Source organism: Vibrio sp. V12_P9A6T4 (assembly GCF_963874835.1).
GTDB classification, from domain to species: Bacteria; Pseudomonadota; Gammaproteobacteria; order Enterobacterales; family Vibrionaceae; genus Vibrio; species Vibrio anguillarum.
In genome coordinates this window covers 1-57,671 of record NZ_CAWNJO010000126.1, presented here as the reverse complement: position 1 = coordinate 57,671, position 57,671 = coordinate 1, and the positions used below count along the sequence as shown (strand labels likewise).

The following is a 57,671-nucleotide window of genomic DNA, read 5'->3' as shown; positions in this document are numbered from 1 at the left end:
CATTGCTGGCAGCACCCACATAGGCAAATATTGCATTATTGGTGGTGGTACTGTCATCAATGGCCATATCGAGATTGTCGATGGGGTCACCATTACTGGCATGGGGATGGTAATGCGTAGCATCACCGAGAAAGGCATGTTCTCTTCTGGTATTCCGTTGCAACCGAACAAAGAATGGCGTAAAACTGCCGCTCGCGTTCACCGTATCGAAGATATGCACAAGCGACTTAAAGCACTTGAAAAGTACTTAGAGCAGGAAGCGGAATCCTAATTCTACTTTTTCCCGATTAGGCTCGCCAACTGCGAGTCTTTTTCGTCTATAATGCCAAATAATTTTTGAAAGTTTTACTGTATAGGAATATGACTTTGACGACTGAAACGAAAACGATGCACATCACTGAAATTCAGAGGCTGCTTCCTCACCGTTACCCATTTCTGTTGATTGACCGTGTAATTGACTTTGAAGAAGGCAAATACCTTGTTGGCTTGAAAAATGTGTCAGTTAATGAACCTCAGTTCACTGGTCATTTTCCGCAGTTACCTATTTTTCCAGGTGTACTGATTTTAGAAGCAATGGCACAAGCAACGGGCCTATTAGCATTCAAAACCTTTGGTGCACCGAAAGATAACGAATTGTATTACTTTGCTAGTATTGATAATGCGAAGTTTCGTAAACCTGTAGGCCCTGGCGACCAACTGATCATCGAAGTGCAGTTCATTAAAGAGCGTCGTGGTATTGCGTTGTTTAATGGCGTAGCGAAAGTTGATGGTGAGGTTGTGTGTTCAGCTGAAATGAAATGTGCTCGTAGAGAGTTTTAATATGATTCATGAAACTGCACAAATCCACCCAAGTGCGGTGGTTGAAGATGGCGCTATCATCGGAGCTAACGTCACGGTTGGTCCATTTACTTACATCACCTCTGGGGTAAGCATTGGCCAAGGTACGGAAGTGATGTCGCATGTGGTCATCAAAGGAAACACCGTCATTGGTGAAGAGAACCGTATTTTCCCTCACGCCGTCATTGGCGAAGAGAACCAAGATAAGAAGTATGGTGGTGAAGATACACGAGTCGTCATTGGTGATCGCAATGTTATTCGTGAAGCGGTGCAAATTCACCGTGGTACTATGCAAGATAAAACACAAACAGTTGTTGGCAACGACAACCTATTGTGTGTGAATGCCCATATTGCGCACGATGTGATTGTTGGTAATCATACGCACATTGGTAACAACGCAATTCTTGGCGGCCATGTGACGGTCGGTGATTATGCCGGTGTTATGGCGTTATCGGCGATTCATCCTTTCTGTAGCGTTGGTGCTTATGCCTATATCGGTGGTTGTTCTGCTGTGGTGCAAGATGTCCCTGCTTACGTGTTAGCACAAGGTAACCATGCTTCACCATTTGGCCTTAACCTTGTTGGTTTGAAGCGAAATGGTTTTGAAAAAGCTGAAATTCGCGCGTTACAAAAAGCGTATAAAGAGATTTACCGATCAGGTAAAACGCAAGCAGAGGTCTTACCTATATTGGTTGAGATGGCGAAAGAGTACCCATCGATTCAGCGTTTTACTGATTTACTAGAAAAAACTGAGCGTGGCATTATTCGTTAGTTCGCCACTGAGTTTTGATTAATATCCGAAGATCGCTACTTGTTTAGCGATCTTTTGTCTTTTTGACGCCGCATAACGGCTGAGCGGATTCTGTTAGGAAACGATATGCACTCACATGAAAATCCCCTAAGAATCGGTATTGTTGCCGGAGAGCTTTCTGGCGATACATTAGGAGAAGGCTTTATTCAAGCCATCAAGCAGCAATACCCCAATGCACAATTTGTCGGTATTGGTGGCCCTAAAATGATTGCTCAAGGTTGTGAATCTTTATTTGATATGGAAGAGCTAGCCGTGATGGGTCTGGTTGAGGTGCTTGGCCGCTTACCGCGTTTACTGAAAGTTAAAGCGCAGTTGGTGAAGTATTTTAAAGCCAATCCGCCGGATGTGTTTGTTGGTATTGATGCACCAGATTTTAATTTACGACTAGAGCTTGATCTCAAAAAAGCGGGCATCAAAACCGTCCACTACGTGAGCCCATCTGTATGGGCATGGCGTCCCAAACGTATTTTTAAAATCGATGCGGCGACCGATCTAGTGCTGGCATTTCTTCCGTTTGAAAAAGCGTTTTACGACAAGTATCAGGTTGCGTGCGAATTTGTCGGCCACACACTGGCCGATGCCATTCCAATGCAACCCGATAAAATCGCCGCTCGTGAACTGTTGAAATTAGAGACAGATAAACAGTGGCTGGCTGTGCTACCCGGTAGCCGAGGGGGAGAAGTCGGTTTAATTGCCAAGCCATTTATTGAAACATGTCGACAAATCAAACAGAAATACCCTGATATTGGTTTTGTGGTAGCTGCCGTCAATCCCAAACGTAAACAGCAGTTTGAAACCATTTGGCAGGAGATCGCCCCAGAGCTCGATTTTGTTATTATTGAAGACACCGCGCGTAATGTCATCACGGCTGCAGATGCTGTGCTGCTTGCCTCTGGCACAGTCGCACTGGAATGCATGTTGCTCAAACGGCCGATGGTGGTGGGATACAAAGTGAACTGGCTCACCGGATGGTTGGTTCAGAAGCTTGCGATAACCGAATTTGTTTCACTGCCCAATATTTTAGCCGGAGAAGAACTGGTTCCTGAGTTCATTCTTGATGAATGCGACCCACAACATCTGTTTCCTGCGGTCGATAGCATGCTCAGCCGTGATAATTCCTCTTTAATTGAACGTTTTACTGAAATGCATCACTGGATCCGCAAAGGCGCCGATCAACAAGCCGCCAAAGCGGTTTTAAGCTTGATTAACCGTTAACGATTAAAAAGAGCGATTGAAAAATAACGAGAGGAAAATAGACAAGATGGCAGAACAAACACTGACTCCTTTTGAATACCCTAAGGGCTATGTTTTGATTGCAGGAGTGGATGAAGTTGGTCGAGGTCCATTAGTGGGCGACGTAGTGACTGCCGCAGTAATCTTGGATCCGAATAATCCGATTGAAGGTTTGGCCGACTCGAAAAAGTTATCAGAAAAAAAACGCCTAGCGCTTTTTCCTGAAATTCAACAAAAGGCGCTCGCTTGGTCTGTTGGCCGCTGTTCACCAGCTGAAATTGATGAGCTTAATATTCTTCAAGCGACTATGGTGGCGATGCAACGCGCGATTGCAGGTCTAGCGATTCAACCTGATTTGGCTTTAATTGATGGCAACCGTGTCCCACAATTACCGATGCATGGTATCGCAGTCGTCAAGGGTGATATGCGTGTGGCGCAAATCAGCGCCGCCTCAATCATTGCCAAAGTGGTACGCGATAAAGAGATGGAAGCGCTCGATAAATTGTACCCACAATTTGGCTTTGCTCAACATAAGGGCTATCCAACTAAAGCGCATTTTGCCGCGATCGAACAGCATGGCGTCATCGCAGAGCACCGTAAAAGTTTTAAGCCAGTGAAACGTGTGCTTGGAATTGACTAATTGCGGGTGTCAGCCACGAGCAGATTCGCGTAGAATAACCGCCAAATCTTGTACCAAACCTAGCATCTAGGATTTTATTGCATGCCAGAACCAAAGTTTGTCCACCTTCGTGTCCACAGCGACTTTTCTATGATCGATGGCTTGTCCAAAGTGCCACCGCTTGTGAAAAAAGTGGCCGAGATGGGGATGCCTGCCGTAGCGTTGACTGACTTCACGAACTTATGTGGTTTGGTCAAATTTTATGGTACCGCTCATAACTGTGGGGTAAAGCCGATTATCGGTGCAGATTTTGTCATGCAATCCGAGGAGTTTGGTGATGAGCTCACCAAGCTGACGGTTCTAGCGAGTGATAATGTTGGTTACAAAAATCTGACCTTACTGATCTCCGATGCTTATCTACGCGGTCATGTGCAACACCTACCTGTGATTGATAAAGCGTGGCTAGTGAAATATGCCGAAGGCTTGATTGTGCTTTCGGGTGGAAAAAGTGGTGAAATAGGCAAAGCACTGCTTAAAGGTAATCAGGCGTTAGTCGATAAATGTGTCGAGTTTTATCAAACTCATTTTGTCGATCGTTTTTACCTTGAATTGACTCGCACAGGGCGAGCCGACGAAGAGAGCTATCTGCACTTTGCTCTAGAATTGGCTGAAAATAACGATCTGCCCGTCGTTGCAACCAATGAAGTGGTGTTTCTCAGCGAAGAGTTTTTTGAAGCGCATGAAATTCGAGTAGCGATTCATGATGGCTATACCATGGAAGATCCTCGTCGGCCAAAAAATTACAGCCCACAGCAATATTTGCGCACCGAAGCGGAAATGTGTGAGCTGTTTGCGGACATTCCTGAAGCGCTGCAAAACAGTGTTGAGATTGCCAAACGGTGTAATGTTACCGTCCGTTTGGGGGAATATTTCTTGCCCGCCTTCCCAACGGAAGGAATGAAAGAAACCGAATACTTGGTGATGAAATCACAAGAAGGCCTTGAAGAGCGTCTTGAATTTCTGTTCCCCGATCCTGAGGTTCGCGCACAACGTCGCCCTGAATATGATGAACGGCTGCAAATTGAGCTCGAAGTGATTAATAACATGGGATTCCCCGGTTATTTCTTGATTGTGATGGAGTTCATCCAGTGGTCAAAAGATAACGATATTCCGGTGGGACCGGGGCGCGGATCGGGTGCGGGTTCATTGGTGGCCTACGCGCTCAAAATCACTGATTTAGATCCACTACAATATGATTTACTTTTCGAACGTTTCTTGAACCCAGAACGGGTTTCAATGCCCGATTTTGACGTCGATTTCTGTATGGATAAACGTGACCAAGTTATTGATCACGTTGCTGAAATGTATGGTCGTGATGCGGTATCACAGATCATCACCTTTGGTACTATGGCTGCCAAAGCGGTCATTCGTGACGTGGGACGCGTGCTTGGTCATCCTTTTGGATTTGTCGACCGCATTTCAAAGCTTATTCCACTAGATCCAGGAATGACACTCGAAAAGGCGTTCAAGGCTGAACCCGCGTTACCTGAGCTGTACAACAATGACGAAGACGTCAAAGAGCTGATTGATAAGTGCAGAATTCTAGAAGGTTGCACGCGTAACGCCGGTAAGCATGCGGGTGGAGTGGTGATCTCCCCAACCACAATTACCGACTTTTCGCCGATTTATGCGGATGCTGAAGGGCATTTCCCCGTCACTCAATTTGATAAGAATGATGTTGAAACCGCAGGCTTGGTCAAGTTTGACTTCTTAGGTCTACGCACCTTAACCATTATCGATTGGGCGCTAGGGCTGATTAACCCGCGCTTACAACGAGAAGGCAAAGATCCGGTTCGTATTGAAGCTATCCCGTTAGAAGACCCAGTTTCATTTCGTGTATTGCAAAATTCTGAAACCACCGCGGTATTCCAGTTAGAATCGCGCGGCATGAAAGATCTGATCAAACGTCTCCAGCCAGACTGCTTCGAAGATATTATTGCACTAGTGGCCCTGTTTCGCCCTGGGCCTTTGCAATCGGGTATGGTGGATAACTTTATCGACCGTAAACATGGCCGAGAGGCGATCTCCTACCCAGATGAAAAATGGCAACATGAGTCATTAAAAGAAATTTTAGACCCAACCTACGGCATCATCTTGTACCAAGAGCAAGTAATGCAGATCGCCCAAGTCCTAGCCGGGTATACACTCGGCGGCGCGGATATGCTGCGCCGTGCGATGGGTAAGAAAAAGCCAGAAGAGATGGCCAAGCAGCGGGCGATTTTTGAAGAAGGTTCGATAAAAAACGGCGTGGATGGCGAATTGTCGATGAAAATCTTCGACTTAGTAGAAAAATTCGCCGGTTACGGGTTTAACAAATCGCACTCTGCGGCTTATGCTCTGGTTTCTTATCAAACCTTATGGTTAAAAACCCACTACCCAGCCGAATTTATGGCGGCAGTAATGACGGCCGACATGGACAACACCGAAAAAGTGGTTGGCTTAGTGGATGAATGTTTACGCATGAATCTTAAAGTGTTACCACCGGATATTAACGCCGGCTTGTACCGCTTTAACGTCGATGAAAATGGCGCGATTGTCTATGGTATTGGCGCGATCAAAGGTGTGGGTGAAGGGCCGATTGAAGCGATTTTAGAAGCGCGCACAGCAGGCGGCTATTTTAAAGATTTGTTTGATTTTTGCGCCAGAATTGATCTGAAAAAAGTCAATAAGCGTGTGATTGAAAAGCTTATTTATGCGGGTGCTTTGGATCGTTTAGGCCCACACCGTGCTGCCATGATGGCCTCATTAAATGATGCTGTGAAAGCGGCCAGCCAATTCCACCAAGCTGAAGCCTTTGGTCAGGTTGATATGTTTGGTGTATTGACTGATGCGCCAGAAGAAGTAGAACATAAATATACGCAAGTCCCCGAGTGGCCTGAGAAAGTTTGGCTTGAAGGTGAGCGCGATACATTAGGCCTTTATTTGACCGGGCATCCAATAAACGCACATATTAAGGAACTTGCGAAGTACACCAGTTGTCGACTAAAAGATGCCACGCCAACGCGACGCGATCAATCCGTCACTTTAGCGGGGTTAGTGATTGCGGCTAAAGTTATGACCACCAAGCGTGGCACGCGGATTGGTATCATGACGTTAGATGATCGTTCAGGACGTATGGAAGTGATGTTATTCTCTGATGCGTTAGAGCGGTATGCAGAGCTGTTAGAAAAAGATAGAATTTTAGTGATTTCTGGACAGGTCAGCTTTGATGACTTCAATGGTGGCCTTAAAATGTCGGCGCGCGAAGTCATGGACTTGGGCAGTGCGCGTGAAAAATATGCCCGTGGCTTGTCGATATCGATTGAACAATCACAGATAGACAGCCAGTTTTTTGAGCGCTTTAGTCAGATCTTAGAGCCTCACCGAGCAGGGACTATACCTGTCAATGTATACTACCAACGCGCAGAGGCGAGAGTGCGACTCACTCTTGGTACGCAGTGGCGTGTAACCCCAAGTGATACATTGTTAGACGAATTGAAACAGCTACTTGGCAAAGATCAGGTAGAACTCGAATTTAACTAAAATTTGGCGTCAAATATGTTGAACGCTGAGTATAAAAGGATCGGTAGATGAGCCTAAATTTTCTAGAATTTGAAAAACCAATTGCTGAACTTGAGGCTAAAATTCAGGCGCTACGCGACGTGTCTCGCCATGGTGGTGATAAGTCCGTTGATCTCGACAAAGAGATCGAACAGCTAGAAAAGAAAAGCTTAGAGCTTAAGAAGAAAATCTTTGGTGATTTAGGGGCATGGCAAGTAGCTCAATTGGCACGCCATCCACAACGCCCTTACACGCTTGATTACATCAACCATGTCTTCACTGAGTTTGACGAGTTGGCTGGTGATCGCGCTTTTGCTGATGACAAAGCGATTGTCGGCGGCATTGCTCGTTTAGAGGGACGTCCGGTGATGGTGATTGGTCACCAAAAAGGACGTGAAACGAGAGAGAAAGTAAGACGTAACTTCGGAATGCCAAAACCAGAAGGTTATCGTAAAGCACTGCGTTTAATGAAAATGGCTGAACGTTTTGGTATGCCTATTATTACTTTCATTGATACCGCAGGTGCTTATCCTGGTGTTGGCGCTGAAGAACGTGGCCAATCTGAAGCGATTGCTACAAACCTAAAAGTGATGTCAGGCTTGAAAGTGCCTGTAATTTGTAATGTTGTTGGTGAAGGTGGCTCTGGTGGTGCTTTGGCGATTGGCGTGGGTGACTACGTGAACATGCTGCAATATTCCACTTACGCGGTAATTTCGCCAGAAGGGTGTGCTTCAATCTTGTGGCGAGATTCAGATAAAGCGCCGCAAGCGGCTGAAGCGATGGGCTTAGTCGCTCCTCGCTTAAAAGAGCTTGAGCTGATTGATGAAATTATCGAAGAACCATTAGGTGGCGCGCATCGCGATCCAATACAAATGGCCGCCAATATGAAAGCAACACTGTTAAAACAGCTTGCTGATTTAGAGCCGCTGAATGAAGAAGCATTATTGGCTCGTCGTTATCAACGTTTGATGAACTACGGCTACTGCTAAACAGTAAATAAAAAGGGTTGGATTCTGTCCAGCCCTTTTTTATCGGCCCGATTTCAGGACTGGTTTGCTTGGCGCGTTTCAAGGTAAACTGGCATCAATTCCTCTTAGCGCTGAAAACCCATGTCTGAACTTTATTCGCTATTTTCACACGTTATCAATCGTCATCGCTTAGCAAGCAGCCAATTAGTCTTGGGTTTTAGTGGTGGCATGGACTCGCGGGCGATGCTTGAACTATTGGCGCAATATCGTGACGAAACCTCCTGTGAGTGCTGCGCTGTTTATGTTCATCATGGATTAAGTCAACATGCCGATGAGTGGGCCAAACAGTGCCAGCGCTGGGCCCAACACGCCGCGATCCCTTTTTTTATTGAACGGGTGCAACTCGATACCGCTAGCGGTGAAAGTGTGGAGTCATTGGCGCGTACGGCGCGTTACCAAGTTTTAGCGAAATACATTAACACTGACGATTTGTTGCTAACTGGACAGCATAGCGATGATCAGATCGAGACATTTTTGCTCGCGTTAAAGCGTGGTAGTGGACCCAAAGGACTCTCTTCGATGGCACAAGCGATGCCATTTGGCGCGGGGAAAATCGTCCGTCCTTTGCTTGCGGCGACTCGCGTACAGATCGAAAGCTTTGCCGTAACCCAGAATTTGGATTGGGTCGAGGACGAAAGCAACCAAGATACCCGTTTTGATCGTAATTTTATCCGCCATCACATCACGCCAGTTCTTACGCAGCGCTGGCCGCATATTCACCAAGCGGTTGCTCGTAGTGCGACATTGTGTGCTCAGCAGCAGGTGTTGCTTGAAGAGCTGCTACAAGAGGCAATGCAAGAGGCAAAAATGCCTGATGGTAGTTTATCAATTACCGCGCTTTCTCATCGCAGCGAATTAGCACGCTATCAATTGCTAAGAATGTGGCTTGCTCAATTGGGGGAGCCAATGCCGACTCAAGAACATTTAGCGATGATTTGGCAACAAGTGGCGTCTGCGCGTATTGATGCGAATCCTCGGCTTAAACTAGGGCAAAGTGAGATCCGCCGCTTTGACCAAAAGCTATATTGCATCCAAACTTATCAAGACATTTCAGATTGGCAGGCGATGATTGTGCCCGATCAATCATTAACCTTGCCTGATGGACTAGGAAATCTGAGGTTATCGTCTCATGGTGCTAGCAAGGGAATAGCCTTGCCTGATGATTGCCATCAATTAAGCGTTACGTTTAATCCTGAAGGGCTGGCAGCATGCCCTGTCGGACGAGTGGGAAGTCGAAAGCTAAAAAAATTGTTCCAAGAGTATGGCGTGCCGAGTTGGTTACGACGAAGAACGCCAATATTGATGCATCGGAATCAAGTGGTTGCGATTGCAAATTTATTTGTTGATCGTGACTTCAGTGGGCAAGATTGTGAACTCATCTGGGACAAATGAACGCTTTTCATGCAAAATTCGTATAAAACATACAATGAATATGGACATAAAGGTGGAGCAATGAAAAAAGTCGCGATTGGAATAGTTATGGGTTTTACGTTGTTAGCGGGAAGCGCGTTTGCTGGAGACCCAGCCGCAGGGCAAGCCAAAGCAGCTATCTGCGCGGCGTGTCACGGCGCAGACGGGATTGCCCTTATTCCGGGATACCCAAATCTAAAAGGGCAAAATGAGCAATACCTTATCTCATCAGTTAAAGCCTACAAGAATAAAGAGCGTAATGGTGGTTTAGCCGTCGTAATGCAAGCGCAAGCGGCAATGCTCAGTGATGCCGATATTGAAAACTTAGCGGCCTATTTCGCAAGTCTTAAGTAAAGACAGTGAACGGGTTTCAATCAGCCCAGGCGTTGCTTGGGCTTTTTATTGATTGTTTTTTTTGCTAGCAGATAATGCCACCAATTGACGAAAGTGTAAGGGATGAACATGAAAAAAATCGAAGCCATTATTAAGCCATTTAAACTTGATGACGTCCGCGAAGCGTTAGCTGAAGTTGGGATCACGGGTATGACTGTTTCTGAAGTAAAAGGATTTGGTCGTCAGAAAGGGCATACTGAATTGTACCGTGGCGCTGAGTACATGGTGGATTTCTTACCTAAAGTGAAGCTTGAAATTGTGGTGACTGACGATGTCGCTGATCGCTGCGTTGACACCATTATTGAGACGGCACAAACGGGAAAAATTGGTGATGGTAAAATTTTTATTACCAATATTGAACGAGTGGTACGAATTCGTACCGGTGAAGAAGACGAAGACGCTATTTAGCCGTACACCGAGAAGAAGGGAGCCAATGGCTCCTTTTTTGTCTCTTTATTAATACATCCTTACCAATTTTGTTGAACGTTATGAAAAGAAAATATCTGCTTGTTTTGCCGCTGTTGCTGATTACCGCGGCTGTGGTTAGTTTTTTCTCTATTTTTACTATTCCTTCAACGCCGCAATTGTTGACTATTGATGGGAAAAACGCTTCATCTCCACTGATTTGTTACGATAATCCAAACGCTCGCGCAATTGATGTGCGTGGTCAGCTTAATGTACTGGTTTGGAATATCTATAAACAAAATAGAGCAACATGGCAAAGTGAGCTGGATAAATTCAGCCAAGATGCCCAATTGGTGTTGCTACAAGAAGCGAGCATGAGCTTGTCATTGAAAGAGTGGATCAGCCAAAAGCAGTGGGGGGGGACACAAGCGGATGCTTTTCGTGTTTTTGGTGAATCAGCCGGAGTGTTAAATCTTGGCAGGCAGATGCCAGTATTAGCGTGTGCTTACACCGAATTAGAGCCTTGGTTACGCTTACCCAAATCGGCGATTTACGCCCTGTATCGTTTAAGTGATGGTCAGACTCTGGCGGTTGTAAACCTGCATGCAGTGAACTTTACCTATGGAACGCAAGAGTATGCCAATCAGCTGGAAGCGTTACTCGTTCGATTAAAAACACATCAAGGGCCGGTGATTGTCGGTGGCGATTTTAATAGCTGGAGTCAAGCAAGAATGGACACATTAATCGCTGCATTAAATCGTGTGGGTTTGAAGGACGTGTCGTTCGAACCCGATCACCGTGTTCAGTTTGTAACGGGCTTGGTGCTTGATCATCTTTTTTATCGCGGTTTAACACTACTCAATGCAAAAGCGCCCGTAACGGACGCTTCTGATCATAACCCACTATTGGCGAGTTTTAGTTTATAACCACTTTCTAGCTGATGGCGATGTACAGCGCCCAAATCAGGTAATAGCCAATCCAAGGCAGCGCCGAAATCACCAGAGCTTGGCCGCGTTCAAGCTCTGTCCATGCGCCCACCGCCGCGTAGCCAAGTACGATGTACCAAGGCAAAAGCAGTGGGAAGGAGCTGGCAAATTGAGACCAATCATTAGTCAGTGGCAACTTAATTAGGCCATTTAAACTATTAAGGTCAGCAGCGTAAGTCATCACGTGGCCATGTTTGAGTAATAAGCTCGCGTAACTGGCGAGATCACCCAACACGGCTGGGAAAGTGATGACAGCACTTGCGGCAAACCAACGCCAGAAACCGTGCTGATGTTGGCTCTGCTTGGTCGCCAAATTGAACCACAATGCCAACATGAAAATCGTTAGCGTGCGGCCTACCACATCGCTGATAATTTCGCTGGCCATCAAGGTGTTGGCATCTAACATTTCAAGCTGAGCGGGGTTGATCATAGCCAACTGCGCCGAGAGCCCAGCTTTTAACCATTCAAGGTTAACCACGTCAAAATAAGCCCCCCAAAATAGAAAGGGACTCAGGATTAAAAAGAGATAAGGTTGCCAACCCCACATGCCGCGTTGATAAAGGGCTAAAAAACAAGACGTGGGGGAACGGAAAATATCCACCAACATGATTAACGGGTTACTGGAAGGATTCATACACTGACCTTAGTGACATCGACGTAGAGCTTGAGTTTTTGACCCGGCTTTAAGTACTTTTGGTTTGCAAGCTCGTTCCATTTTACAATGTCGAGGCTTTTGACTTTAAACTTATTAGCGATGGCGCTGAGTGTATCGCCGCTACGCACTTGATAAAAGACGGTGCGAATGATGGCACCCTCACTGCTATTTTTCCAAATGACCAGTTTTTGGCCAATCTTCAACGTGTCTCTTGGCCCCATACCGTTCCACTTTGCTAAGGACTGATGGGAAACATTGTGCTGTTTGGCAATGCTCCATAAGCTATCACCTCTGGCTACCGTATGAGACAGCTTATACTGACCACGGGCCATCGCTTGCGTTTTTGCTAAGCGGTTACTGGCACTGAGTGCGTATGCTTTTTCGTCTTTTACGGATGTTGGGATCATTAAATACTGCCCAACGCGAATGACGTTGCCATTGAGATTGTTGGCCGTCTGAATTACTTTGCTGGTGGTATTGTGCTGTTGAGCAATCTCACTCAAGCTATCGCCGGATTTTACCTTGTAGCGTACTAATTTCATCCCCTTACCGCGATTCTCTTCAACTTTCTGAGCAAAGCGTTCCACTTTATCTACTGGGATAAGCAGTTGATGAGGTCCCGTCGGCGAGGTCGCCCATTGATTGTAAGCCGGGTTGTAACTTTGCAACTCTTTCACGCTCATTCCGGCGTAATTGGCGGCAATGGCAAGATCAAGCTGTTCTTGAGGGTCGACTAACGTTAACACTGGTTTGTTAGCGATCGCTGGGATTTCAATGCCATATTTTTCTTGATTGGCAACAATATCGGCCAGTGCGAGTAATTTAGGGACGTAGCCTGTGGTTTCATCGGGTAAATCGAGTGAGAAAAAGTCGGTTGGTTTACCAGCCTTGTGATTTTTACGAATCGCGCTAGAGATCCGCCCACCACCGCTATTATAGGCGGCAATCGCATGGCTCCAATCACCATCAAAACGCTTATTTAATGCAGTGAGATAATCCAAAGCCGCATCGGTGGCGGCGTCTACATCTCGTCTTCCGTCATACCAAAAATTTTGCTCTAGGCCATACATCTCTCCCGTACTCGGCACAAATTGCCACAGCCCCGCAGCGCTACCGTGTGAGTAGGCAAAGGCATCAAACGAGCTTTCAACAATAGGTAAGAGTGCTAACTCAAGTGGTAAGCCGCGCTGCTCAATTTTCTCAGTGATAAGGTAAAGAAATGGCTTTGCTCGCTCGGCAACAGTTTGTAGGTGATTAGGGTGTTTAAGATACCAAGTTCGATAATAATTCACTGATTTATGATCTGGGATATCCATCGACAACTGCATTGCGATGCGCTGCCATACGTCCGCTTGCTCTTGTGGCGTGATCACTTTCGGCGTTGTCTTTTTTGCAGATGACGACTTTTGTTTAGCCATCTCTTTTTGTGTCTGAATCTGAGGGCTATTTGCCTCTTTGGCATTTGGCGCTGTTGTTTGGTCTGTTGGCTGAGTGATTTGGCACCCCGCTAACAAGAGCACCATCACCCAGCTAAATTGAAATCGCATCTATCTCAGCCCTTTGACTTAATGGCTGCTGATAATACTTGGCACTTTATTGCTATGACAAGCAGCAAATCGTCAAAATTCGTTCTTCCACTCACGTAACGCGGTAAAAATTGATAGAGGATCGGTTTGTTGAGTACGATTCGCGACGGATTTCATCACACTCTCTTGCTGGGTCCGCAAAAATGGATTGATCCATTTTTCTTGGCGGATCGTGGTCGGTAATGTCGATTTCTGCTGGGCTCGGAGCCGGTTGACGGTATCTCGATACTGTTGAAGTTGGTCATTATCGGGCTCAACGGCTAAAGCAAATGCGACGTTACTTGCGGTATATTCGTGCGCGCAATAGACCTCAGTCTCTTCTGGCAATGCGGCAAGTTTACACAGTGACGTAAACATTTGCTCCATTGTGCCCTCAAAAACACGGCCACACCCTGCGGAGAACAGTACATCGCCACAAAACAGTTTATTGTCACCGACATAGCCAATGTGACCTTTTGTGTGTCCTGCGAGATCAAGCACCATAAAGATTTCATCGAATAGTTCTAGCTGATCGCCAGCTTCAACCGCGTGCGTTAAGGTAGGAATAGGTTCATGAGCGGGACCAACAACGTTAATGCTGGGAAACTGGCGAACCAGTTCTGCAACACCACCAATGTGATCATGGTGATGGTGGGTAATTAATATTGCTTCGAGCGTTAATTGATGCTTCGAGAGGTACTCAAGCACTGGTGCTGCATCACCGGGATCGACCACAGCACAACGCTGATCGCTATTTTGGATCAGCCAGATGTAATTATCATTAAATGCGGGTATGCTTTTGATCTGTAACATGAGTATCTCCAATCACCGAGGTGAAATAGGTTATCGATGAAGCCTGCGCGTAGCGAAAAAAAATTAGATAAGCCTCATTCTTGGTCCCAACTTAAAAATGGCCAGTGGGTTAGTGATTCTATTCAGACTCGGCTTGATGAATGGTGCTCTAAATTATTTGGCTATCATATGCTTAAGCTCGGTGGTTTGAGTTGTGAGCTTGCCAGTTGCAACTGCAATATTCAACACCAAGTTCATCTTGATATTGAAAACCCACTCCATACGGTGATTGCCGATAGCTACGAACTGCCTTTTCTTGAAAAGAGTTTTGATGTGGCCATTTTAGCGCACCAACTGGATTATTGTGGCGATCCGCACCGTATCTTACGCGAAGTTGATCGCGTGATGATGGATGATGGCTACATCATTATTACGGGGTTTAATCCAATCAGTTTTACGGGGATCGCAAGTTTGATGCCTTGGCGAAAACATAACTTACCTTGGAGCGGTCGTATGTTTACCGCTAACCGGATTAAGGACTGGCTGAGTGTCTTGAACTATCAAGTGATTGACTGTGACCAATATGCCCTTTTCCCGATGCAAAAATATCAACCCATGTGGGCGTGGTTGGAAAATGGTATTGGCGACTGGGCCGCTCCATTTGGTAGCCTATATTTCATCGTAGCGCGCAAACGTACTTATCCCTTGAAACCGATTAAACCTCATTGGCGTTTTAAACGGCGTCTTTCGCCAGTTAGCCTGAACTACCGTTTATCAACTCAGAACCAAGATAAGGCCTGTGACCCTTATTCGGATGCTTGATACCCAATATCGTCTTCGGTTGGGTTTTCTGCTGCATTGCGTGCTAATTCATCGCACATTTCATTTTCACGATGACCCGCATGGCCTTTCACCCAGCGCCAGTCAATGGTGTGGCGGGCGCTTTCTTTATCAAGTGCTTGCCATAAATCGGCATTCTTCACTGGTTTTTTATCCGATGTTTTCCAACCGCGTTTTTTCCAGTTGTGGATCCACTGAGTAATACCTTGACGAACGTATTGGCTGTCTGTGGTGAGAATAACATTACATGGCTCTTTCAGTGTTTGCAGTGCAACCACTGCCGCTAACATTTCCATTCGGTTGTTAGTGGTGAGTCGGTAGCCTTTGGCTAACGTTTTTTCGGTTTCTTTGTAACGAAGGACAACCCCATAACCACCCGGGCCAGGATTACCTAAGCAAGATCCATCAGTGAAAATTTCCACCTGTTTTGTCATGATTTGATACTATTAGGTTACGCACATTATTGGCATAGTCTTACATACATATCCTTATGAATACTAGCAGCAATTCCCAATCCCAACGTATCGTCGTTCTCGATACGGAAACCACGGGTATGAACCGTGAAGGCGGCCCTCACTATGAAGGACACCGCATTGTTGAAATCGGTGCCGTTGAAATTATCAACCGCAAGCTGACAGGCCGCCACTTCCATGTCTACCTGAAACCCGATCGTGAGATTCAGTTAGAAGCGATCGAGATCCACGGTATTACCGATGAGTTTTTGATGGACAAACCGCAATATCGCGATGTGCATCAAGAGTTTTTAGATTTCATCAAGGGAGCTGAGCTGGTGGCGCACAACGCTCCCTTCGACGTCGGTTTTATGGATTACGAGTTTCGCAAGCTCGACGCTAAAATCGGTAAGACGGAGCAGTATTGCAAAGTGACCGATACGCTTGCTATGGCAAAGCGTATTTTCCCCGGCAAACGCAACAATTTGGATATACTTTGTGATCGTTATGGTATCGATAACTCACATCGTACCTTGCACGGTGCATTGCTTGATGCGGAGATATTAGCAGACGTTTATCTGCTGATGACAGGTGGGCAAACCTCTTTACAATTTAATGCTGGAACGCGCAGTGATGGCAGTGTGGGAGGAGAGTCAATAAAACGAGCTGTCGCAGGTCGGAAAAAGCTAAAGGTTTTACATGCTTGTGCCGATGAACTACAAGCACACCAAGAAAGATTGGATCTAGTCGAAAAGAGTGGAAGTTGCCTTTGGCGTCAGTAGGAGAAAATATGTTGAGGATAATGGTGGCTATTGCTGCGCTGATGTGGAGTATTGGCGTTTTTGCGGCAAATCCCTCCTCGATGTCGCTGCTCGATAATCGTTTTCGAGTGGATCCAACCATTTCACAAATTACTTTTGTCGTGTATCGCGAAAAGTCATCTCAGCCAGTGGTGCTTGTGCGGCCAGATGGTAAGAAATATTACGCGTGGCGGTACGATGAGAATATGCGTTGGTATCAAGAACCCACAATGGATATCATTTCAATTGATAAGCCAATGCCTGGCCCTTGGCAGGCTATAGGAAAGGTTTCGCCACAAAATAGCATTAAGCTAATCTCACACTTGCAATTGGATACAGATGTATTTCCTAGCCGTTTGTATCATGGTGAAGAATTAAAATTTACAGCTCGCTTAACCTCCGACGGTAAGCCTTTATTGTTGAGAGACTTTCTCGATAGAGTCAACTTAAAAGTGACTTTTACTAAGTTCGTTGAAAATGAAGAAGAACTGATCAAAGAAGCGCGTCCATTACCGGAAGTGATTGGTGAATTTGCTGATGATGGACGTGGTTTAGATGAACGTCCTGGTGATGGTGTATTTACGGTTGCGTTACCTATCACTCCAGTGCCGGGTAAATACCGTGTTAGGATCACTTCTGGTAACGGTGTATTTTTACGCGCTCAAGAGCAAGAAGTGTTAGTTTACCCTACGCCAGTGTCGACTACCTTTATCCAGTCCCGAGTAGATGGCGCGCCGCACCAAATTGTTTTTTCGGGTGAGCAAGGAATGATAGCCCCAGGCTCCATCGTTGCCCATGTCGAACATGCGAATATTTATGATGATATCTTTATTACTGAGGGGCAGTCAGAAAAAGAGGCGCTAAAGTTAAGTTTAGAAATTCCATACAATGGAGACAACGGTAACTATCGTTGGTCTGGAAAGTTGTATGCGACAGAGCTCGCTAGCCAGCGCCCACTTTATTTCCCACTTTCAGAGCGTACTTACAGCGTGGTGGATGATGTTAACATTGAGGAGACTCGCCGTTTGCAGATGGAAGAAGAGATTAAGCAGCGTAGGCTTGAACAGGAGCAACTTATTATTCAGATGAGAGAAGAGGCAACGAGTCGCAGTATTATGTTCATTGTTATTGGTAATATTGGTGCGATATTGATTGGGCTTTTGGCGTGGTTTGTGATGCGTAAGATTAAAGCGAAAAAGACGTTGCAACCCGAATTACAGTTGAATATGCCGAAGAAATAACAAGGGATGTTGCCGAGTTGGCAACCTCTTGATTCTGTATTCTAGTCATAGAAAAGGGCACTTAAAGCGCCCTTTGACATTCAATAGATTGACTTACGCAACATCATTTATTGCCGGATATTGAGGCTTTGCGGCCAGTTCCTGTGGCGCAAAATCATCGACATTAATGGTATACAAACGATGAGCCTCAGCTTCCGTTAATAGCTGTGCTTCTTGTTCGGTTAGAATTTTTTGTTGTAAGCCAATGGCGGCCACTTCATCTAAACGCAAAAATGGACGGCGTTGATTGGTGACGCTGCACACTTTATCGAACAAAGGCTCTGCACGTAAAATGATGTCCAGTGCTTGTTCAATCTTACCCGCCGCATTATGCGCCGTTGGGGCGAGATATTGGTTGCGACCGATGCGTGAACGAGTTTCACTCGGTGTTTGCAGGATCTGCGCAACTTGGCTATCTAATTTATCACTAGGTGCTTTGCGTACTCGACCAATCGGCATCAACAATATACGAAGTACCTTACCAATCGCTTTATTCGGGAAGTTGGCTAAGAATTCATCAATGGCGACTTCCGTCTGCTTCAAACTGTCTTGTAGACCCCAATGAACCAAAGGAAGATCCTCCACGGGACGACCATCATTTTCAAAACGCTTAAGTGTGGCAGAACTGAGGTAGAGTTGGCTCAAAATATCGCCAAGGCGTGCTGACAAGCGCTCTTTACGTTTGAGAGAGCCTCCCAATACAGCCATCGAAATATCAGAAAGCAGTGCTAAGTTAGCGCTGTAACGGTTTAGTTGTTGGTAGTAGCGTTTGGTTGCATCATTAGTCGGTGCAGATGAACCCAAACCATCGGTGACACCAAACCAAATACTGCGCACAAGATTACTCATGGTGAAGCTGACGTGACCTGCAAGAGCGGCGTCAAATTTCTCAACGGCATCAGAATCTTGTGAATAAGCGGCGTTCATTTCTTCTAAAACATAAGGATGACAACGGATAGCGCCTTGACCAAAGATGATCATTGAGCGAGTCAGAATATTGGCCCCTTCGACGGTTACGGCAATCGGTGCACCTTGGTAGCTGCGAGCTAAAAAGTTAGCAGGACCAATACAAATGCCTTTCCCGCCCACGATATCCATTGCATCAATAATGCTGCGTTGACCACGGTGGGTACAGTGGTATTTGACTATAGCGGAAATGACCGAGGGTTTTTCGCCCAGATCAATACCAGCTACGGTTAAATTGCTCGCCGCATCCATCACATAAGCGTTACCACCTAAACGTGCTAATGGCTCTTCGACACCTTCAATATGGCCAATTGGTTGCTTAAATTGACGACGAATCCGAGCGTAAGCTCCTGTTGCTAGCGCTGCAGTTTTAATTCCGCCCGTCGAGTTAGAAGGTAACGTAATACCACGTCCAACCGATAAACACTCTACAAGCATACGCCAGCCTTGTCCTGCCATGCTTGGTCCGCCAATAATGAAATCAAGCGGCACAAATAAGTCGTTAGCACGTGTCGGACCATTTTGGAATGGAACGTTCAATGGCATGTGGCGATTGCCAATTTCAACTCCTTTTAAGTGGGTTGGGATGAGCGCACAAGTGATGCCAAGCTCTGTCTTATCCCCAAGTAAGCCGTCAGGATCGCGCAGTTTGAATGCTAGGCCTAATACGGTTGCAACCGGGGCGAGCGTGATGTAGCGCTTGTTCCACGTTAGGCGCATCCCTAACACTTCTTTTCCTTCCCATTTCCCTTTACATACCACGCCAAAATCAGGAATTGAACCTGCATCGGAACCCGCTTCTGGGCTGGTTAATGCAAAGCAGGGAATCTCTTTACCTTCCGCTAAACGTGGCAGGTAATGGTTTTTCTGATCTTCAGTACCATAATGTTGTAAAAGTTCGCCCGGGCCTAAAGAGTTCGGTACACCAACGGTGGATGAAAGTACTCCAGATACACCCGTTAGCTTTTGTAGCACAATGGATTGTGCATAAGCTGAAAATTCCAAGCCGCCGTATTGTTTTTTAATGATCATGGCGAAGAATTTATGATCTTTTAAATATTGCCAAACCTCAGGAGGTAAGTCGGCTAATTCATGCGTAACTTGATAATCGCTAACCATGGCACACACTTCGTTGACTGGTCCATCAATAAAGGCTTGCTCTTGTGCACTTAATGTCGGCGCTGCAATTTTGTGCAGTTTGTTCCAGTTCGGTTTGCCTTTAAACAGTTCAGCTTCCCACCAAACGGTTCCTGCATCTAATGCCTCTTTTTCGGTTTGTGACATTGCAGGTAGCACTTTTTTGAACAGTGTTAATGCTTTTTCGCTAATCACGCTTTGACGGATAGAGGGAACGGCTAATAAAGCGATAGCCGCTAAATACAGCAACCATCCAATCACCCCGGTGTAATCCAGCAGGGTAAGAACTACCATGGTTACCGTTAGCGCAACTAATGCGCTAAAAAGTGACATTCGGTGGTAGAGGCACACACCGAACACGGTGAGAAAACCAAGTATAGAGAGCAAGATGTCCATAATTTCATTCCTTTGAGACTGTATTCACGCCATTGCGGCTGATTTTTCTCAGTGCATTGGAAAGTGTTGTTAGTCGTCTCGTTTGTGTAAGTGGTCTAACCAGTGTTGAGTGTAATCAAATTATTAACGAAATGTAAAACCTTGTATTGTTCAAAAAGTGATCCATGTAGGGCAAAACCTCAAAATAAATAACCCATAGAGGGTTTTTGGGAGTGGGAAGCGGGAGAAAACAACAATTCTTGAAGTCGAACTATCGACAGAAAGGATGGTTTGGGTAAACTCAAGCCTGTTACTGGCTCTTGATTGATGGAGCCTATCGGTAAACAGATTAAAAAGAGAATATATCTATGTACCAGGATTTAATTAAAAGTGAATTGACCGAAGCGGCTGACGTGCTAAACAAATTTCTTAATGATGAGCATAACATCGCTCAAATTGAGGCCGCCGCAAAACTGATTGCCGACTCATTTAAGCAAGGCGGAAAAGTGCTCTCTTGCGGTAATGGCGGTTCCCACTGTGATGCAATGCACTTTGCTGAAGAGCTAACGGGGCGCTATCGCGAGAATCGTCCGGGTTATCCTGGTATTGCTATTTCAGATCCAAGCCACTTGTCTTGCGTTAGCAATGATTTTGGTTACGATTTTGTATTCTCTCGCTATGTGGAAGCGGTGGGTTCAAAAGGCGATGTCCTGTTTGGCTTATCGACTTCTGGTAATTCGGGGAACATTTTGAAAGCGATTGAAGCGGCCCAAGCCAAAGGGATGAAGACCATTGCACTGACCGGTAAAGATGGTGGGAAAATGGCAGGTTTAGCGGATATCGAGATTCGTGTCCCGCACTTCGGCTACGCGGATCGTATCCAAGAAATCCATATCAAGATCATCCACATCGTTATCCAACTGATTGAAAAAGAGATGGCGTAAGAAGTTCAACATCGTTCTTTTCTTTTAATGTGTTTGTGGTTGCAAAAGGGAGTGCATTAAACCATGTGTGAATTGCTCGGTATGAGTGCCAATGTGCCGACTGATATTTGCTTTAGTTTTACTGGGTTGATTCAGCGTGGCGGGAACACGGGACCGCATCGTGATGGTTGGGGAATCACTTTCTATGAAGGGAAGGGGTTTCGTACCTTTAAAGACCCTAACCCTAGCTTTCAGTCAAAAATTGCAGAGCTTGTGCAGAGTTACCCTATAAAAAGTCGGGCAGTGGTTAGCCATATTCGTCAAGCAAATCGGGGTGGGGTGAATTTGGAAAATACTCACCCATTCACTCGAGAATTGTGGGGGAGATATTGGACGTTCGCTCACAATGGACAATTGGCGGATCACCAGCAGCTAGAAACTGGACGCTATCGCCCTGTTGGTGAAACGGATAGCGAGCAAGCTTTCTGTTGGTTGTTAAAGCAGTTAGAAGCGCGTTATCCTGAACCGCCTCAAGATATGCTCAGCATGTTTCAATTCGTTGCGAAGTGTTGCGATCAACTTAAGCAGCAAGGTGTGTTTAATATGCTACTTTCTGACGGTGAGTTTGTGGTGACCTATTGCACGAATCATCTGTACTGGATTACTCGACGCGCCCCCTTTGGGAAAGCAAGTTTACTTGATGAAGATGTCGAGATTAACTTCCAAGAAGAAACAACGCCTGATGATGTTGTGTCAGTGATTGCGACTCAGCCACTGACGGGAAATGAAACTTGGCAACGAATGAAGCCAGGCGAATATGCGATTTTCCATTATGGCGAATACGTTGATGGCAATGCGCAGTCCTTAGCTGACATTCCGTTTGCCGCGGCAAAGCCAGGCTGCCAAGCACCTATTTAAGGTTTTTATTCTTAAGCTTGTCTATTTACTGCTGTTTGAATTGTATTTGAGATGACAATAAAAAAGGTTGCTGTTGAGGCAACCTTTTTCGCACTATTTAGAGATACGATTTATTCATCGAAAGCATAACCATGCATGCCAAGTAATTGGCCATCTAAATAGGCTTTACCTTCACGCATTTCCAAGCGTCCTTCAACGAACCATTGTGCCACTAGTGGGTAAATTCGATACTCTTGAGCTTGGACACGTTGAGTCAAAATCTCAACGGTATCTTCATCAAAAATAGGCACTTTTGCTTGTAGAATGACTGGGCCACCATCAAGTTGTTCAGTCACAAAATGCACACTGGTGCCGTGCTCTTCATCACCCGCGTGAATCGCGCGTTGGTAGGTATTCAACCCAGGATATTTAGGAAGTAAAGAAGGATGAATATTGAGCATCCGTCCTAAATAGTGACGCACAAACTCACCACTCAGAATACGCATGTAGCCAGCAAGAATGATTAAGTCAGGCGCGTATTGGTCAATTTTCTCCATCAATACCGCATCAAACGCATCTCGCGTGTCAAAGGCATTTGGGTCAATATGCACCGCCGCCGCACCTGCTTTTTTAGCTCGTTCTAAGCCATAAGCAGTTGCTTTGTTTGAAAAAACAGCCGTTACTTTGCCATCTTTAATTTTCGTTTCACACGCATCAAGGATAGCCTGTAAGTTGGTGCCATTTCCTGAAACTAAAACAACAATACTTTTCATCAGTTATTTGATCTCTACTTGCTCTTCATCGAGTTGAGCTTCAGCAATATGACCGATAACCCACGCATTTTCGCCTTCCGCTTGCAGTAATTGAACCGCCGCTTGTGCTTGATCCATTGGAAGCGCAACAATCAGGCCGACACCACAGTTAAATGTGCGGTACATTTCATGAGTGGTTACATTCCCTTTTTCTTGCAGCCATTGGAAAATAATTGGCCATTCCCAGCTATTGCCGTCAATCACCGCTTTCGTCCCTTGCGGAAGAACGCGAGGAATGTTTTCCCAGAAACCACCGCCAGTAATGTGTGAAATGGCGTGAATATCGTGCTCGGCGATCATTTTAAGCGCTGATTTGATGTAAATTTTGGTTGGTGTCAGTAAGTGCTCACCAATCGTTTTGCCAGCCAAGTCTTCATTTTTGTCGGCACCTGATACTTCGAGGATCTTGCGAACTAATGAATAGCCGTTTGAGTGAGGGCCACTAGAGCCAACCGCAATCAGAGCATCACCTGCTGCTACTTTTGAGCCATCGATGATCTCTTCTTTTTCAACCACACCGACACAAAAGCCAGCGACATCGTAATCTTCACCTTCGTACATGCCCGGCATTTCAGCGGTTTCACCACCGATCAAAGCGCAACCTGCTTGCACACAACCATCGGCAATACCCGACACCACATCAGCAGCTGTATCTACATCCAATTTGCCCGTGGCATAGTAGTCTAAAAAGAAAAGCGGTTCAGCACCTTGAACAATCAAATCGTTAACACACATTGCAACCAAGTCAATACCAATGGTGTCGTGCTTATTCATATCCAGTGCGAGGCGAAGTTTTGTGCCAACTCCATCGGTGCCAGAGACTAAAACAGGATGTTTATATTTGGTTGGTAGCTCGCAAAGCGCGCCAAAACCACCAATGCCACCCATAACTTCAGGGCGACGAGTGCGTTTGACGGCGCCTTTAATTCGTTCAACAAGTGCATTGCCTGCATCAATATCTACGCCAGCATCTTTGTAACTAAGAGAAGTGTTATTACCGCTCACGGGGAAGTCCTCGGTCATAAGTTGGATATGAAAACGGCGCTATTCTAACAGGGCTTAAAACAAAAAGGAAAACGTTTGCGTCAGTTTTTTTGTTTATAATTGCCACTGAAATTAGCATAAAAAGTGTGTACAATTCGAAGGTTTGTTTAAATGTCGTCGGAGATGAAAATGAAAGTTGTTGAAGTTAAACACCCTCTAGTTAAGCACAAACTTGGGTTAATGAGGGAAGGGGATATCAGCACTAAGCGTTTTCGTGAGTTAGCTACAGAAGTGGGTAGCCTACTAACTTATGAAGCAACCTCAGACTTTGAAACAGAAAAAGTGACGATTGAAGGCTGGAATGGCCCAGTTGAAATTGATCAAGTCAAAGGTAAAAAAGTAACGGTAGTACCTATTTTGCGTGCTGGTCTTGGCATGATGGACGGCGTTTTAGAGCACATTCCAAGTGCGCGGATTAGTGTTGTTGGCATCTATCGTGATGAAGAAACACTGGAGCCTGTCCCTTATTTCAACAAACTCGCTTCTAATATTGAGGAGCGAATTGCGCTTGTGGTTGACCCAATGCTGGCAACTGGCGGTTCCATGATTGCGACGATCGATTTGCTCAAGGAGCGCGGCTGTAACCAATTTAAAATTCTCGTTTTAGTTGCAGCGCCTGAAGGCATCGCGGCGTTAGAAAAAGCGCACCCTGATGTTGAGCTCTATACGGCGGCAATTGATGAGAAATTGAATGATAAAGGTTATATCGTTCCTGGTCTTGGCGATGCTGGTGATAAGATTTTTGGTACGAAATAAGCGTTAATTTTATACTGTCTTAAAGGAGAAACGAAAGTTTCTCCTTTTTTATAGTTGCTTCGGTTTTTTATCGTTGCTTCAGTGATGCGTCATTACGGTCATTTTATTGCTCAACAGAATTAACGCATTGTTCGATGATTATTTTTTAAGGCTTAACGTACTGCTTTTTCTGTGGCTATTAGCTGGCGCACCTTGTGATGAATTTGTGGGTCGGCGCGGTGCTCTTTTTGTATTTGGAGCATGACGAAACTCATCGGCATTGCGTCCTTGGAACGTTTTTGGCTTTTGATTTCTGCGTGCCGTCGAGGTTTGATTTTGCTCACGACTATCATACAGTTTTGCATCGGTAGCTTTGCGAATACGCTTACCCGTCACATCAAGCTTGGACGCGCCTTCCGTACCGCAAGAACTTTCGCACATAGCTAATATTTCAGCGACTTCCTCGTCGCTTAAATAACGCCATTCACCATTAGGGATACCGTCTAGGCTGATGTTCATAATACGAACTCGGCGTAGTTTAAACACTTCGTAACCTAAGGCCTCACACATACGACGAATTTGACGGTTTAACCCTTGTGTTAACACAATTCTAAAGGAGAACTTCGTTTCTTGGGTTACTTTGCAAGGCAGTGTCACCGTATCAAGAATTTCCACGCCAGAGGCCATCTTATGTAAAAATTCGTCGGTGATGGGTCTATCTACTCGGACGACGTACTCTTTTTCATGGTTATTACCAGCACGTAATATCTTATTGACTATGTCACCATCGTTAGTCAGAAAGATCAGTCCATCAGATGGTTTGTCTAATCGACCTATCGGGAAAATACGTTTGTGGTGGCCAATAAAATCAACAATGTTACCTGGAATATCGCGCTCTGTTGTGCAGGTGATTCCAGTCGGTTTGTTAAGGGCAATGTATATCGGTTTTTCTTTTGATTTTAATGGATTACCATCAATACACACCTCATCGTTCGGCGTGACTTTAGTGCCCATTTCCGGCAATAGTCCATTGATGGTTACTCGGCCTTGTTCAATTAACTTATCGGCCTCTCGACGAGAACAGAAACCAGTTTCACTGATGTATTTGTTTAAACGGATGGTAGCTTGTTGTGACATAGGTTGCTCTTACGTTTCCCAACGGCGGTGAATAAAAATAAAGCAACACTCTGAGTGTTGCCTAGTAACGTTGCAATATTTTAGCAGTTAATATTAATTAACCAAGGCGTTTTTAATGACACTCATGGTTTCCAGCCTTTCCCCATCACTTTTCCTCAACAAGATATAGACGGCATTGACGCCTTTATTTATGCGAAGAGGGAATGCTTTTATTTGTATGAGAAAATGGAAACTATTTTGAGACAGGTGTTCTTATCGAACCGATCTTGAGTAGCCGAATGATGCCATTCATCAAGAAGATAGAGTTATTAACGCGATAAAAAACCGGAGCAGACAGATAATCGACCCCGGTGCATAGCGTCACACTATTTTTCAATAGGTGCTAAGCGATCTAGTGAGGAGATTTGTCATTCATCACTTTATAAATGAAGAAACCGCCATAAAACAGCATAAGACCAAAAGCACCAAAGATTACTATCATTGAAGATAGTCCCACAGCATTACCAAATAGGAGATCAAGCCAAAAGTCCATGTTTCCTCCAAAGTTTCGAAGACACAGCCAAGTTAAAGTTTGCTCTGTTTGCTGACACTGATCTGGATCAATTATGTTGCATAGGTTAACTTGATGTTTCTATTGGTGTGTAATTAGTCACGTTTTTATGTGTATTTGATGGTGATTTAGCCAATGAGTTTGTTATTTGATGGAAATAAGATTAAAGGCTTGCGTCTTAGTTTTAGATGAGTAATATACGCATCCGTTCTAGGCAAAAAGCTCGGAACTGCTCGCTAAGTGCAGAGCAAAAATTTCGGTGAATAGCGCAGCTTGGTAGCGCATCTGGTTTGGGACCAGAGGGTCGGGGGTTCGAATCCCTCTTCACCGACCATCTTTAAAAGCCTCGCAGTAATGCGGGGCTTTGTTACATTTGGAAACGGTAAGTTTTCGTTACCAAATAGAAAGGGGGGTTCGCCTCTTTCACTATCTGGTTCTTCACCGACCACATTAAAGGCCTCGCAGTAATGCGGGGCTTTGTTGCATCTGGATGTGATCATTTTCATTACCAAAGAGAAAGGGTTTTCCTTTTCCTCTTTCTCTATCAGGCTCTTTCACTGTTCACCCTTCTCCGAGCAAATTCAACTATTGAAAATAGCAGTCAATATTCCACGATAATAAATAGCATTAGGATGTGTAAAAAACGTCACTTTAGCGCATTTTGACGTTTGATGAGTCATTACAATTTATGATCTATATCACGATTTAACCTGTCAAATCCCTTTAATGAACTTCTCGCCTTGTAGTGAGTAGTGATCTCTATTCATAAATTCATTTTTGTTATGCATTTTTATGTGATCTTTCTCAAGTTAAACTCGTCAAATAATAAATTACGGTTTTGACGTCAAGTTTAATTTATTGATTTTAAATGGTTTTGTTTTGATTGTATTTTAGAGGATTTGAACTGGATCACTTCGTGTAGCTAATTATTTTACGCTTAGAAATAACTCCTTGTATGGTGAATGCCTTAGGTCATAAGCCTTTATGCTTGTTGCTGTTTTGAGTCCTTTTAACAGGATATTGGGTTTTTATTTTAAAGGTAGGGTGAGTCAAATGTTGAAACCTAGTTTGATTGCTGTTTCGGTTATCGCCACATTATCAGGTTGCTCTTTGTTGCAATCACCAGAGCAGAAAGTAGTCGATGCGCTGGCGGAAAATTTGGATATTCATTACACCGTATTAACGAATCACGGGGCAGATGAAGGATTGGCATGTCAGGCTCTCGAAGCAGAATGGACATCGTGTAATAAAGTGAACATGACCTTGGTTAACCAAGGTGAAGCCGTGAATTCAAAGCAGTGGGCTATCTATTTTCACAGTATTCGACTGATTCTGGATGTTGAAAATGATCAATTCAAAATTACCCGTTTAACGGGTGATTTACATAAGCTTGAACCTACTGATAAATTTGATGGTTTTGCTGCGGGCGAAGAGGTTGTTTTGCCTCTGGTCGCTGAATATTGGCAGTTGTTTGAAACGGACTTTATGCCGCGTGCATTCGTTGCGGCGCCCAATACAGAGCCTAAACTTATTGTATCTCTCAATACAGAGGACACTTCGTCATTTGTGCGTGGGCTTGAGGGCGACAATATAAAACGCACCACCAGCGATAATAATGTGTTTGCCACGGCCATCAGCCGATTTGAGAGAAATAGCGATGTATCACTGCAAGATGTATCAACGGCTCTGTTACCAACGCCTCTAAAAACAACGCTTGGTCAAGGTGTTGTTGATATTACTCGCGGCCTTAAGCTTGATGTGAAGGACTTTGCGACGGATCAGTTTTCAGCATTGCAGGCGCGTGCTAAAACGATTGGGCTGAAGCTTGATGGAGAGTTGGCGGTTGGTGTTGCGATTACACCGAGCGAATTTTCTGACCAGATGGCGACATCGGGTGCTTATGAGTTGGAGATTGCACCGAATGCTATCTCTATTCGTGCATTTGATGAGGCGGGAGCTTTCTACGCCGTTCAATCTATTTTGGGTTTAGTGGATAGCCAGAATGCCACAGCGCTGCCAGTGATCCACATCGAAGATGCTCCACGTTTTGATTACCGTGGTGTGATGGTGGATGTCGCACGTAATTTCCATTCTAAGCAAGCGATTTTGGCCACGTTAGATCAAATGGCGGCTTATAAGATGAATAAATTACATCTTCATTTGACCGATGATGAAGGTTGGCGTTTAGAAATTCCGGGCTTACCTGAATTGACCGACATTGGTGGGCAGCGCTGCTTTGATTTAGATGAGAAAAACTGCTTGCTGCCACAGCTTGGCTCCGGTCCAAATTCTGATAACTTTGGCTCAGGTTATTTTAGTCGAGCCGATTACATTGAAATCCTCAAGCACGCTAAAGCGCGCAATATTGAAGTGATTCCTGAAATTGATATGCCAGCCCATGCTCGCTCTGCGGTTGTTTCAATGGAGGCTCGTTTTGATCGTTTGAGCCAAGAGGGGAAAACCGAACAGGCTAGCCAGTATCGCTTGATGGATCCTCAAGACAGCTCCAATGTTACGACGGTTCAGTTTTATGATAAGCAGAGTTTTATTAACCCTTGTTTAGACTCGTCTAAACGTTTTGTGGACAAGGTGATCACTGAAGTGGCCTTGATGCACATTGAGGCGGGCATGCCTTTATCGACTTGGCATTTTGGTGGCGATGAGGCGAAAAACATCAAATTGGGCGCGGGTTTCCAAGATATTAATGCGACGGAAAAAGTCAGTTGGAAAGGTAACTTAGATCTTTCACAACAAGATAAACCATTTGCGAAATCGCCACAGTGCCAAGCATTAGTCAGCCAAGGAGTAGTAAGTGACTTTGCTCATTTACCGAGTTATTTTGCTGAGCAAGTATCGGAAATTGTCGCCGATAAAGGGATTGAGAATTTCCAAGCATGGCAAGATGGCTTGAAATACAGCGAGGGAGAATCCGCTTTTGCCACGCGCAATACACGTGTGAACTTTTGGGATGTCCTCTATTGGGGCGGTACAAGCTCTGTTTATGAATGGGCAAAACAAGGTTACGACGTAATTGTTTCTAACCCTGATTATGTCTACATGGATATGCCTTATGAAGCGGATCCTAAAGAGCGCGGTTATTACTGGGCCACCCGTGCGACCGATACGCGCAAAATGTTTGGTTTTGCACCGGAAAATATGCCGCAAAACGCTGAAACTTCATTAGATCGTGATGGTAATGGTTTTGTCGGTAAAGGAGAGGTGACGTCGAAACCATTCTACGGCTTGTCAGCTCAATTGTGGTCAGAAACGGTTCGTAATGATGAGCAGTATGAATATATGGTTTTCCCTCGAGTGTTGGCGGCTGCCGAGCGTGCTTGGCATAAAGCGGAGTGGGAAAACGACTATAAAGTAGGGGTTGAATACTCTCAGCAAACGAACTTAGTCAATAAGTCTGCACTGAATCAAGATTGGACTCGTTTTGCTAACATTGTTGGGCAACGTGAGCTGGCGAAACTGGAAAAAGCTGGCATTGATTATCGCCTGCCAATTCCCGGAGCTAAGATTGAAGCGGGTAAATTGTCGATGAATTCGTCATTCCCAGGCGTTGAGCTGCAATACTCATTAGATGGTCAACAATGGCTTACTTACTCTAGCATCGAACAACCGAAGGTGTCCGGTGAGGTCTGGATCCGTTCTATCTCTGCTTCAGGCGAGCGAGTCAGCCGAGTAACTAGCGTTAAATAACTCGTAGTCATATCAAGGCACCCAAATGAAAGCCTCCGCATCTGCCGGAGGCTTTATTACATAAAATCAATTACCTTCGTGGTGAGCAAACTCAAACACCTGACCTTGCTCGTTAAAAGCAAAAACCGAATAGGCTTCTTTCTTATCACCAGATTCCATACCTGGAGAACCGATTGGCATGCCGGGCACGGCTAACCCTTTGGCATTTTTCGGTGGATTAGCGAGAAAGGCTTGAATGTCTGTGGCTGGAATGTGACCTTCGAAAACATAGCCGTCGATAACGGCTGTATGGCAAGAGGCGAGCTTGGGTGTAATGCCCAATTGTTGTTTTATCGCCGTCATATCTTCTTGCAATTGCTCGTTAACCTTAAATCCTGCTTGTTGCATGTGAGTGGACCACTCAGTACAGCAGCCACAATAAGGGGATTTGTAATTGGTCACCTCGGTCACCGTGGCGAATGCGGAGTAGCTCATAAGAGACAAGGTGCTAAGCATAGCGGCTGTGATCATTTTCATTTTTATCTAACCTCTAAGAGTGAAAAGGGGATTTAAATAGACGCAAGCGGTTAGCGTTGCTCACGACTGTGATTGAGGACAAAGCCATTGCCGCTCCTGCAACTACAGGGCTGAGTAAAAAGCCAAAAGCGGGATAAAGCACACCAGCGGCAATGGGAATGCCGAAGGTGTTATAAATAAACGCGCCCAATAGGTTCTGCTTCATGTTTTTTACTGTCGCTTTAGAAAGAGCGATAGCATTGACTACGGCAAGCGGTGAGGAGTTGAGCAATGTCATTTGCGCACTCTCTATTGCGACATCACTGCCACTGCCCATTGCGATACCAATATCGGCTTGCGCAAGGGCTGGCGCATCATTAATACCATCACCGACCATGGCGACGATTTGGCCTTTCTCTTGTAACTGCACGATTTTTTGTGCTTTTTGATCCGGAAGTACTTGAGCAATCACTTGCTGTATGCCTAGCTGTTTGGCTATTGCAGTGGCCACGCTTTGGTTATCTCCGGTTAGCATCACGGTACGAATGTTCATTTTGTTCAGTGTGCTGATAGCTTGTGCAGCGTTAGGTTTGATTGGATCAGCAATTGCGATGAGGCCTTTGAGTTCACCGTTAATGGCAACCGCGACTGGCGTCCAAGCTTGCTCTGCGTAGTGTTCAATGGTTGTTTGTGCTTGAGTAAGAGGAACGCCCAGCGATTCAAGGTGCGATAAAGAGGCAACGACGACGGAATCGCCTCCAATGTTTGCCATTAGTCCTTTGCCTCTTAGGCTGGTAAATTGCTCGACTGCGGCGCTGGTTGATACCAGCGGTTGCGCATAATGGCAGATAGCCTTGCCAAGAGGATGTTCAGAGCGCAGTTCCAAAGCGTAAACAAGGGTTAACAATTTGCTATCTTCAATTCCCCACGTGACTAAGTTCTGAACGGTTGGCTTGCCTTGAGTGAGCGTACCTGTCTTATCAAATACTACAGTGGTGATTTTGCTTGCCGATTGCAATACATTGGCATCTCTGATCAAAATACCCATTTCAGCGGCTTTGCCAACTCCTACTGTAACCGAGAGTGGAGTAGCTAGACCCAAGGCACAAGGGCAGGCAATGATCAATACTGTTGTTGCAACCACTAGCATATAACTGGCCTTAGGTTCAGGGCCTACAAAGTACCAAATCAGAGCGGAAAACAGGGCAATCATAACCACTGTCGGTACAAAAATAGCGGATATCTGATCTGCCAGTTTGGCGATGGCTGGTTTACTGCTTTGCGCCTGACGCACCATTTGGATGATGCGCGAGAGCATGGTTTGCGCCCCTACGCCGGTGGCTTCGATGACTAAGCTGCCATCATGATTGATGGTACCTGCCGCAATGGCATCGCCTGCCACTTTTAGGACGGGGATCGGCTCGCCAGTGAGCATGGATTCATCAACATAAGATTCACCGCTGAGGACTTTGCCGTCTATCGGCACTTTTTCTCCCGGTTTTATGCGCAGTTGCATACCAAGTTGTACTAATTCAACTGCAATCTGTTGATCGCCTTGCGCCGTGATGCGTGTTGCTTGTTGTGGTTGCAAGTTAATTAAGGCTTGCAAGGAGTGGGTTGTCTTCGCTTTGGCTTTCGCCTCAATGTAGTGGCCCAGTGAAATCAAACCGATAATCATCGCGCTGGCTTCAAAATAAACATGACGCGAGGCGACGGGAAACCAAGTTGGGTAAATCACTACCAACATTGAATAGGCCCAAGCTGCTCCAGTTCCTAGGGCGACTAAGCTATCCATGGTGGCGCGCTTATGGGTTAACGCAAGCCAAGCATGGCTAAAAAAGTGGCGGCCAGCGGTGGCTAATAGGGCTAAGCACACAATGCCGATAACGCCCCAATATATTTGCTGCTGAGTGGTCACAATCATCATGCTGCCACCAAGAAGGCCCCAAAGCATTAACGGAATACCCATTATTAAACCTAGTAATGCATTGGTTTTATGTTGCTTTTGTAAATCAAGTGATTGCTGTTTTTGTTTTTCTTGCTGTTGGGCTGGATCATCGACTCGCTCTGCACGGTAGCCTGCATGAGTAATGGCATTGAGCAATTGCCGTTCAAGGTCAGCGATATCTGCTTGCGAGAGCACTAAGGCGCTTTGTTCCGCTAAATTGATTTGCGCTTTTTGTACGCCGTTAACGCTTAGAAGTGCTTTTTCCACCGAAGAAACACAGCTTGCGCAAGTCATTCCTTGGATCAGTAAGTGGGTACTAACCAAACCCGTTGTTGAGACTTCTGTCTCTTGTGCGAGTGGCTGTGTATCGCTAACCAAGGTTGTGGGTTGCGATGAGGGCAGAGGATCGCTGTTCGTGCTGAGCAAGGCTTGATAGCCTAAGGATTCGATAGCGGCGATGAGTTCACTTAAAGAGGCCGAAGTGCTCAGCTCGATGAATGTGGGTGACAGCTGGTGGATTTGTACCTCAAATTCTTGTTTGAAATGCTGCTCAAGTTTCTTCGCGCAACCCATGCATTTCAGCCCTGATAAAGGCAATTGAAAGCGTTTCATTGAAAAATTCCTCATAAAGCAACTCAATAGCTAGAAGCATAAACCTTACCTTTAGGGCAAGGTCAAGTTCCACTAAAGGAAAGTTAAGCGAATTTTAAGCGTTATTCTTGAGCGCAGAAAAACGAAAGGCAATCGAGGATTGTAGATTTAGCCGTCAGTGGTAAAATGTCGCCACTTTTTATCCTGGTACTTGCAGTGGACATGTTCTCCGCTGTCTTTTTATCCCTAAGGAAATCAAATGACGGTTAAAACTCGTTTTGCTCCTAGCCCGACAGGCTATCTTCACGTTGGTGGTGCGCGTACTGCACTTTACTCTTGGCTTTATGCAAAAAGCCAAGGTGGTGAGTTTGTTTTGCGTATTGAAGACACCGACATAGAGCGCTCGACGCAAGAAGCCGTAGACGCGATTCTTGAAGGTATGACTTGGCTAGGTTTGAATTGGGATGAAGGCCCATATTTCCAAACTAAACATTTTGATCGTTATAACGAAGTTGTCGATAAGCTGCTTGCTGAAGATAAAGCCTACAAATGTTACGCCTCTAAAGAGCTGTTAGATGAAGTTCGTGCCGAGCAAGAAGCGAACAAAGAGATGCCGCGCTACGATGCTGATCACCCAAAAATCAAAGCGGTTAACGACGCCGCAAAAGAAGGGGATCCGTGTGTTATCCGTTTCCGTAATCCTAAAGAAGGCAGCGTAATTTTTGACGACCAGATCCGCGGCCGTATCGAAATCTCCAACAGCCAGATGGATGATCTGATCATTCGCCGTACTGATGGCTCACCCACCTATAACTTCTGTGTGGTGGTGGATGACTGGGATATGGGGATTACTCATGTTGTTCGTGGCGAAGATCACATCAACAACACACCTCGTCAAATCAACATTTACGAAGCGTTAGGTGCTCCTGTACCTGTGTTTGCGCACTGCGCAATGATCTTAGGTGACGACGGCGCGAAGCTATCTAAACGTCATGGCGCTGTTTCTGTGATGCAGTATCGCGATGAAGGTTATCTGCCTGAAGCACTGAATAACTATTTAGTTCGTCTAGGTTGGTCTCATGGCGACCAAGAAATTTTCTCGCGTGAAGAGATGATTCAGTTCTTCAGTTTAAATGCTATTAGCAAATCGGCATCTGCATTTAATACTGATAAGTTGTTGTGGCTGAACAATCACTACATCAAAACATCAGAGCCTGAATATGTTGCAAAACACCTTGAATGGCACTTTGAGCAACAAGGCATCAATAAAGACAACGGCCCAGCATTAGCTGAGATCGTTAAACTGGTTGGTGAACGCTGTAATACCTTGGTTGAACTTGCTGCTCAATCTCGTTACTTCTTTGAAGATTTTGCTGAGTTTGATGCTGATGCGGCGAAAAAACACTTGCGCGGTGTGGCGAAAGAGCCGCTAGCACTTGCTTTAAGCAAATTAGAAGCATTGAGTGACTGGACAACGGAAAACCTGCACGCTGTCATCGCTCAAGTGTGTGAAGAGCTTGAAATCGGTATGGGTAAAATAGGCATGCCGCTGCGTGTTGCTGTCACTGGCGGTGGTCAATCGCCATCGGTTGATGCTGTTATGCAACTGATCGGCAAAGAGCGTGTCATTGCTCGTATCAATATGGCATTGGCCTTTATTGTTGAGCGTGAAGCGAACGCTCAATAAGTCAATCATACGAACAACGCTTTGAACCGCAGCTTATGCTGCGGTTTTTCTTTATATCGGCTTTGTTAAATCCTTTGGTGTAGAGCACTGACAATATTTCACAAAACGATGACAGAGAATAAACTAATGCGCTATTTAAGCTTTCTTTACATACAGTATAGTGGTTCCGAGTTATGTAGGTATGTGTGTAGGCGAAAAGTAAACCGTTTTTTGGGTACCGCAACCGCATTATGATAACGATAAATAGGAAAGGAAAAAGTATGAAAAAGTTAGCAGCAGCAGTTTCAATGGCGCTTGTTTTTGCATCTTCTGCCGCAATGGCTGAAGTATACGTAGGTGCTAAAGTTGGTAAATCTTGGCTTGATGACGCTTGTCGTGCTGGAGATGTGTGTGAAGATGAATCTTCTACCGTCGGTGCTTACCTTGGTTACCAAGCGTTTAATTGGCTTTCATTAGAGGCCGGTTACGATTACTTGGGCAAATTTAGTGGTGCGGGGCTGAATGATGAAAAAGTAACGGCCATTACACTCGCACCGAAAGTCAGCCTTCCTTTGACTGATGCCATTGCCTTATATGCTAAAGTCGGCGGTGCTTATGTTGATTATGGCAATAAAGATGATTACTCATATTTAGGTGCCGCTGGTATTGAGTTCAACACCGATAATAACGTCACTTTACGCTTGGAATATCAAAGCCTCACCGATATTAATAACGATCTTGTCCGAGCGGCAGGTAACTCGGCTACCTTAGGTGTTTCGTATAAATTTGGTGGAAGTAAAGCAGAACCTGCGCCAGTCATCGTGCAAGAGGTGTTTGTTGAAGAAGTTGTACAGCCAGTGGTTGAGCCAGTCGTTATTCCCCAAGAACCTGAAACGGTTGTTAAGCATGTGCCATTTCAACGTTTGGACAGCAGTAGCTTTGCCCATAACAGTACTAAGCTAACAGCAGAGAGTACTAACCAGCTCGATAAACTAGTGAAATATTTGCAAGCTTACCCACAAGCCGATGCTGAAATTATTGGTCATACTGACTCAACTGGCGCTGCGGCTTACAACCAGAAACTATCAGAAAAACGCGCACAAGTTGTTGCTGATGTTGTGATTGCTAAAGGTGTGGATGCGAACCGTCTTACCGTAAAAGGTGAAGGGGAAAATAGCCCAATCGCATCGAATGATACAGTCGAAGGTCGAAAGCAAAACCGTCGTGTTGATATCGTTATTCCAAGCTTTGATTATGAAGTGAAATAATAACGCTTAAGTATTAGAAAATAGAGAAAGCCCGTGAAAAACGCGGGCTTTCTTCTTGTAAAACAATGGATTTGAGCCTCTAACCGCTCCGGTATCACGCCACGTTATTTCAAATCAATACTATTCAATCGGCCCATGTAGATAAGAATATCCAAGTCTTCTTTATAAGCCTCTAATAGCGCCTTTTTCGTCTTGGTATAAGCGGCAAGCTTGCCATGCTTGTTGATCGAACAAACGACGCTTTGAAATATACAGTTACCTTTTTCATCATAGTGTCTCCAAGCCGCGATATAACAAGGATCCCGAGCTTCCGGGTTATCGAGCGTTGGTCTGGGTTTGTATATAATTTTAGGTTCTAAACTGTGTGGTAGGCGAGTCATCAAATAGGGATCTTTGAGCAGACGACGCCAATGTTTGCCCCACATCTCTGAACCTAATTCATTACGCAGCTTTATCGCCTTTTTAAGCCCTTTTTTCTCACCAATACGGATATAGCCGACAGAACGGTGCAGCACCGTATCATCCGGCGTATGGATATGAATTTTATAGGCGGTCTTTGCTTTAGAGATAAAGCGGTGACCAGTATTCGTGATTAGATTGCTCTTTTTCATGATCTTATCTATCGATAAATCTGTTAATACTAATTCTAGATTATTTGACATAGAACTTACAGTAATCACTGTATATGAATAGTAGTGGCTCAAATCAATATTAGGTCAATTTTTCGTCAGAAAAAAAAAGCCTCAATACCGGTTGGGTGTTGAGGCTTTATCAAAATGGCGCTCCCGACAGGAGTCGAACCTGTGGCCTGCCCCTTAGGAGGGGGCCGCTCTATCCTACTGAGCTACGGGAGCAAGGTGGCTAGTTTACTCAATAATTTTGTGAAGTTAACTAGTTAAAACGAAAATTAAAGCTGTTTGTGCATAACATCGCCAATTTGTATGCTAGAGGCGAGATTTTCTTGATCAACACTCAGCTCTGCTTCGTTTTCATAGACGCGAGTAACCGTAAGGGTAATATCACTTTGAGTCACTTTATTTCGTGGTAGCCCTTTCTGATCAATGAATGAACCTGTATGCCACAACTGCAATTGGTCACCGGTTTTAACGCCATGCACACGTCCTAAATCTATCGTGATGGTATTACCATATTTAGCCACAACCTCGGGGAGAGTTATTTTACATGAAAGCTCCGATTCAAGATCGAGCATGATATTTCGGCTGACGCGCAGCATCATGCTGCCAAAGGTTGAAGCCCAAAAACGAGCACTGCGCGTATCTATCTGACTGGTTTTGGCGAAGGGCCATTTAGCGACTTCTCTATAATGTCTAGTCATGACTTCTTGGCCTGTTTTGCCATCAAACACTTGGATTTGCATAGCAAATTGACGGTTAATCACATCATCGGCGAGTAATTTTTGCTCTATCGTGGCAGTTAAATCGGTGATGGTTCCCCCCAAAATGTACTGTGCCCCCGTGTCCTCTGCAATCATGGTTAAGCGTTCTGGGTGCTGTTTTTCAATTGCATAATCTGTGGTGCCAACCGACACAAAACTGCGAGATTCTTGATCGAGTTGGCGGTTGAGTACCTGTGCAAAATCATCTCCCACACTGTAAATTTGCCCCATAACCGCCTGTTGTGGCGATGCAAGATCAATGTTACCCACTAAAAACGTTTTCTTATATTGGCTAACGTGGCAACCTGTTGCCGAAGGATAAATATCAATTCGAGCTTTAACATACATCACTCCCCGACGTGTTTTATTCTCTTCAACTAACACATAGCGTACTTCATGGTTAGTAAACTGGTACTCTTTACGGTCTGATTCCAGCAGTGGTCGCAAGTTACTGATACTACCGATGTCTGCCCCGGCAAAGTTTACCGCCTTATAGATGGCATCTTCCAATGCATTGAGGCGAGCGACTTCCTCTGAGGAAACAATGGCTGACGATCCGGTCACTTCATACCAAGCAGCATTAACGGCCTGAGAAAAGGTAATGGTGCAACATATTGAAAATAAAACAGAAATAATTTTTTTCATTGTTATTTACCAGTTGGGTATAAATTTTGCTTTTAAAATCTTAGCTGATGTAGGCAGTGCGTTTTGAAAGTGTAACAAGTTTTGAAAAGCAAAGAGTGTTCCAAGTTTTTTAATCTGAAGTTTGGAATCAAGATTGCCTCAGTATATCTGGAGATAAGAGAATGAAAAAATGGCTTTCAATAGTGCCAGCAGTTTTGTTAACTGCTTGTGCCTACGCCCCGATTTATAACGGTAAAGAGCCATACAATGGTTCACAGTTTATGCTAATGGAGAGCCCACGTCACACGTTGGACTTCTTTGTTGAAAGCATGACAGAAGATTTGATGGTGTCCAATACTAGTGTTTCTGCTCGCACTCCTATTGCTGTAACATCGTTTGTGGACCTGCAAAGTATGGACGCGACTAACTGGTTGGGTAACTCGGTTTCTGAAGGATTTATCCATCAGTTTCAGCGTCGAGGATTTAAAGTGGTTGATTTCAAAACCACAGGCTCGATTCAGGTAACGCAGCAAGGTGATTTTGCTTTCAGTCGTGACTGGAAAGACCTCGCTCAAGAGCAAGAAATCCAATACATACTGACAGGGACAATGCTTCGTCAAGAAGGCGGTGTATTAGTCAATGCTCGTGTTGTGGGAATGCAGTCTCGTGTTGTGGTTGCTACCGCACAAGGCTTCTTGCCTGCCGATCGTATTGGTCGTGATCTTGATACGCTCAACAGTATCCGTACACAAGATGGTGTGTTAATTCGCTCTGACCCTACGATTAAGCAGCCGTATACTGTTATCTTGCGTCCATAGGAGAAACCAATGAAAAAATGGCTATTACTTCTAGTGACTATCATGATGGTGGGTTGCCAGCCATTGCAAACCATGCGTGCTGATGAATGGTTGACGGCGGTAGGTTATGCCAATATCAGTGAGCAAACTGGGCGTAGTGTGGATGAAAAGCAAGTCCGTGCAATGCGTGCCTCTAAAATCGATGCTTATCGCGAACTGGCAGAGCAAGTCTATGGAATGCGAGTGAGTGGTCGTGCTGAACTACAAGATCAGCGATTGGGCACAGAGCTGACGTCGGGAGCGGTTGATGGTGTTATCCGCGGAGCAGAAGTGGTCCGCAGTTATAAGGTGGGTGACAGTTATGTTACTGAGTTACGTCTCGATATCCGTAAGATGGATAAACTGCGTGACTACGGCGAAGTTCAGCAAGTACCAGAAAAACGTCAACAAACACTCTTCTAAATCTTCCTTCTCTCCAGATCGAAAAAGCGGCAAAGTTTGCCGCTTTTCTGTTTAATTCGTTTCAGCTTAAAAGTTTAGTAACTCAGCTGCATGTTGATTACGCTTTAATATTGGTCCCTAAAGTGGACACAGTGTGGGTTTGCCCACCAGCGTTATACGTCATGCCAATTTTTCCGTGGCTTTGCTGCATCAAATTATTGAGTTTATTAAAACTGAGTTGTGCACGTTGTAGCGCTTCACCATTAACAAGGTTTGCTTGCTGGCAATCGTGAACAATGGAACGAATCTGATCAACGATTTGCGACAGGAGTACATCTTCAGCCAGGCTCACGACATGGGGATGTTTCGCAATTCGGAGGTCAGTTTGTTGAAGTTGTCCAACTAAGGTCATCTTTTGTTTGGCAATAGCTTCGATTTCACTTGATGAACGGCTCGTAATGGCTAACTTTTCTTGTTCAAGTAGCGAAGAGAGTTCTAGTGCATTTTTCAATTGGAAATCGACTAAGTCTTTTAATACAGCCATTGTATGTTGCCTTAATTAGTCAAAAGTAGGGCTAGTTAAAACCACCCAACTCTTTTTCAAATTTAATCATATTATCAGCCAACTTTTCTGGGTCGACTCTATATGAGCCATTGGCTATCGCATCTTTAATTGCAGCGACTTTGGCACTATCAAAACTTGGCTGAGATACCATTTGGTTGTGCATTTCACCAATGGCCTTACCTTGGGTACTAAGTGATACCGCATCTTGATTTTGAGGTGAACGAGTGACCGAGCCGGATGTCGATGGAGATGCATTCGATTCAGTACGAGCATTACTACGATTTGTCGTCGTTAATGTTTGCCCCGAACGTATGTTATCAATACCTGCCATATGTGAGCCTTATTAATAATAATGGAAACCTGTACAGTCAATATCGACGGTGCTTGTGATTACTTTAGCTTTTTTTTCTGTTTCACTTTCTTAACAACGTAAACACATTTAGAAGTGTAATGAAAGCGTTAAAATTGAACCGTGACTTCGCCAATACCGGTTACTTGTGCATCTATTATACGGTTTGATTTATCATTTTTCACTTTTATCTGCTCACCAAAAATACCATCACTTAAAGCGGTTCCTTTGGTTGTGATGATCATTCCCTGCTTGACTGCTTGAATCATAACGTTTTCATTACGACATACGACGCATATATCATCTTGCTCAACGACATCGCCAATACGCATGTTTTTTTTCACTTTAGCTCCGACGATACGATTTATATCGGAAAAACCTTGTCGTCTAAAGCGGTGTAAGTCTACCATTGTAATCAAGACATCTTGCTGCGTAATTTGCTGCCCACGAGAAATGGGTACGGCAACGGTGACAAGTGGCAGTGAAATGGTCAGTCTTACAGGAACATAAATTTTCCAGTTATCTTCAATGCATTCAACCAGAACTGTGATATTACTTGCAGAACCATTACTGGATGAGGAAGAGGTCGATAACGGTGTGGGGCAGTCGGTGGCATAAATTCGGTCATCAACATTTGCCGCTTTTACGTTTAACTCCCCGCTGGGAGGCCACTCAATAGTTTCTAAAACATGTTGTTCCGCAGCTTGTTGAATGGCTTCAACTTGCGGCAAAGTGGCAGAATGAAGAGAAAAATTAAAGAAAAACAATAAAAAGCCGATAGAGAGATAAAAATTTCTATAGAAAGCTCTACACTTAGTTATGGAAAGTAGATGTAAACATATTTTTGTATGCATCATTCTGTTTCTCTGGTTTCTTCATAGCCTGTAGTAGACTACCACTTTTTTGCATAAAAGTTTGAGATGGAGATGAGCTTATGACGGGTATTCTTGATTCTGTGAATCAGCGTACGCAACTCGTTGGTCAAAACCGATTAGAACTCTTAACGTTTCGTCTAATGGGACGGCAACGTTATGGTATCAACGTATTTAAAGTTAAAGAGGTACTCCAGTGCCCTAAGTTAACTTTGATGCCCAATTTACATCGCCTAGTCAAAGGTGTTGCTCATATTCGTGGTCAAACCGTTTCTGTCATTGATTTGAGTTTGGCCGTGGGCGGACGTCCCACCGCGGACCTTGATAAGTGTTTTGTGGTCATTGCTGAATTCAACCGATCTATCCAAGCTTTCTTGGTCAGCTCGGTGGATCGAATTGTCAACATGCACTGGGAAGCCATTCTTCCTCCACCAGATGGCTCAGGCAAAGATAACTACTTAACCGCAGTCACCAATATTGATAACGAATTGGTAGAAATTCTCGATGTAGAGAAAATTTTGGCAGAGATTTCTCCGGTTAATGAGACAATGGATTCATCTATTGGTGAATCGATCGCCCAAGTAGAAACAGAAAAAGAGATCATCCGTCGAATTTTAATTGCCGATGACTCAACCGTTGCGCGTAAACAGGTTCAAAGAGCAGTAGAATCGATAGGTTTTGAAGTCGTTGCTGTTAAAGATGGTAAAGAGGCGTATGAAAAATTGATCGAGATGGCAGCAGAAGGGCCAATTTACAATCAAATATCTTTAGTGATCTCTGATATTGAAATGCCTGAAATGGACGGCTATACATTAACAGCAGAGATACGTAGAAATTCAGATTTGAAAGATCTATACGTTATTCTTCACTCTTCACTGAGCGGCGTTTTTAACCAAGCCATGGTTGAGCGAGTGGGTGCAAACTCATTCATTGCTAAATTCAACCCTGATGAGCTTGGGAATGCGGTGAAAGCTGCACTAGTTAACTAAAGAGAAATTAATGACTGCTATAACTATAAGCGATCAAGAATATCGCGATTTCAGCCGTTTTTTGGAATCTCAGTGCGGGATTGTACTTGGAGATAGCAAACAGTACTTAGTGAGAAGTCGCTTAAGTCCACTGGTTGCTAAATTCAAGTTAACCTCTCTTTCTGACTTGTTACGTGATGTGGTTACGGGGCGAAACCGTGAGCTACGAGTTGCAGCGGTCGATGCCATGACCACCAACGAAACACTGTGGTTCCGTGATGCTTACCCATTCACCGTTTTAGCGGAACGTCTATTACCCGAGGTCGCTGCAAATAAACGCCCTATAAAAATTTGGTCAGCGGCAAGCTCTTCAGGTCAAGAGCCTTACTCAATGGCGATGACGGTGCTGGAAACTCAACAGCGCAAGCCGGGTATGTTGCCGAGCGTAGCCATCACCGCGACGGATATTTCTGCCAGCATGCTGGATATGTGTAAAGCGGGGATTTATGACAATTTAGCACTTGGCAGAGGGTTATCACCGGAGCGTCGTAAAATCTTTTTTGAGGATGCTGGTGATGGCCGAATGAAAATCAAAGATAACGTTAAGCGTTTAGTTAACTTCCGTCCTCAGAACTTAATGGAGAGCTATGCCTTATTGGGTAAATTCGATATTATTTTCTGTCGTAACGTTTTGATTTATTTCTCACCTGATATGAAGTCGAAAGTATTAAATCAAATGGCTAGTAGCTTAAACCCCGGTGGCTACTTATTGCTCGGCGCATCGGAGTCACTGACAGGATTGACCGATAAGTTTGAAATGGTTCGTTGTAACCCTGGCATCATTTATAAACTCAAATAGCCGCATTCTTACATTGAGTTACTTGCTTACTTTTAGTTACTTGCCCAGCTTTTGCTGGGCTTTTTCTTTCCCTTAATTTCGTTTTGATTGGTGAGATTTACTGAAGTTGTGGGCGACAAGTGGATAAAGCGGCGTATATTTTGCTTACATTTCGACGGATTCTTATTTAGATAAAATTGTTGTAAACACGGTTCGTTTTTTAAGTTGGTACGTTAATTGCTTTTAATATGAGTAATAACAGTCAGTTTTTAGTGTAGAGGCAAACATGGCTATTTCTTTTGATAACGCATTAGGTATTCACCAACACACGGTTGGTGTACGTGAGCGCAATGCTGAGGTGATTTCCACCAATATTGCACAGGCGAACACACCGGGCTTTAAAGCAAAAGGAATGGACTTTCAAAAAGCATTGCAGGCGGCAAGTTCAGGGGCAAGCATTGGTCTTAGCCGTACGGATGGTCGGCATATATCTGCCTCCACGAAAGTAACTGGCGAGAGTCTCTATCGAATTCCGACTCAACCTGATACGGGTGATGGCAACACGGTGGACGTAGATTTAGAGCGTAACTTGTTTATGCAAAACCAGATCAGACACCAAGCTTCACTGGACTTCTTAGGAAGTAAATTCAAGAACTTAACGAAAGCAATCAAAGGGGAATAAGTAGATGAGCTTATTTAATGTGTTCAATGTGACTGGTTCTGCAATGAGTGCTGAATCTGTTCGTCTAAATACGACCTCAAGTAACTTAGCCAATGCGGATAGTGTGAGTAGTTCGGCGAAAGATACTTACAAAGCGCGTCACGCGGTGTTTGGTGCAGAGTTAAGTAAAGCGCGTTATAACCGTGATCATAATGTACCTGTAAAAGTATTAGGTATTGTTGAAAGCGATAAACCGCTTAACGCAGAATATAACCCAGATCACCCACTTGCTAACGATGAAGGCTATATTTACAAGCCTAATGTCAATGTGATGGAAGAGATGGCTAACATGATTTCGGCTTCTCGTTCTTATCAAACGAACGTGCAGGTGGCTGATGCAAGTAAACAAATGCTGCTGCGCACGCTGCAGATGGGTCAATAGGATAAGGAGGTAGCGTATGGCCGGAATAAATAACATTGGTCAAAGCGGCTTGTCTTATATTGACCAGCTGAAAAGTCTTCAAGACCAAAAGAAAACAGAAGAGACAACGGGGAAGCAAGATCTTAAACAAGAAGACTTCCTATCGTTACTCACCAAACAACTGGCTCAGCAAGATCCTTTTAAACCGGTCAGTAATGACCAGATGATTGCCCAAATGGCGTCATTTGCCACAGTTGATGGTATCGGCAAAATGAACACTCAGTTTGAGAGTCTCAACTCGTCGATGACATCCAACCAAGCTCTACAGGCTTCATCACTGGTTGGCCGTGATGTGTTAGTACCGGGAGCGGCAGGGATCAAAAAAGAGGGTGCTGGGATGGCTGCGATGGTCAAACTTCCTCAAAGTTTAGAGAACTTGTTTGTCCGAATAGAGAATGAAGCTGGACAATTGGTTCGTACCTTTGATGTCGGGGCTAAATCAGCCGGTGATAATCGCGTTGAATGGGACGGTAACGATCAAAACGGTAATCCATTGCCGGGCGGCAAATACCAAGTGAAAGCTTCGGGTTTGCTCGATGGAGAAAGCAAGGAGTTTGCGGTATCGACTTACGCAAACGTCAATAGCGTTCTGCTGGGTAAAGGTGATGGTAACGTACTGCTCAATCTGGCTGGATTTACATCGCCAGTTAAACTTGCTGAAGTACTAGAAGTTGGCAAAGCGTAACTCTTTATAGAGTAGATATGCTAGCTAGATAGGAGATTTTGGAATGTCGTATATATCATTAAGCGGTTTATCCGCAGCTCAGTTAGATCTGAACACCACCAGTAACAACATTGCTAACGCGAATACCTTTGGTTTTAAAGAGTCGCGTGCTGAGTTTGGTGATGTTTACTCAACCTCATTGTTTACCAACTCCAAAACGACTCCAGGTCAAGGTGTTCAGGCGAACAAAGTGGCACAACAATTTCACGAAGGTTCCAGTATTTATACTAATAACCCGATGGACTTGCGCGTTGCGGGAACGGGGTTCTTTGCGGTTGCGAAAGATAAGCTGACGCCTCAACAAAATGAGTTGACCAGAAATGGTGCTTTCCACCTCGATAAAAATGATTACATGGTAACGTCAAATGACGAGTTTTTACTTGGCTATGATGTTAACCCTGATACTGGTGATGTTCTTTCGTATGAGCCAAAACCTATCAATATTCCTGCTCAGTTTGGTAAACCTAAACAGACAGCCAATGTTGAACTTGGCGCGAACTTGCCAGCTAATGGTAAGTTAAAAGACCCAACCTTGTTTGATATTACTGATCCTGAGACGTACAACCGTACCACCTCATCTACGATCTACGATTCGATGGGTCAGCCTTATAAGTTGACATCCTATTACCTCAAAGATCAGACGCAAGCTAACACATGGCAAACCTATTACACCGTGACGGATAAAACGGGTGAGAAACCGATCAATGTAGTTGGTGGTGATGCCACTACGCCGACGGGTCATATTGGGCATACCATGAAGTTTAATAATGATGGTACGCTAGCTAGCATGAATAATGGTCAGCAAATTGTAACCGAGCCTTTAGGTTTGGGGGCAAACCCAGTTGAACTCAACGGTGCGGATGCTAACCAAACATTGTCGTTCAGTCTCGATTCGGCTACGCAATTTGCCGCTCCATTTGAGTTGACTAAATTTGTACAAGATGGCGCAACCACGGGCTTTTTGACGAAGATCGATTTCGATGAAAATGGCAGTGTGCTAGCCACTTACTCAAATGGTCAAAATACCATTCTAGGACGTGTGGGGCTTGTCCGCGTAGCCAATGAACAAGGCTTAGATAAAAAAGGCGGTACGCAGTGGGATTCGACTCAATTCTCCGGTGATAAAATTTGGGGTGAATCAAACAAAGGCTCATTTGGTACCATCAGCAATGGTGTTATTGAACAATCCAACATTGATATGACTCAAGAGCTGGTGGATCTTATCTCTGCTCAGCGTAACTTCCAAGCGAACTCGCGTGCGCTTGAAGTTCACAACCAGCTACAACAAAACATACTGCAGATCCGTTAATTCTTTTAACGTCATCCAATGGCAATACCAAGTTAGCGGCAATGTTAGCTTGGTATTGTTGCCATCTGTTCGCGGCAATCTTCGTTATATCCTCCCTGTTTTTTGTTCAATTACATTTAACCTATTGATTTTTAGTTTAAATATAAGTTGGCACGTCAATTGCTTTTAATGATCGAACGATGATTATTGGAGCAGATTATGGATCGCGCACTGTTTCTCGCCATGAGTGGCGCAAAGCAAAACATGCAAGCCATGCAATTAAGAGCGAACAATTTAGCAAACGTCAGTACCACGGGGTTCCGTGCTGATTTGGCGCAAGCTCGCTCAATGCAAGCTTATGGCGAAGGGTTACCGAGCCGCGTGTTTAGCATGACAGAACGTCCGGGACATAATTTTGCGCAAGGCAGTGTCATTACCACAGGGCGCGATCTCGATATCACCATTCAAGGTGACGGTTGGATTTCCATGATGGATAAAACCGGCAAAGAGGGGTTAACCCGTAGTGGCAACCTAAGCATTGACCAAAATGGCATGCTCATAAATGGTAGCGGCCATCTAGTGCTAGATGGAACGGGCGCGCCAATCACTCTACCTATTCCATTGAGTAAAGTAGAAATCGGTAATGACGGTACTATTTCCGTTCGTCCGCAAGGCGCTCCAGCCGATGCGATGGAAGTGGTAGGCCGAATTAAACTGGTTCGCCCCAATAATCAATCCCTATACAAAGATACGAATGGTTTATTTCGTGCTAAAGATCCTAATGCAGCATTCGAAGCAGATGCTAGCGTAAAGCTATTAAAAGGTGCGCTGGAAGGCAGTAATGTCAATGCGGTGGGTGAGATGACTAGCTTGATTGAGCTACAACGTCAATTTGAAATGCAAGTCAAAATGATGAGCACCGCAGAAGAGATGGACAAATCGTCCGACTCATTACTTCGTATGAGCTGATAAGCGTTAAAGGAGATTACTATGCAACCTGCATTATGGGTAAGTAAAACCGGGCTTGATGCCCAACAAACCAATATTGCCACTATCTCAAACAACCTAGCGAACGCCTCGACTATTGGTTTTAAAAAGGGTCGCGCGGTATTTGAAGATCTGTTTTATCAAAATATTAATCAACCGGGCGGTCAATCTTCGCAAAATACCAAACTGCCAAGCGGTTTGATGCTTGGTGCGGGTTCTAAAGTCGTGGCAACACAAAAAGTGCATACCCACGGCAACGTACAAACCACGACCAATAGCCTCGATATGATGATTGAAGGTGACGGCTTTTTCCAAATCCTGATGCCAGATGGCAATATCGCTTATAGCCGAAATGGTCAATTTACCCTCAACGACGAAGGGGCGATTGTGACGTCCGGTGCTGGATATAATTTAGAGCCGGAAATTGTTATTCCACCTGATGCAATCTCTATTACTGTCGGTAATGATGGTGAAGTGTCAGTTAGGCTTCGTGGCCAGCAAAATAACCAAGTGGTTGGACAAATTACCACGGTTGATTTTATCAACCCAGGCGGTCTAGAGCCGATTGGTCAAAACTTGTATCTACCGACCGGTGCTAGTGGTGATCCACAAGAAGGGGTGCCAGGGCTTGACGGCCTCGGTGATGTTCGTCAATCCATGCTTGAAACCTCTAACGTGAACGTCACAGAAGAGTTGGTCAACATGATTGAAGCGCAACGCGTTTACGAAATGAACTCAAAAGTCATCTCAGCAGTCGATAAGATGATGAGTTTTGTGAACCAACAACTCTAATCATTAACTAAGAGAATGCTGCGATGAAACGTCTATTGAGTCTTGTATTTGTTACTGCTTTGTCTGGTTGCTCGTTAATGCCGCCACCGGTCGATACTCCTGAAGTGGTTCAAGGTACAACCGTGGTGGACGCGGTTGAAGGGGATAAGTCTGCAGAAGAAGGTTCTGGTTTACTGGACTCAATGCGTAAGCGTTCCGATCCCGTAGCCGGTGATCCTGCTTGGGCTCCCATTCATCCAAAACAGAAACCGGAACATTATGCCGCGGAAACTGGTTCACTGTTTAATTTGGCACAAATGAACAGTCTTTATGATGATTCAAAACCGCGTGGCATTGGCGATATTATTACCGTCAATCTTGATGAAAGTACTAAAGCGGCCAAGAGTGCTGATGCGGATCTATCCAAATCCAATGATGCGTCTATGGATCCACTCGCTGTCGGCGGTAAAGATCTCACTGTGGGTGATTATAATTTCTCTTATGCGTTGAAAAATGACAACAAGTTCAATGGCAGTTCTGCAGCCAACCAAAGTAACAGTATTTCTGGTTCGATCACGGTTGAAGTGATTGAAGTACTCGCCAACGGCAACTTAGTCATCCGTGGTGAAAAATGGCTCACACTGAACACTGGCGATGAATACATTCGCTTAAGCGGTACCATTCGTCCCGATGATATCGACTTTGACAACACCATTGCTTCTACTCGTATTTCTAATGCACGCATCCAATATTCAGGCACAGGCACCAATCAAGATATGCAAGAACCTGGATTCTTGGCACGATTCTTTAATGTCTCTCTGTAACGCCGGAGTTCTGGCGTAAAGAAACGTAGAAATTAAGGTACTAGACCATGAAAAAATTCACCCTGCTTGTTTTAAGTCTGTTGCTCATCGCAACCCATGCACAAGCGGCCCGTATCAAAGATGTCTCTCAAGTTGCGGGCGTGCGGAGTAACCAATTAGTGGGTTATGGTCTAGTTACTGGGCTACCGGGAACGGGCGAATCGACACCGTTCACCGACCAAAGTTTTAACGCCATGTTGCAAAATTTCGGCATTCAATTGCCGCCGGGCACTAAACCGAAAACAAAGAACGTTGCCGCCGTGATTGTCACGGCCGAATTGCCGGCGTTTTCCAAGCAAGGTCAAAGTGTCGATGTCACCGTTTCTTCGATTGGCTCTGCTAAAAGTTTACGTGGCGGCACTCTAATGCAAACCTTCCTTAAGGGGTTGGATGGTCAAATTTACGCCGTGGCCCAAGGTAATTTAGTGGTCAGTGGTTTTAGTGCCACCGGTGCTGATGGTTCTAAAATTGTCGGCAATAACCCAACGGTTGGTCTGATTTCAGGCGGTGCTATGGTGGAACGCGAAGTACCAACACCTTTTAGCCGTGGCGATTTTATTACCTTCAATTTGCTTGAATCTGACTTCACCACGGCGCAACGTATGGCAGATGCAGTGAATAACTTCCTAGGCCCAGAGATGGCGACCGCGGTTGATGCAACGTCAGTACGTATCCGTGCACCGCGAGATGTTGGGCAGCGCGTCGCGTTTCTTTCTGCAATCGAAAATGTTGAGTTTGATCCTGCTGATGGCTCAGCCAAAATTATTGTCAATTCACGAACTGGCACCATTGTTGTCGGCCAGCATGTGCGCTTAAAACCTGCTGCGGTGACGCACGGTGGTATGACTGTTGCCATTAAAGAGAATTTGAATGTCAGTCAGCCCAATGCGTTAGCGGGTGGTCAGACAGCTGTGGTGCCTAATAGCCAAATAGAAGTGTCTGAAGCACAAGGTAAAATGTTTAAATTTGAACCGGGTTTGACCTTGGATGATTTAGTGCGCGCGGTCAACGAAGTGGGAGCAGCCCCTTCAGATTTGATGGCGATTTTGCAAGCATTGAAACAAGCTGGCGCGATTGAAGGCCAACTGATCATTATCTAGGAGAGGAAGATGGTTAATAATCCCAATGATATTGGCTTTATTCATGATATTGCTAGCTTAGATAAGCTACGTCAGCAAGCAAAAACCGGTGATAAAGAAGGCGAGTCAGCGGCGCTCAAGGCCGCAGCCAAACAGTTTGAAGCGATTTTTACCTCAATGTTGTTCAAATCGATGCGCGACGCCAATGCTGATTTTAAATCTGAGATGTTCAACAGCCAAAACGAAGATTTCTATCGGCAAATGCTTGATGAACAAATGTCGAGCGAGCTCAGTGCCTCCGGTTCTTTAGGGCTTGCCGATATGATTGTGGCGCAGCTCAGTCAGGCTAACGGCACCTCGAAAAACGATCCAGCAATAACCAACCCGACGCAAGATGGTTTCCAAGAAGCCATGCGCCGTATAGAACGCAGTAACAACCGCCGCCTCTCAACGCAAGAGACGATCGAACCTAGCAAGGCCGAATCGAGTCGATTTGATTCGCCGCAAGCGTTTGTGGCTTCAATGAAACCTTATGCTGAAAAAGCAGCGCGGGCATTAGGTGTTGACTCTTCACTGCTACTTGCTCAAGCGGCATTAGAAACCGGATGGGGACAAAAAGTTGTTCAAAATGCTCGTGGTAGCAGTAATAACTTATTCAACATCAAAGCGGATAAAAGTTGGTTAGGTGAGAAAGTGGCGACGCAAACTCTTGAATATCATGATAATACACCCGTGATGGAAAAAGCGGCGTTCCGTTCTTATGGAAATTATCAAGACAGTTTTAATGACTATGTTCGTTTTCTCAATGACAATCCGCGCTACACCGTGGCGCTGAACCATAATGGCAGCGATGAGTCTTTCATTCGTGGCCTGCACGCTGCTGGTTACGCGACGGACCCGTACTATGCTGAAAAAGTGCTGAGAGTAAAATCTCAAATTGAAGCAATGGAATAACCCCTCTAAAGCCAGCCTTGCTGGCTTTTATCTTTCCTTTATTTTGTCTAATCTCTTCTTTGAAACTCCTTTGGCATACATATTGCAATTACTAACTTAGATATTCAGTAACCACTGATTTGATTAGGTTTTCGGGGGCAGTATGGCGTCGGATCTTCTGAATCTAGGTACCCAAAGTGTACTTACCGCTCAGAGACAACTCAGCACCACAGGTCATAACATTTCTAATGTTAATACAGAAGGTTACAGCCGTCAGTCTGTGATCCAAGGGACCAATACGCCTCGCCAATATGGTGGTGAAACCTACGGTATGGGCGTACATGTGGAAAAAGTTCGCCGCTCATGGGATCAATTTGCCGTTAATGAATTAAACCTATCTACCACCAGCTTTTCCTTTAAGCGTGACGACGAAGAAAATTTAGACATGCTTTCAAAGTTATTGTCGTCAGTGGCCTCGAAAAAAATCCCTGAAAACTTAAACGAATGGTTTGATGCGATTAAAACCCTCGCCGACAGCCCGAATGATGTAGGTGCGCGTAAAGTTGTACTTGAGAAAGCGGATCTGATCACTCAAAACATGAATGATTTTCACGAGAACATTCGCCGCCAATCTGATGCGACCAACAAAGGGCTAGATGTTGCCGTTGAGCGTATTAACCAATTGGCGCTTGAGCTGCGAGATTTACAACGCTTAATGATGCGTACTCCTGGTCCTCACAATGACTTAATGGACCAGCATGAAAAATTGGTGGCTGAGTTGTCTGAATACACCAAGGTCACCGTGACGCCACGTAAAAATGCTGAAGGGTTTAACATCCATATCGGGAGCGGGCACACGCTCGTCTCAGGTACAGAAGCCAGCCAAATGAAGATGGTTGATGGTTATCCTGATGTGAGTCAGCGCCGCTTGGCCATGATTGAAGGCAAAGGGATCAAGACCATTACCACTGAGGATATTGGCGGTAAGTTAAGTGCGCTGTTTACGATGCGAGATAAGCACATTCCTTACTTAATGGATGAACTTGGCCGCATGGCAACATCTTTCTCTTATGAAGTTAACAAATTGCAATTACAAGGCTTGGACTTACGTGGCAATGTAGGAAGAGCGTTGTTTACGGATGTGAACTCTGAAGTCAATGCCCGCTCGCGAGCGATCATCGCTGGCAATTCAAAAGCCGATATGGCGGTCTATATCGAAGATACTTCAGCGTTGAAAAGTGGTGAATACTCCCTACAGTACAACGGCAGCAATTATACCGTATTAAAGCCAACGGGCGAGCGGGTTAACGTTCCGGTCGTTGGCAGCAGTTTATTTTTAGATGGAATGCGAGTTGAGATTCGCAACGCCCCTCAAGCAGGGGAGCGCATATTGCTGCGTCCAACGCGTAATGGTGCCGCTATTATGAAAATGGCGACCAACGATCCGACAGCCATTGCCGCACAAAGTTATGAAGCCTCCACCACTTTTGCCCAAGGGCAGGCAAAATTTAATATTTTATCGGCAGGTGGGTTGCGTGAATTTGAAGTGGTGATCTCACCAACGGGCGATCAATTTGCGGTCACGGATACCAAAGGCAACGTGCTGCTAGAACCACAGGCCTACCCACCATCGAATTCGATTACTGTGCTTGGTACAACGTTTGAATTGACGGCTGGCGCGCTACCCAATGATAAATTTACGGCAAACCTTGTCCCCTCAGAAGGTGATAACGGCAATTTACGTAAGATGCAGCAAATTCAAACGGAGAAAAAACTCAATGGCGGTGAAACGACCGTGCTCGGGGTTTATCACGATCTCAATACTGATTTTGGTTTGCAGCTGGCCACCGCGTCACGCTTAAGTGACGTGGCCAGGCTTGAAAAAGAGTCAGCGCAGGAGCGCATTGCGTCCATTTCCGGAGTCAACCTTGATGAGGAAGCCGCGAACATGATGAAGTTCCAACAAGCTTATATGGCTTCCTCACGCATCATGCAGGTGGCTAATGATACTTTCAACACGATTTTGCAGCTGAGATAGGAGGCGATAAATGTTAACCAGAATATCGAGCTTCCATAACTATCAATCGGTGCAAAACGATATGCGCCGTCAAGAATCAAAGATCCATCATAACCAAGCGCAGCTAGCGTCAGGTAAAAAGTTGCTTTCGGCCAGCGATAGTCCATTAGCCACTCATTACATCCAAAAAGTAGGGCAGCAAGAAGAGCAATTACGCCAATATCTTGATGCAATAGTGCTGGTTCGAAACCGCTTAGAACATCAAGAAGTAATCATTGCCAATGCGGAAAGCTCGACCGATGAGGCAAAGCGTACGGTCATGGAAATGATTAACGGCTCATTCTCTCCAGAAGATAGAGAAGCGAAAGCGCGTGAGCTGCAAGAGATGTTCAACAACTTAATTGAACTAGCAAATACGCAAGATGAGTCTGGTAACTACATGTTTGCCGGCACCAAGCCGAAGAATCAGCCATTTTTTAGAGATAATGCCAGTAACGTGACTTATTCCGGCGATGATTATCAGCGCAAAATGCGTATCTCCAACAGCTTAGAGATCCCGTTCAATAATCCGGGTAATAAAGTGTTTATGGAGATTGATAACCCGTTTGGTAACTACGAACCAAACTATCAATTAAACGAAGGTTCAGAGTTACTGCTGGAGCGTGCAACCAATTTAGACTCGAATGATACATCACGCTATACCGTGACGTTTGTTGATATGGCTAACGGCAAATATGGTTACCAATTAGAGAAAGATGGCAGCGTGGTACAGGCCGATGAGTTTGATCCACAAAAAGGCATTCGATATCAAGATCTGACGGTGCACGTAAAAGGGCAAATCTCGAAAGGTGATGTGTTAAGCCTAGAGCCGCGTTCAACCTTTACCTTATTTGATAGCTATAAAGACGCGATTGAGCTCTCGCAAGGCTCCGTATCGGATGCGTCGACGACAGCGAAACTGCATCAAATTACGGAAGAGTTTCATGCCGCCTTTATTCATCTCAATAAAGTGCGTACTGATGTCGGTGCACGCTTGAGCACTTTAGATATTCAACAAGAACAGCATGAAGATTTCAAAATCAGTTTAGCGAAATCAAAAAGTAACTTTGAAGATCTCGATTACGCAGAAGCGGTGATTGAATTTAATGAGAATTCACGTGCGTTGCAGGCTTCACAACTGGCTTTTGGTAAAACGAAAGATTTGACCCTTTTCAACTATATCTAATCTTCAATGCCTTATGTGCTAAGCCATATGCGCGAAGAGTGGAATGTGTTGAAAAATTGGCCTGGAAATTGCTCATCTATTATCGAGAGATAAAGAGGCAATAGAGCGGCAAACGAAAGTGGCAACTCTGTTGCTAACGAGAAAAAACTGGATGCTCACTCACAAAGATAGAATGAATGAATTTCTTCTAAGTGATTAAAAAACAAAGAATATTAATTTTAATATCAGATGTTTTAAAAGTTGGCATACTAATTGAATTGTCTATATCAGAGTTGATACAACAAGTTTTTAAATCGGCAAATAGCGGATTTAGCAAGTTCACGGTCAGTGCTTCCAAATGAGAGTAAAGCTGGCCGCTTCGCAAAAAGCTTGCGAACTCACTAGGAGAGCAAACTATGACCATTACAGTAAATACTAACGTCTCAGCAATGACTGCTCAGCGTTACCTTAATAAAGCGACGGGTGAATTAAATACCTCGATGGAACGTTTATCATCAGGTAATAAAATCAACAGCGCTAAAGATGATGCGGCAGGCTTACAAATTTCAAACCGCTTAACCGCTCAGTCTCGTGGCCTAGATGTGGCAATGCGTAATGCCAACGACGGTATTTCGATTGCTCAGACCGCGGAAGGGGCAATGAATGAGTCGACCAGTATCTTGCAACGTATGCGTGATCTTGCTCTTCAATCAGCAAACGGCACCAACTCGGCGTCAGAGCGACAAGCTTTGGATGAAGAGTCGACCGCATTGCAAGATGAGTTAAACCGTATTGCAGAAACAACCTCATTCGGTGGACGTAAACTGCTCAACGGTTCGTTCGGTGAAGCATCGTTCCAGATTGGTGCGAGCTCAGGTGAGGCGATCATTATGGGGCTTACCAGCATACGTGCTGATGACTTCCGTATGGGTGGCCAATCGTTCCTTGCAGAGCAAGGAAAGGACAAGGATTGGGGAGTGCCAGCGGGTGCGCGTGATTTGAAATTTGAATTCACTACCCAAGCTGGTGAGCTTGTCACTCTCGATGTGTTAGCCAAAGATGGCGATGATATTGAAGAGTTAGCGACTTACATTAATGGTCAAACCGACAAGCTTAAAGCATCGGTTGATCAAGACGGTAAACTGCAAATTTTTGCCGCAGAACCGAATTTACAAGGTGACCTTGCCATCTCTGGTGGTTTGGCAACCGAACTTGGCCTAAACGGTGGGCCGGGCGTTAAGACGACGGTTCAAGATATTGATATCACCTCAGTTGGTGGTTCTCAAAATGCAGTGGGCGTTCTGGATGCTGCGTTGAGATATGTGGATTCACAACGGGCAGAGCTTGGTGCGAAGCAAAACCGTTTAAGCCATAGCATCAACAACTTGGCTAATATCCAAGAGAATGTTGAAGCATCCAACAGTCGAATTAAAGATACAGATTTTGCGAAAGAAACCACGCAAATGACGAAAGCACAGATTCTGCAACAAGCGGGTACCTCGATTCTCGCTCAAGCAAAACAGTTGCCAAATTCTGCAATGTCACTATTGCAGTAATGTTAGGACCCTTCATCCAACAGCTCAGACGTGGGTTAGGTGAAGGAATCCTTGGCAAAGTATGATTATGGCCGAATATAAAGCTCTCTCAAGATGTACCCTGCTTTATAGTCATAGATAATCATGCGCCCCGGTCAGTCGGTAATGTGTTCATTTCTCTGATCTCCACATTGGCTCTGGCTACCAACTAGCCCCGGTTCTCTCAAAGGAAAAGGGGCTTTTCTTTATCTATAACTTCTTGCTCTCATCAATGCTCCTCAATCGCCCGTGAAGCCGACCAATCACGTCAAATCTTTAATGCTATTTTTGTATTTCAGCCAGTTTTGCAGCGTTTATCCCACTTTTAATCGATATTGGTTATTTTTTACGAAATCGTCGTTTTCCCGTTAAAGGATTCCTAACCGCAGTCGCTAATAATAGTACTTTGAGAGAACTACTTGGTTTTCCGAGACGTCGGAAACCGTTTGTCTATGACGCTAAGTCGGAAAATCAATAGGAGAACCACTATGGCGGTTAATGTAAACACTAACGTTTCAGCTATGACAGCACAACGCTACCTAAACAGTGCTAGCAATGCGCAACAGTTATCAATGGAACGTTTATCATCAGGCTTCAAAATTAATAACGCAAAAGATGACGCAGCAGGTTTGCAAATCTCTAACCGTTTGAACGTTCAAAGCAGAGGCTTAGATGTTGCCGTGCGCAACGCAAATGATGGCATTTCAATTGCGCAGACAGCTGAAGGTGCAATGAACGAAACTACCAACATTTTGCAACGTATGCGTGACTTATCTCTACAATCGTCAAATGGTTCGAACTCGAAAGCCGACCGCGTAGCGATTCAAGAAGAGATCACCGCGCTGAATGACGAACTCAACCGTATTGCTGAAACTACATCGTTTGGTGGTAATAAGTTGCTCAATGGTACTTTTGAGACGAAATCATTCCAAATCGGTGCGGATAACGGTGAAGCGGTCATGCTAAGCCTAAATAATATGCGCAGCGACAACGCAATGATGGGCGGTAAGAGTTACCAAGCGGCAAATGGACAAGATAAAGATTGGACCGTTAAAGCGGGTGCTAATGACCTTACCATTACGTTGACTGACAAACGTACTGGCGAGCAAACCATCAACCTAAGTGCAAAAGATGGCGATGACATCGAAGAGTTGGCCACTTACATCAATGGTCAAACCGACATGTTAAAAGCTTCTGTTGACGATGAAGGCAAACTGCAAATCTTTACTGATAGCAACCGTATTGATGGCGTAGCAACCTTTGGTGGCAGCTTAGCGGGTGAACTGAGTTTCCAAGCGGCAAAAGATGTGACAGTCGATACCATTGATGTCACCTCTGTGGGTGGCGCGCAAGAATCAGTTGCCATTGTTGATGCGGCACTGCAATTTGTAGACAGCCATCGTGCTCAACTGGGTGCATTCCAAAACCGTTTCAACCATGCGATTAACAACTTAGATAACATCAACGAAAACGTAAATGCTTCTAAGAGCCGAATCAAAGACACTGATTTTGCGAAAGAAACCACTGCCTTGACTAAATCGCAGATCCTTTCTCAAGCATCAAGCTCAGTGTTGGCACAAGCTAAACAAGCGCCTAATGCTGCTCTTGGTTTGCTTGGTTAAGTCGTTAATTTTTAAATTAAAAATCCAGCTTCGGCTGGATTTTTTTATACCTCATTTCACGTGATCAAAGAATGGATCTGAAAAATGAATCAACGGTTAAACGGGAGGAAAGGATATATTGTTATGAGGCTAATAAAACAAAACCCAGCCTAAGCTGGGTTTGAATTGATGGTGCGGAAGGAGAGACTTGAACTCTCACACCTTACGGCGCCAGAACCTAAATCTGGTGCGTCTACCAATTTCGCCACTTCCGCAACTTGTACTGTAGATAGATTGAACATTGGTTATTCAAACTATCGTTGTAAATGGTGGCTACGACGGGATTCGAACCTGTGACCCCATCATTATGAGTGATGTGCTCTAACCAACTGAGCTACGTAGCCATTTTAAATCATGGTGCGGAAAGAGAGACTTGAACTCTCACACCTTGCGGCGCCAGAACCTAAATCTGGTGCGTCTACCAATTTCGCCATTTCCGCAGCGTATTCTTTAAATAAACCGAGTGTTATTGATTCAGCTTATCTTTTTACGGTCATCTTATCGCTAACTGTACAAATAATGGCAGGGCTACCTGGATTCGAACCAGGGGATGGCGGCATCAAAAGCCGCTGCCTTACCGCTTGGCGATAGCCCTACAAGATGATTGCTCATCTAAATAATGG

Annotated in this window: 53 protein-coding genes and 6 tRNA genes (1 of these 59 running past the window's edge); 38 read left to right on the top strand and 21 right to left on the bottom strand. The window is 44.8% G+C overall.

What is annotated here, in order from left to right:
• The 11 genes from lpxD to AACQ42_RS17310 all read left to right on the top strand — a co-directional run.
• Window positions 1-271: the 3' end of a UDP-3-O-(3-hydroxymyristoyl)glucosamine N-acyltransferase gene (gene lpxD / locus AACQ42_RS17360; RefSeq protein ID WP_013856213.1), read on the top strand. It extends 761 nt beyond the left edge of the window; only the last 271 of its 1,032 coding nucleotides appear in the window; its start codon lies beyond the left edge, outside the window; its stop codon occupies window positions 269-271.
• Window positions 272-387: 116 nt separating this feature from the next.
• Entirely contained in the window at window positions 388-819 is a 432-nt protein-coding gene (gene fabZ, locus AACQ42_RS17355; RefSeq protein ID WP_026027636.1) for a 3-hydroxyacyl-ACP dehydratase FabZ, read from the top strand.
• Between the two features lies 1 nt (window position 820).
• On the top strand, window positions 821-1,609 hold the full coding sequence (gene lpxA, locus AACQ42_RS17350) for an acyl-ACP--UDP-N-acetylglucosamine O-acyltransferase (RefSeq protein WP_010320113.1): 789 nt from the start codon (window positions 821-823) through the stop codon (window positions 1,607-1,609).
• Between the two features lie 105 nt (window positions 1,610-1,714).
• The gene (gene lpxB, locus AACQ42_RS17345; RefSeq protein WP_094166227.1) at window positions 1,715-2,863 is read left to right on the top strand and encodes a lipid-A-disaccharide synthase; all 1,149 of its coding nucleotides are present in this window, start codon (window positions 1,715-1,717) and stop codon (window positions 2,861-2,863) included.
• Between the two features lie 46 nt (window positions 2,864-2,909).
• Window positions 2,910-3,521, top strand: a complete 612-nt coding sequence (gene rnhB, locus AACQ42_RS17340) for a ribonuclease HII (RefSeq protein WP_026027914.1) — start codon at window positions 2,910-2,912, stop codon at window positions 3,519-3,521.
• Window positions 3,522-3,602: 81 nt separating this feature from the next.
• Window positions 3,603-7,082: a DNA polymerase III subunit alpha gene (gene dnaE, locus AACQ42_RS17335; RefSeq protein ID WP_094166226.1), complete on the top strand. Its 3,480-nt coding sequence runs from the start codon at window positions 3,603-3,605 to the stop codon at window positions 7,080-7,082.
• A gap of 47 nt (window positions 7,083-7,129) precedes the next feature.
• Window positions 7,130-8,089, top strand: coding sequence for an acetyl-CoA carboxylase carboxyl transferase subunit alpha (accA, locus tag AACQ42_RS17330; protein ID WP_013856219.1), 960 nt, complete (start codon window positions 7,130-7,132; stop codon window positions 8,087-8,089).
• A 120-nt stretch (window positions 8,090-8,209) separates the two neighbouring features.
• Complete coding sequence (gene tilS / locus AACQ42_RS17325; RefSeq protein ID WP_094166225.1) at window positions 8,210-9,520, top strand: tRNA lysidine(34) synthetase TilS; 1,311 nt, start codon at window positions 8,210-8,212, stop codon at window positions 9,518-9,520.
• A 60-nt stretch (window positions 9,521-9,580) separates the two neighbouring features.
• Window positions 9,581-9,892 (top strand): c-type cytochrome, encoded by a 312-nt coding sequence (locus AACQ42_RS17320; protein ID WP_026027913.1) that lies wholly within the window; start codon window positions 9,581-9,583, stop codon window positions 9,890-9,892.
• A gap of 108 nt (window positions 9,893-10,000) precedes the next feature.
• Window positions 10,001-10,339 (top strand): nitrogen regulatory protein P-II, encoded by a 339-nt coding sequence (gene glnB, locus AACQ42_RS17315; RefSeq protein WP_010320105.1) that lies wholly within the window; start codon window positions 10,001-10,003, stop codon window positions 10,337-10,339.
• Between the two features lie 80 nt (window positions 10,340-10,419).
• On the top strand, window positions 10,420-11,262 hold the full coding sequence (locus AACQ42_RS17310) for an endonuclease/exonuclease/phosphatase family protein (protein WP_176429726.1): 843 nt from the start codon (window positions 10,420-10,422) through the stop codon (window positions 11,260-11,262).
• Between the two features lie 7 nt (window positions 11,263-11,269).
• Here the strand turns inward: AACQ42_RS17310 and AACQ42_RS17305 are convergent, their stop codons facing one another.
• The 3 genes from AACQ42_RS17305 to gloB form a co-directional block, all read right to left on the bottom strand.
• Window positions 11,270-11,956 (bottom strand): YIP1 family protein, encoded by a 687-nt coding sequence (locus tag AACQ42_RS17305; protein WP_013856224.1) that lies wholly within the window; start codon window positions 11,954-11,956, stop codon window positions 11,270-11,272.
• Complete coding sequence (locus tag AACQ42_RS17300; protein WP_094125185.1) at window positions 11,953-13,524, bottom strand: lytic transglycosylase; 1,572 nt, start codon at window positions 13,522-13,524, stop codon at window positions 11,953-11,955. Before AACQ42_RS17300 ends, AACQ42_RS17305 begins: the two co-directional genes overlap by 4 nt.
• 72 nt (window positions 13,525-13,596) lie before the next feature.
• Entirely contained in the window at window positions 13,597-14,355 is a 759-nt protein-coding gene (gloB, locus tag AACQ42_RS17295) for a hydroxyacylglutathione hydrolase (RefSeq protein WP_026027910.1), read from the bottom strand.
• 36 nt (window positions 14,356-14,391) lie between these two features.
• Between gloB and AACQ42_RS17290 the strand changes: the two genes are divergently transcribed.
• Window positions 14,392-15,156, top strand: coding sequence for a methyltransferase domain-containing protein (locus AACQ42_RS17290; protein WP_013856227.1), 765 nt, complete (start codon window positions 14,392-14,394; stop codon window positions 15,154-15,156).
• On the opposite strand, the gene rnhA is transcribed toward AACQ42_RS17290, so the two are convergent.
• Window positions 15,141-15,608 (bottom strand): ribonuclease HI, encoded by a 468-nt coding sequence (gene rnhA / locus AACQ42_RS17285; protein ID WP_013856228.1) that lies wholly within the window; start codon window positions 15,606-15,608, stop codon window positions 15,141-15,143. The two genes, AACQ42_RS17290 and rnhA, sit on opposite strands and share 16 nt — an antisense overlap.
• 56 nt (window positions 15,609-15,664) lie before the next feature.
• Here rnhA and dnaQ point away from each other — a divergent pair, with 56 nt between their 5' ends.
• On the top strand, window positions 15,665-16,408 hold the full coding sequence (gene dnaQ / locus AACQ42_RS17280) for a DNA polymerase III subunit epsilon (protein ID WP_017049706.1): 744 nt from the start codon (window positions 15,665-15,667) through the stop codon (window positions 16,406-16,408).
• An 8-nt stretch (window positions 16,409-16,416) separates the two neighbouring features.
• Entirely contained in the window at window positions 16,417-17,667 is a 1,251-nt protein-coding gene (locus AACQ42_RS17275; RefSeq protein WP_176429725.1) for a TIGR03503 family protein, read from the top strand.
• Window positions 17,668-17,760: 93 nt separating this feature from the next.
• Here the strand turns inward: AACQ42_RS17275 and fadE are convergent, their stop codons facing one another.
• Window positions 17,761-20,205, bottom strand: coding sequence for an acyl-CoA dehydrogenase FadE (fadE, locus tag AACQ42_RS17270; RefSeq protein WP_094166223.1), 2,445 nt, complete (start codon window positions 20,203-20,205; stop codon window positions 17,761-17,763).
• Between the two features lie 347 nt (window positions 20,206-20,552).
• On the opposite strand from fadE, the gene lpcA reads away from it, so the two are divergent.
• The gene (gene lpcA, locus AACQ42_RS17265) at window positions 20,553-21,128 is read left to right on the top strand and encodes a D-sedoheptulose 7-phosphate isomerase (protein ID WP_010320095.1); all 576 of its coding nucleotides are present in this window, start codon (window positions 20,553-20,555) and stop codon (window positions 21,126-21,128) included.
• A gap of 63 nt (window positions 21,129-21,191) precedes the next feature.
• Complete coding sequence (locus AACQ42_RS17260) at window positions 21,192-22,025, top strand: class II glutamine amidotransferase (protein WP_010320094.1); 834 nt, start codon at window positions 21,192-21,194, stop codon at window positions 22,023-22,025.
• A gap of 110 nt (window positions 22,026-22,135) precedes the next feature.
• On the opposite strand, the gene purN is transcribed toward AACQ42_RS17260, so the two are convergent.
• Together purN and purM are read right to left on the bottom strand one after the other, a co-directional pair.
• Complete coding sequence (gene purN / locus AACQ42_RS17255) at window positions 22,136-22,777, bottom strand: phosphoribosylglycinamide formyltransferase (RefSeq protein WP_017047307.1); 642 nt, start codon at window positions 22,775-22,777, stop codon at window positions 22,136-22,138.
• Between the two features lie 3 nt (window positions 22,778-22,780).
• Window positions 22,781-23,821, bottom strand: coding sequence for a phosphoribosylformylglycinamidine cyclo-ligase (gene purM, locus AACQ42_RS17250; protein ID WP_010320092.1), 1,041 nt, complete (start codon window positions 23,819-23,821; stop codon window positions 22,781-22,783).
• Window positions 23,822-23,989: 168 nt separating this feature from the next.
• On the opposite strand from purM, the gene upp reads away from it, so the two are divergent.
• Window positions 23,990-24,616, top strand: coding sequence for a uracil phosphoribosyltransferase (gene upp / locus AACQ42_RS17245; RefSeq protein ID WP_026027908.1), 627 nt, complete (start codon window positions 23,990-23,992; stop codon window positions 24,614-24,616).
• 138 nt (window positions 24,617-24,754) lie between these two features.
• Here the strand turns inward: upp and rluF are convergent, their stop codons facing one another.
• Both rluF and AACQ42_RS17235 read right to left on the bottom strand, forming a co-directional pair.
• Entirely contained in the window at window positions 24,755-25,732 is a 978-nt protein-coding gene (gene rluF / locus AACQ42_RS17240; protein WP_019281095.1) for a 23S rRNA pseudouridine(2604) synthase RluF, read from the bottom strand.
• Window positions 25,733-26,123: 391 nt separating this feature from the next.
• Window positions 26,124-26,264 carry a DUF3149 domain-containing protein gene (locus tag AACQ42_RS17235; protein WP_010319399.1) on the bottom strand — a complete coding sequence of 47 codons (141 nt, stop codon included), beginning with the start codon at window positions 26,262-26,264 and terminating at the stop codon, window positions 26,124-26,126.
• A 275-nt stretch (window positions 26,265-26,539) separates the two neighbouring features.
• Between AACQ42_RS17235 and AACQ42_RS17230 the strand changes: the two genes are divergently transcribed.
• Both AACQ42_RS17230 and AACQ42_RS17225 read left to right on the top strand, forming a co-directional pair.
• Window positions 26,540-26,616: transfer RNA gene (locus AACQ42_RS17230), tRNA-Pro, on the top strand.
• Window positions 26,617-27,335: 719 nt separating this feature from the next.
• On the top strand, window positions 27,336-29,987 hold the full coding sequence (locus AACQ42_RS17225) for a beta-N-acetylhexosaminidase (protein ID WP_094166222.1): 2,652 nt from the start codon (window positions 27,336-27,338) through the stop codon (window positions 29,985-29,987).
• Between the two features lie 66 nt (window positions 29,988-30,053).
• Here AACQ42_RS17225 and AACQ42_RS17220 read toward each other — a convergent pair whose 3' ends face one another.
• Complete coding sequence (locus AACQ42_RS17220) at window positions 30,054-30,503, bottom strand: DUF411 domain-containing protein (RefSeq protein ID WP_013856238.1); 450 nt, start codon at window positions 30,501-30,503, stop codon at window positions 30,054-30,056.
• 13 nt (window positions 30,504-30,516) lie between these two features.
• A complete protein-coding gene (locus AACQ42_RS17215) occupies window positions 30,517-33,042 on the bottom strand; it encodes a heavy metal translocating P-type ATPase (RefSeq protein ID WP_254918604.1) in 2,526 nt (841 codons plus the stop codon).
• Between the two features lie 238 nt (window positions 33,043-33,280).
• Between AACQ42_RS17215 and gltX the strand changes: the two genes are divergently transcribed.
• Window positions 33,281-34,708: a glutamate--tRNA ligase gene (gene gltX / locus AACQ42_RS17210; protein WP_094166220.1), complete on the top strand. Its 1,428-nt coding sequence runs from the start codon at window positions 33,281-33,283 to the stop codon at window positions 34,706-34,708.
• Window positions 34,709-34,968: 260 nt separating this feature from the next.
• On the top strand, window positions 34,969-35,955 hold the full coding sequence (locus tag AACQ42_RS17205) for an OmpA family protein (protein ID WP_170898768.1): 987 nt from the start codon (window positions 34,969-34,971) through the stop codon (window positions 35,953-35,955).
• Window positions 35,956-36,059: 104 nt separating this feature from the next.
• Here AACQ42_RS17205 and AACQ42_RS17200 read toward each other — a convergent pair whose 3' ends face one another.
• From AACQ42_RS17200 to AACQ42_RS17190, 3 genes are all read right to left on the bottom strand, one after another.
• Window positions 36,060-36,566, bottom strand: a complete 507-nt coding sequence (locus AACQ42_RS17200; protein ID WP_026027396.1) for a Fe3+-citrate ABC transporter substrate-binding protein — start codon at window positions 36,564-36,566, stop codon at window positions 36,060-36,062.
• Window positions 36,567-36,732: 166 nt separating this feature from the next.
• A tRNA-Arg gene (locus AACQ42_RS17195) sits at window positions 36,733-36,809 on the bottom strand.
• Window positions 36,810-36,862: 53 nt separating this feature from the next.
• Window positions 36,863-37,996, bottom strand: a complete 1,134-nt coding sequence (locus tag AACQ42_RS17190; protein ID WP_013856243.1) for a flagellar assembly protein FlgT — start codon at window positions 37,994-37,996, stop codon at window positions 36,863-36,865.
• A 161-nt stretch (window positions 37,997-38,157) separates the two neighbouring features.
• Between AACQ42_RS17190 and AACQ42_RS17185 the strand changes: the two genes are divergently transcribed.
• Both AACQ42_RS17185 and flgP read left to right on the top strand, forming a co-directional pair.
• Window positions 38,158-38,793 (top strand): FlgO family outer membrane protein, encoded by a 636-nt coding sequence (locus AACQ42_RS17185; protein WP_013856244.1) that lies wholly within the window; start codon window positions 38,158-38,160, stop codon window positions 38,791-38,793.
• 9 nt (window positions 38,794-38,802) lie between these two features.
• Window positions 38,803-39,234 (top strand): flagellar assembly lipoprotein FlgP, encoded by a 432-nt coding sequence (gene flgP, locus AACQ42_RS17180; RefSeq protein WP_017043110.1) that lies wholly within the window; start codon window positions 38,803-38,805, stop codon window positions 39,232-39,234.
• A gap of 97 nt (window positions 39,235-39,331) precedes the next feature.
• Here the strand turns inward: flgP and AACQ42_RS17175 are convergent, their stop codons facing one another.
• From AACQ42_RS17175 to flgA, 3 genes are all read right to left on the bottom strand, one after another.
• Window positions 39,332-39,757: a flagella synthesis protein FlgN gene (locus AACQ42_RS17175; protein ID WP_013856246.1), complete on the bottom strand. Its 426-nt coding sequence runs from the start codon at window positions 39,755-39,757 to the stop codon at window positions 39,332-39,334.
• Between the two features lie 31 nt (window positions 39,758-39,788).
• Entirely contained in the window at window positions 39,789-40,109 is a 321-nt protein-coding gene (gene flgM / locus AACQ42_RS17170) for a flagellar biosynthesis anti-sigma factor FlgM (RefSeq protein WP_013856247.1), read from the bottom strand.
• Between the two features lie 128 nt (window positions 40,110-40,237).
• Window positions 40,238-40,984 (bottom strand): flagellar basal body P-ring formation chaperone FlgA, encoded by a 747-nt coding sequence (gene flgA / locus AACQ42_RS17165; RefSeq protein ID WP_013856248.1) that lies wholly within the window; start codon window positions 40,982-40,984, stop codon window positions 40,238-40,240.
• A gap of 77 nt (window positions 40,985-41,061) precedes the next feature.
• Between flgA and AACQ42_RS17160 the strand changes: the two genes are divergently transcribed.
• The 15 genes from AACQ42_RS17160 to AACQ42_RS17090 all read left to right on the top strand — a co-directional run bounded on the left by AACQ42_RS17160 (window position 41,062) and on the right by AACQ42_RS17090 (window position 57,009).
• A complete protein-coding gene (locus tag AACQ42_RS17160; protein ID WP_013856249.1) occupies window positions 41,062-41,988 on the top strand; it encodes a chemotaxis protein CheV in 927 nt (308 codons plus the stop codon).
• Between the two features lie 10 nt (window positions 41,989-41,998).
• Window positions 41,999-42,826, top strand: coding sequence for a protein-glutamate O-methyltransferase (locus AACQ42_RS17155; protein WP_013856250.1), 828 nt, complete (start codon window positions 41,999-42,001; stop codon window positions 42,824-42,826).
• A 265-nt stretch (window positions 42,827-43,091) separates the two neighbouring features.
• Entirely contained in the window at window positions 43,092-43,487 is a 396-nt protein-coding gene (gene flgB, locus AACQ42_RS17150) for a flagellar basal body rod protein FlgB (protein WP_013856251.1), read from the top strand.
• Between the two features lie 4 nt (window positions 43,488-43,491).
• Window positions 43,492-43,908 carry a flagellar basal body rod protein FlgC gene (gene flgC, locus AACQ42_RS17145; RefSeq protein WP_010319383.1) on the top strand — a complete coding sequence of 139 codons (417 nt, stop codon included), beginning with the start codon at window positions 43,492-43,494 and terminating at the stop codon, window positions 43,906-43,908.
• A 16-nt stretch (window positions 43,909-43,924) separates the two neighbouring features.
• A complete protein-coding gene (gene flgD, locus AACQ42_RS17140; RefSeq protein ID WP_013856252.1) occupies window positions 43,925-44,632 on the top strand; it encodes a flagellar hook assembly protein FlgD in 708 nt (235 codons plus the stop codon).
• A gap of 43 nt (window positions 44,633-44,675) precedes the next feature.
• Entirely contained in the window at window positions 44,676-45,980 is a 1,305-nt protein-coding gene (gene flgE, locus AACQ42_RS17135) for a flagellar hook protein FlgE (protein WP_026027395.1), read from the top strand.
• 198 nt (window positions 45,981-46,178) lie between these two features.
• Window positions 46,179-46,928 (top strand): flagellar basal-body rod protein FlgF, encoded by a 750-nt coding sequence (gene flgF, locus AACQ42_RS17130; protein WP_026027903.1) that lies wholly within the window; start codon window positions 46,179-46,181, stop codon window positions 46,926-46,928.
• Window positions 46,929-46,949: 21 nt separating this feature from the next.
• Entirely contained in the window at window positions 46,950-47,738 is a 789-nt protein-coding gene (gene flgG / locus AACQ42_RS17125) for a flagellar basal-body rod protein FlgG (RefSeq protein WP_010319379.1), read from the top strand.
• A 23-nt stretch (window positions 47,739-47,761) separates the two neighbouring features.
• Complete coding sequence (gene flgH / locus AACQ42_RS17120; protein ID WP_013856255.1) at window positions 47,762-48,541, top strand: flagellar basal body L-ring protein FlgH; 780 nt, start codon at window positions 47,762-47,764, stop codon at window positions 48,539-48,541.
• 47 nt (window positions 48,542-48,588) lie between these two features.
• Entirely contained in the window at window positions 48,589-49,680 is a 1,092-nt protein-coding gene (locus AACQ42_RS17115; protein ID WP_013856256.1) for a flagellar basal body P-ring protein FlgI, read from the top strand.
• Window positions 49,681-49,689: 9 nt separating this feature from the next.
• The gene (flgJ, locus tag AACQ42_RS17110) at window positions 49,690-50,613 is read left to right on the top strand and encodes a flagellar assembly peptidoglycan hydrolase FlgJ (RefSeq protein WP_094166219.1); all 924 of its coding nucleotides are present in this window, start codon (window positions 49,690-49,692) and stop codon (window positions 50,611-50,613) included.
• 142 nt (window positions 50,614-50,755) lie between these two features.
• Window positions 50,756-52,630 carry a flagellar hook-associated protein FlgK gene (gene flgK / locus AACQ42_RS17105; RefSeq protein ID WP_094166218.1) on the top strand — a complete coding sequence of 625 codons (1,875 nt, stop codon included), beginning with the start codon at window positions 50,756-50,758 and terminating at the stop codon, window positions 52,628-52,630.
• A 10-nt stretch (window positions 52,631-52,640) separates the two neighbouring features.
• Window positions 52,641-53,834 carry a flagellar hook-associated protein FlgL gene (flgL, locus tag AACQ42_RS17100; RefSeq protein ID WP_013856259.1) on the top strand — a complete coding sequence of 398 codons (1,194 nt, stop codon included), beginning with the start codon at window positions 52,641-52,643 and terminating at the stop codon, window positions 53,832-53,834.
• A 395-nt stretch (window positions 53,835-54,229) separates the two neighbouring features.
• Window positions 54,230-55,369, top strand: coding sequence for a flagellin (locus AACQ42_RS17095; protein ID WP_017045944.1), 1,140 nt, complete (start codon window positions 54,230-54,232; stop codon window positions 55,367-55,369).
• Between the two features lie 506 nt (window positions 55,370-55,875).
• Window positions 55,876-57,009: a flagellin gene (locus AACQ42_RS17090; protein WP_094166217.1), complete on the top strand. Its 1,134-nt coding sequence runs from the start codon at window positions 55,876-55,878 to the stop codon at window positions 57,007-57,009.
• 169 nt (window positions 57,010-57,178) lie between these two features.
• Here the strand turns inward: AACQ42_RS17090 and AACQ42_RS17085 are convergent.
• The 4 genes from AACQ42_RS17085 to AACQ42_RS17070 all read right to left on the bottom strand — a co-directional run bounded on the left by AACQ42_RS17085 (window position 57,179) and on the right by AACQ42_RS17070 (window position 57,643).
• Window positions 57,179-57,263: transfer RNA gene (locus AACQ42_RS17085), tRNA-Leu, on the bottom strand.
• A gap of 52 nt (window positions 57,264-57,315) precedes the next feature.
• Window positions 57,316-57,392 (bottom strand) — tRNA-Met (locus tag AACQ42_RS17080).
• An 11-nt stretch (window positions 57,393-57,403) separates the two neighbouring features.
• Window positions 57,404-57,488: transfer RNA gene (locus AACQ42_RS17075), tRNA-Leu, on the bottom strand.
• Window positions 57,489-57,568: 80 nt separating this feature from the next.
• Window positions 57,569-57,643 (bottom strand) — tRNA-Gln (locus AACQ42_RS17070).
• Window positions 57,644-57,671: the final 28 nt, after the last annotated feature.

Coding starts and splice junctions, on each gene's coding strand:
- gloB (WP_026027910.1), bottom strand. CDS start 14,355: ATGTTACAGATCAAAAGCATACCCGCATTTAATGATAATTACATCTGG.
- lpxB (WP_094166227.1), top strand. CDS start 1,715: ATGCACTCACATGAAAATCCCCTAAGAATCGGTATTGTTGCCGGAGAG.
- flgM (WP_013856247.1), bottom strand. CDS start 40,109: ATGGCAGGTATTGATAACATACGTTCGGGGCAAACATTAACGACGACA.
- accA (WP_013856219.1), top strand. CDS start 7,130: ATGAGCCTAAATTTTCTAGAATTTGAAAAACCAATTGCTGAACTTGAG.
- AACQ42_RS17205 (WP_170898768.1), top strand. CDS start 34,969: ATGAAAAAGTTAGCAGCAGCAGTTTCAATGGCGCTTGTTTTTGCATCT.
- AACQ42_RS17185 (WP_013856244.1), top strand. CDS start 38,158: ATGAAAAAATGGCTTTCAATAGTGCCAGCAGTTTTGTTAACTGCTTGT.
- AACQ42_RS17175 (WP_013856246.1), bottom strand. CDS start 39,757: ATGGCTGTATTAAAAGACTTAGTCGATTTCCAATTGAAAAATGCACTA.
- flgK (WP_094166218.1), top strand. CDS start 50,756: ATGGCGTCGGATCTTCTGAATCTAGGTACCCAAAGTGTACTTACCGCT.
- AACQ42_RS17290 (WP_013856227.1), top strand. CDS start 14,392: ATGAAGCCTGCGCGTAGCGAAAAAAAATTAGATAAGCCTCATTCTTGG.
- AACQ42_RS17095 (WP_017045944.1), top strand. CDS start 54,230: ATGACCATTACAGTAAATACTAACGTCTCAGCAATGACTGCTCAGCGT.
- flgP (WP_017043110.1), top strand. CDS start 38,803: ATGAAAAAATGGCTATTACTTCTAGTGACTATCATGATGGTGGGTTGC.
- AACQ42_RS17200 (WP_026027396.1), bottom strand. CDS start 36,566: ATGAAAAAGAGCAATCTAATCACGAATACTGGTCACCGCTTTATCTCT.
- glnB (WP_010320105.1), top strand. CDS start 10,001: ATGAAAAAAATCGAAGCCATTATTAAGCCATTTAAACTTGATGACGTC.
- flgF (WP_026027903.1), top strand. CDS start 46,179: ATGGATCGCGCACTGTTTCTCGCCATGAGTGGCGCAAAGCAAAACATG.
- AACQ42_RS17090 (WP_094166217.1), top strand. CDS start 55,876: ATGGCGGTTAATGTAAACACTAACGTTTCAGCTATGACAGCACAACGC.
- lpxA (WP_010320113.1), top strand. CDS start 821: ATGATTCATGAAACTGCACAAATCCACCCAAGTGCGGTGGTTGAAGAT.
- AACQ42_RS17300 (WP_094125185.1), bottom strand. CDS start 13,524: ATGCGATTTCAATTTAGCTGGGTGATGGTGCTCTTGTTAGCGGGGTGC.
- AACQ42_RS17320 (WP_026027913.1), top strand. CDS start 9,581: ATGAAAAAAGTCGCGATTGGAATAGTTATGGGTTTTACGTTGTTAGCG.
- AACQ42_RS17215 (WP_254918604.1), bottom strand. CDS start 33,042: ATGAAACGCTTTCAATTGCCTTTATCAGGGCTGAAATGCATGGGTTGC.
- AACQ42_RS17220 (WP_013856238.1), bottom strand. CDS start 30,503: ATGAAAATGATCACAGCCGCTATGCTTAGCACCTTGTCTCTTATGAGC.
- flgB (WP_013856251.1), top strand. CDS start 43,092: ATGGCTATTTCTTTTGATAACGCATTAGGTATTCACCAACACACGGTT.
- AACQ42_RS17260 (WP_010320094.1), top strand. CDS start 21,192: ATGTGTGAATTGCTCGGTATGAGTGCCAATGTGCCGACTGATATTTGC.
- purN (WP_017047307.1), bottom strand. CDS start 22,777: ATGAAAAGTATTGTTGTTTTAGTTTCAGGAAATGGCACCAACTTACAG.
- AACQ42_RS17310 (WP_176429726.1), top strand. CDS start 10,420: ATGAAAAGAAAATATCTGCTTGTTTTGCCGCTGTTGCTGATTACCGCG.
- rnhA (WP_013856228.1), bottom strand. CDS start 15,608: ATGACAAAACAGGTGGAAATTTTCACTGATGGATCTTGCTTAGGTAAT.
- rluF (WP_019281095.1), bottom strand. CDS start 25,732: ATGTCACAACAAGCTACCATCCGTTTAAACAAATACATCAGTGAAACT.
- flgG (WP_010319379.1), top strand. CDS start 46,950: ATGCAACCTGCATTATGGGTAAGTAAAACCGGGCTTGATGCCCAACAA.
- lpcA (WP_010320095.1), top strand. CDS start 20,553: ATGTACCAGGATTTAATTAAAAGTGAATTGACCGAAGCGGCTGACGTG.
- AACQ42_RS17275 (WP_176429725.1), top strand. CDS start 16,417: ATGTTGAGGATAATGGTGGCTATTGCTGCGCTGATGTGGAGTATTGGC.
- flgA (WP_013856248.1), bottom strand. CDS start 40,984: ATGATGCATACAAAAATATGTTTACATCTACTTTCCATAACTAAGTGT.
- flgJ (WP_094166219.1), top strand. CDS start 49,690: ATGGTTAATAATCCCAATGATATTGGCTTTATTCATGATATTGCTAGC.
- tilS (WP_094166225.1), top strand. CDS start 8,210: ATGTCTGAACTTTATTCGCTATTTTCACACGTTATCAATCGTCATCGC.
- flgE (WP_026027395.1), top strand. CDS start 44,676: ATGTCGTATATATCATTAAGCGGTTTATCCGCAGCTCAGTTAGATCTG.
- AACQ42_RS17115 (WP_013856256.1), top strand. CDS start 48,589: ATGAAAAAATTCACCCTGCTTGTTTTAAGTCTGTTGCTCATCGCAACC.
- flgH (WP_013856255.1), top strand. CDS start 47,762: ATGAAACGTCTATTGAGTCTTGTATTTGTTACTGCTTTGTCTGGTTGC.
- flgL (WP_013856259.1), top strand. CDS start 52,641: ATGTTAACCAGAATATCGAGCTTCCATAACTATCAATCGGTGCAAAAC.
- dnaQ (WP_017049706.1), top strand. CDS start 15,665: ATGAATACTAGCAGCAATTCCCAATCCCAACGTATCGTCGTTCTCGAT.
- AACQ42_RS17305 (WP_013856224.1), bottom strand. CDS start 11,956: ATGAATCCTTCCAGTAACCCGTTAATCATGTTGGTGGATATTTTCCGT.
- AACQ42_RS17235 (WP_010319399.1), bottom strand. CDS start 26,264: ATGGACTTTTGGCTTGATCTCCTATTTGGTAATGCTGTGGGACTATCT.
- rnhB (WP_026027914.1), top strand. CDS start 2,910: ATGGCAGAACAAACACTGACTCCTTTTGAATACCCTAAGGGCTATGTT.
- AACQ42_RS17225 (WP_094166222.1), top strand. CDS start 27,336: ATGTTGAAACCTAGTTTGATTGCTGTTTCGGTTATCGCCACATTATCA.
- AACQ42_RS17190 (WP_013856243.1), bottom strand. CDS start 37,996: ATGAAAAAAATTATTTCTGTTTTATTTTCAATATGTTGCACCATTACC.
- flgD (WP_013856252.1), top strand. CDS start 43,925: ATGGCCGGAATAAATAACATTGGTCAAAGCGGCTTGTCTTATATTGAC.
- fabZ (WP_026027636.1), top strand. CDS start 388: ATGCACATCACTGAAATTCAGAGGCTGCTTCCTCACCGTTACCCATTT.
- fadE (WP_094166223.1), bottom strand. CDS start 20,205: ATGGACATCTTGCTCTCTATACTTGGTTTTCTCACCGTGTTCGGTGTG.
- upp (WP_026027908.1), top strand. CDS start 23,990: ATGAAAGTTGTTGAAGTTAAACACCCTCTAGTTAAGCACAAACTTGGG.
- flgC (WP_010319383.1), top strand. CDS start 43,492: ATGAGCTTATTTAATGTGTTCAATGTGACTGGTTCTGCAATGAGTGCT.
- dnaE (WP_094166226.1), top strand. CDS start 3,603: ATGCCAGAACCAAAGTTTGTCCACCTTCGTGTCCACAGCGACTTTTCT.
- gltX (WP_094166220.1), top strand. CDS start 33,281: ATGACGGTTAAAACTCGTTTTGCTCCTAGCCCGACAGGCTATCTTCAC.
- AACQ42_RS17155 (WP_013856250.1), top strand. CDS start 41,999: ATGACTGCTATAACTATAAGCGATCAAGAATATCGCGATTTCAGCCGT.
- AACQ42_RS17160 (WP_013856249.1), top strand. CDS start 41,062: ATGACGGGTATTCTTGATTCTGTGAATCAGCGTACGCAACTCGTTGGT.